Origin of the sequence: Streptomyces muensis (assembly GCF_021474425.1) — a bacterium.
Lineage (GTDB): Bacteria > Actinomycetota > Actinomycetes > Streptomycetales > Streptomycetaceae > Streptomyces > Streptomyces muensis.
The window spans coordinates 1-47,060 of the sequence record NZ_JAKEIP010000041.1 but is presented as its reverse complement, the minus strand read 5'-3'; the positions used below and the strand labels follow the sequence as shown (position 1 = coordinate 47,060).

The following is a 47,060-nucleotide window of genomic DNA, read 5'->3' as shown; positions in this document are numbered from 1 at the left end:
GGGGAGGTGCGGGCGTCGTTGGGGGCGCTTGATCCTTCGTTGGGTGTGGTGGTGGTTGCTGCGGTGAATGGGCCGGTGGCGACGGTGGTTTCGGGTGATGTGGGTGCGGTGGATGAGGTTGTGCGGGTGTGGGGGGAGAAGGGGGTGCGGACGCGGCGGTTGGCGGTGAGTCATGCGTTTCATTCGCCGCATATGGAGGGTGTGCTGGGTGAGTTCCGGCGGGTGTTGGAGGGGGTGGAGTTCGGGGCTCCCGGTATTCCGGTCGTGTCGAATGTGACGGGTGTGGTGGCGGACGCGAGTGAGTTCGGTTCGGCGGAGTACTGGGTGCGGCATGTGCGGGAGGCGGTGCGGTTCTACGACGGGGTGGTGCATCTGCGTGAGCAGGGTGTGACCCGGTTCGTGGAGCTGGGACCCGACGCCACCCTCACCGCCCTGACGCAGCAGGCACTCGACGACGACCACGACGTATCGGTCCTGCCCACCCTGCGCCGCGACCAGCCGGAAACCGACACCCTGGCCAAGGCCCTCGGCACGCTGCACACCTGGGGCCTGCGGGTCGACTGGCCCACCTGGTTCGCCGGCACGGAGGCCCGCCCCGTCACACTGCCGACCTACGCCTTCCAACGCGAGCGGTACTGGATGCGCGCCGACGACGGCGGTGCCGCGACCACGGCAGGACCGAACGACACCGGGCACCCGCTCCTCGGCCATCGGACGGCCGTCGCACACACCGGCGACCTGCTCTTCACCGCCCGAGTCCTGCCCGACACCCACGACTGGACCGCCGACCACGCCGTCCTCGACGCCCCGGTGCTGCCCTCGTCCGCCCTGGTGGAGGCGCTGACCCGGATGGCCGACCACGGCGACGCCGGAACACTGCGCCACCTCACCGTGCACCGGCCCCTGGTCCTTCCCGGCGACGGAGCCGCACAGCTGCAGATCGTCGTCCACGCCGAGGACGACTCGGGCCGCCGCCCCCTGTCGGTCCATCTCCGCCCCGACGACGCCGAGTCCCCCTGGACCCTGCACGCCGAGGGAGAGCTCGCCCCCGACGACCGGCCCTCCGCAGCCGGCCGGGGCTTCGACGACCGGGGCGAAGTCCGGCTCCCCGACGATCTGTTGCCCGACGCGGCCCGGTACGGACTGCATCCGGTGCTCCTCGAAGAGTCCGTACGCGACGCGCTCGGCCCGGCACCGGCGGGCAGCACCCGGTTCGCCGAACGGTGGGAGGGCGTACGCGTGCACACCACGGGCGCCACGGTCGTACGGGTCCTGACCGAACCCGGCGAAGCGGACTCGCTCTCCCTGCGGCTCCTCGACACCACGGGGCAGCCCGTGCTCACCGTCGACCGCCTCACCTTCCGTGACGTACCCGACGACCGGTTCGTGCCGTCGGACGGCCGGGCACTTCCGCTGTACACGATGGCCTGGCAACCCCTCACGCCCCCACCGTCCACGGCCTCGCCCGAGGGCTGGGCGGTGGTCGACTCACAGGACCCGAAGGATCCGCAGGGCACGGAGGGCATGGAAGGCACGGCCAGCATCGACGCGCTCCGTTTCCCGGACGTCCCCGCGCTCGCCGCCGCAATGCGGGACGGGGCACCGGTCCGGCATCTGCTCGTGGAGTTCGCGGAGACCGGCTCGACACGGCGTCTCATCGGGCAGGCGCTGACCCTCGTCCAGGAGTGGCTCGCCGAGCCGCTCCTGGCCGACACCCGCCTGGTCGTCCTCACCCGAGGCGCCGTCGCCGTCGATGCCGAGGGAGTCGACGACCCGGAGGCCGCCGCCGTCTGGGGGCTGCTGAGGTCCGCGCAGACGGAGGCTCCCGAGCGGATCGTGCTGCTCGACACCGACGGCGCCCCGGTGCCGGACACCGTGCTGGCCGGTCTGGCGGCCTCGGGCGAACCGCAGGCCGCGCTGCGCTCCGGCACCCTGCTCGTGCCTCGACTCGAGCGCGTCGAACAGGACACCGAGGACACCGCGCCGAGCCCGTGGGCGTCGCACGGCACCGTGCTCGTCACCGGCGCCGGGGGAGCACTCGCCGACGTAATAGCCCGGCATCTGGTCGCCGAACACGGCGTACGTCATCTCCTGCTGCTGGACGACCGGGCCGACGGCACCTGGCCGGGGCCCGAACTGCTGGCGGATCTGCACGCCTCGGGTGCCGACGTCACCGCCCTCGCCTGCGACACCGCCGACCACGCGGCCCTGCGGGCGGCACTGACCGCCATACCCGAGCACCGTCCGCTCACCGCGGTGGTGCACACCGCCGCGCTGCCCGACGAGATCGCGCTGTCCGAGCTGACGCCCGGGCGCCTGCAATCCATGCTGCGGTCCACCGCGGACACGGCATGGCAGCTGCACGAACTCACCCGTGAGCTGGACCTGTCGGCCTTCGTGCTGTGCACCTCAGGCGCGGGCGCGATCGGCGGGGCCGGCCGGGCCGGCGACTCGGCGACGGCCGCCTACCTCGACGGCCTCGCCCGCCACCGCACGGCCCTCGGCCTGCCCGCCACGTCCCTGGCCCTCGGACCGTGGGACCAGGCCGCCTCGACAGGTTCCCCCTCCACCCGCCTTCCGTTGCGTGAACTCACGGCCCGGGACGGGACGGACGCCTTCGACGCCGCACTGCGCTCGGACCGGCCGGCGCTGGTCGCCGTACGCCTGGACGGTGCCGCGCTGCGGGCCGGCGCCGGCCTCCCCGCCGTACTGAGCTCCCTCGTCAGGACACCGGGGCGGGCGCGCGCGGCGGGCGCCGGGTCCGGCACGCCGGCGCTGAGTCTGGCGGGCCTGACCGTGCAGGAGCGGCACCAGACCGTCCTGGACCTGGTCAGGGCCGAATCGGCCGCCGTGCTCGGCCACGCGGACGCCGGTGCCGTCGCCGCCGACCGGGCCTTCCAGGAACTCGGCTTCGACTCCATGACCGTCGTCGAGCTGCGCAACCGCATCACCGCGCGCACCGGCATCGCCCTGTCGGCGACGCTCGCCTTCGACCACCCCTCGCCCGCGGCGCTCACCGAGTACCTACTGGCCCAGCTCGCCTCGGAACACGAGGCCGCCTCCCTCTCGCCCGTCGACGGCGAACTACGGCGCCTGGAGGCGCTGTTGCGCCAGGCGCCCGAGGACGCGGCGGAGCGGCACGACATCGTCGTACGTCTGCAGACCCTGCTGTCACGGCTGACGGAGGCCGACGAGGAGCGTCCGTCCGCGGACCTGACGGGCCGTATCGAGGCGGCCTCCGCCGAGGAGATCTTCGCCCTCATCGACGACCAACTGGGCGGATCCACCGACTGATCAGGTACGACCCCGCCCCTGAGTACACAGAGGAACAGAGGTTCCCCATGTCCACCATGTCCAACGAAGACAAACTGCTCGAATACCTCAAGAAGGTCACCGCCGACCTGCAGAAGTCCCGCCGGCGCGTCGCCGAGCTGGAGTCGGGCAGGAACGAGCCCATCGCGATCGTCGGCATGGCCTGCCGCTTCCCCGGTGCCGACTCCCCGGCCGACCTGTGGCAGTTGGTCATGGACGAGACCGATGCCATCTCGGAGTTCCCGACGGACCGCGGCTGGGACCTGGACAACCTCTACGACCCGGACCCCGCCAAGCCCGGCCGCACCCATGTCCGGCACGGCGGGTTCCTGAAGGACGCCACACGGTTCGACGCGGCCTTCTTCGGGATCTCCCCGCGCGAGGCCCTGGCCATGGACCCGCAGCAGCGCCTGCTGCTGGAGACGGCCTGGGAGGCGTTCGAGAGCGCCGGTGTCGATCCGGCCGGCCTCAAGGGCACCCGCACCGGTGTGTTCACCGGGCTCGTCGAGCAGAGCTACCTCGGCCTGCCGACACCCACGGAGTTCGACGGCTACCTGATGACCAGCATGCTCAGCAGCATGGCGTCGGGCCGTATCGCCTACGTCCTCGGCCTCGAAGGCCCGGCCGTGTCCATCGACACGGCGTGCTCGTCGTCGCTGACCGCCCTGCACCTCGCCGTGCAGTCACTGCGCGCCGGGGAGTGCACGCTGGCCCTGGCCGGAGCGTCGTACGTCGCCGCGAACCCCGTCGGCCACATCGACTTCTCGCAGCAGCAGGGCCTCGCCGCCGACGGACGCTGCAAGCCGTTCTCCGAGTCGGCCGACGGCATCGGCTGGTCGGAGGGCGTGGGCCTGCTTCTGGTGGAGCGGTTGTCGGACGCGCGTCGCAACGGGCACACGGTTCTTGCGGTGGTGCGGGGTTCGGCGGTGAATCAGGACGGTGCGAGCAACGGGTTGACGGCGCCGAACGGTCCGTCGCAGGAGCGGGTGATCCGTCAGGCGCTGGCGAACGCCCGGTTGGCCGCCGCGGATGTGGACGTGGTGGAGGCGCACGGGACCGGTACGACGCTGGGCGACCCGATCGAGGCGCAGGCCTTGTTGAACACCTACGGTCAGGAGCGGCCTGATGGTGATCGGCCCTTGTGGCTCGGGTCGTTGAAGTCGAACATCGGGCATGCCCAGGCTGCGGCCGGTGTCGGCGGGATCATCAAGATGGTGCAGGCGATACAGCACGGCGTGCTGCCCAAGTCGCTGCATTCCGAGAAGCGGACGTCTGTGGTCGACTGGGACGCGGGCGCGGTGGAGCTGCTGACCGAGGCCCGGCCCTGGCCCGAGACCGGGCGCCCGCGCCGTGCCGCCGTGTCGGCGTTCGGCGCCAGCGGCACCAACGCCCACGTCATCATCGAGCAGGCACCCCCGGCCGACGAGACCGATCGGACCGACGAGACCGACGAGACCGACGGGTCCCGCACGTCCGCCTCGGCCACCGGCCCGATCACACCGCCCTGGACCCTGTCCGCCAGGTCCGCCCAGGCGCTGCGCGACCAGGCCCGCAAACTCCTGGACCACCTCCGGGACGAGCCCGACCTGCGGCCGTGGGACGTGGCCTACTCCCTGGCCACCGGCCGCTCCCACCTCAGCCACCGGGCCGCCGTCGTCGGTACCGGACCCGACGAGGTGCTCGCGGGCCTGCGCGCACTGAGCGACGGCGAGAACTCGCCGCACCTGGTCACCGGCCGGGTCGCCGAACCCGGCAAGACCGTCTTCGTCTTCCCCGGCCAGGGCGGCCAGTGGCCCGGCATGGCCGTGGAACTCCTCGACACCTCCGAGGTGTTCGCCACGCAGATCCGCGCCTGCGGCGAGGCGCTCGCCCCGTACGTCGACTGGTCCCTCGAAGACGTGCTGCGCCAGGCCGACGGCGCCCCCTCGCTCGACCGGGTCGACGTCATCCAGCCCGCGTCCTTCGCGGTGGCCGTCTCCCTTGCCGCGCTGTGGCGGGCGCACGGAGTCGAGCCCGCGGCCGTCGTGGGCTCCTCCCAGGGGGAGGTCGCGGCGGCCTACGTCAGCGGCGGACTGACCCTGGCGGACGCCGCGCGCGTGGCCGCCATCCGCAGCCAGGTCACCAGCGCGCTCGAAGGCCGCGGCGGCATCGCCTCCGTCGCCCTGTCCCGCGACGAACTCGCCGCCCGCATCGAGGGCTGGGGCGACCGGCTGTCGATCGCGGTCGTCAACGGCCCCGGCTCGACGGTCGTCTCCGGCGACCACGAGGCACTGGAGAAGTTCGTCGAGGAGTGCAAGGCCGAGGGCATCCGCACCCGCCGCTTCCACGCCGACTACGCCTCCCACTCGGCCCAGGTCGAGGAGATCCGCGACCGGCTGCTGCACGACCTGGCGCCGATCCGGCCCCGGCCCGGCACCGTGCCCTTCTACTCCACGGTCACCGCGGGTCCGCTGGACACCACCGAACTCGGCGCCGAGTACTGGTACCGGAACCTGCGCCACCCCGTGGAGTTCGAGGAGACCACCCGCACCCTGGTCGGCCACGGTCACCGCACCTTCGTCGAGGTCGGCCCCCACCCGGTGCTGGCCCCCGTACTGGAGGACAGCCTCGACAACCCCGTGGTCGTCGGTACCCTGCGGCGCGAATCGGGCGGCCTGGCACAGTTCCTCACCTCGCTGGCCAGGCTGCACACCGGCGGTGGCACCGTCGACTGGCACGCCCTCTACGCCGGGCACGACGTGCGCCGCACGCCCCTGCCCACGTACGCCTTCCAGCGCGAGCGCCACTGGTACGAGGCCTCCGCCGCCGGCACCGACACCGGCCGCCTCGGCGTGGCCGCGGCCGAGCACCCGTTGCTCGGCGCCGCCGTCGCCGTGGCCGGCTCCGGGGAGACCCTGCTCACCGGCAGGCTCTCGGCACGCACCCACCCCTGGCTGGCCGAGCACACCGTCCACGACGCCGCCGTGCTGGCGCCCGCGGTCCTCGCCGAACTGGCCGTACGGGCCGGTGACGAGCTGGCCCTGAACGCCGTCGACGAACTCTCCGTCCACCAGCCCCTGGTGCTGCCCGACCGGCAGGGACTCCAGATCCAGCTGGCCGTGGCCGGCGACGACTCCGCCTCGGAACGCGCCTTCACCGTGCACGCCAGGCCCGACGCCGGCGACGTCACCTGGCAGCGCGTCGCCTCCGGCCGGCTCGGCCGGCACGGCACCGGCGGCGGCGCCGACCTGACCCAGTGGCCGCCCGCCGACGCCGTGCCCCTGTCGCCGCACGACATCGGCGAGCGCCTCGGGGCGACCGCGACGGACGACGGCCCGCTGACCGGGGTGTGGCGCCGCGGCGACGAGGTGTACGCCGAGGTCCGCCTCCCCGACGAACTCCAGCGCCGGGCAACGGACTTCGGCCTGCACCCCGTACTCCTTCAGGCCGCCCTCCAGGCGCTGCCGCTCGCCGTGGACCTGCCGGGCGACCCGGGGGCGTGGCTCGCCTCCCGCTGGCAGGGCTTCCGACTGCACGCCACCGGAGCCGCCGGCCTGCGGGTCCGTATCCGCCCCCTGGGGTCCGACACCGTGTCCGTGACCGTCGCCGACCAGCAGGGACGGCCGCTGGCCACGATCGAGTCGCTCACCGCGCGCCCCGTCACCACCGAGGAACTCGGCCGCAGCGCGGCACGTGTGCAGGACGACCTGCTGCACGTCGGCTGGCGGCCCGTCCGGCTCACCGCCGACACGGAGCACCTCACCCTGCTGCAGCTGGACACCGACCGCTTCGACGCGGCGCAGACCGTCGACCTGGCAGCCGTCGGGGCGGCCGCCACCGGGCCGCGGCCCCCGGCCGCCGTGCTCTCCTGGCATGCCGCACCGACGGGCGCCGACCCCGTCCGGGCCGTGTACGACGCCACGCACAAGGCCCTGGACCTGGTCAGGGAGTGGCTCGCCGACGAACGCCTCGAATCCGTCCCGCTCGTCCTGGTCACCCAGGGCGCCGTCGCGGTCGGCGACGAGGACGTCACCGACCTCGCGGCCGGCGCCGTATGGGGCCTGCTGCGCTCCGCGCAGGCGGAGTCGCCCGGCCGTTTCGTCCTCGTCGACACCGACGGCGACGAGGCCTCCCTTGCGGCGCTGCCCGCGGTCGTCCGCTCCGGGCAGGCCCAGGCGGCGATCCGGGCCGGCCACGCCCTCGTCCCGCGGGTGGCACGCGTCGACGCCGCGAGCGCCGACACCGCGCCCAGCGGCACCTGGAACCCGGACGGCACCGTCCTGATCACCGGCGGCACCGGCACCCTCGGCGCCCTGTTCGCCCGGCACCTGGTTCTCGAACACGGCGTACGGCACCTGCTGCTGACCAGCCGCAGCGGCCCCGCCGCACCCGGTGCCGGCGAACTGCGCGACGCGCTCACCGCCCTGGGCGCCCACGTCACCGTCGCCGCCTGCGACACCGCCGACCGCTCCGCCCTCGCGGAACTGCTCGCCGCCGTCCCCGCCGACCGGCCCCTGACCGGTGTGGTGCACGCGGCCGGTGTCCTCAGCGACGGCCTCATCACCGCGCTGACCCCCGAACGCCTCGACGCCGTACTGCGCCCCAAGGTCGACGCCGCCTGGCATCTGCACGACCTCACCCGCGACCTCGACCTGTCGGCGTTCGTGCTGTTCTCCTCCCTCGCCGGAGTGATCGGCAGCGCGGGCCAGTCCAACTACGCGGCGGCCAACTCCTTCCTCGACTCCCTCGCCCTGCACCGAAAGGCCCACGGCCTCCCCGCGACCTCCGTGGCCTGGGGCCTGTGGGAGCAGCTGAGCGCCATGGCGGCGAACCTCGACGAGGCCGACGTGGACCGGATCGTCCGCTCGGGCTTCGGGCTCGTCGCCTCCGACCGCGGACCCGCCGCCCTCGACCTCGCGCTGCGGCTCGGCCACGCCACCCTGGTCGGCGTGCCCGTCGACATGGCCACCCTGCGCGAACAGCCCACCCGGGCACCCCTGTTGTTCGCCGACCTGGCCCGCACACCGCTGCGCCGCAGCGCCCAGGACGGCACCCTCGGCGCGGACTCGCTGGCCGCCCTCCTCCAGGGCCGCTCGGCCGACGAGCGGTACGACATCGTGCTCGACCTGGTCCGCGCCGAGGTGGCGGCGGTCCTCGGCCACCCCGACCCCGGAGCCATCGGGGCGGACCACCGCTTCACCGAGCTGGGCTTCGACTCGCTCACCTCCGTCGAACTGCGCAACCGCCTGGGCGAGGCGGTGGGCAGCCGGCTGCCGGCCAGCCTCGTGTTCGACCGGCCCACCCCCGGCGAGCTCGCCGCGCACCTGTGCGCCGAGGTGCTGCCCGGCGGGGACCGCACGTCGGCCCCTGCCATGGAGACCGACTTCGCCGCGGAGATCACCCTCGACGAGGACATCCGGCCCGCCGCTGAGGTGGTGCGGGTCACCGAGAGCCCCCGCGAGGTGCTGCTGACCGGTGTCACCGGGTTCCTCGGCGCCTTCCTGCTGCGCGACCTCCTCGCGACGACCGGGGCCACCGTGCACTGCCTGGTCCGGGCCGCCGACGAGCACGAGGGGCTGCGGCGGGTCAGGGCCAACCTGGAGTGGTACCGCATCTGGGACGAGGTCGACCCCGACCGGATCCGTGTCGTCGTGGGCGACCTGGGCGCACCGGGGCTCGGGCTCGACGAGGACCACTTCGACCGGCTCGCCCGGACCGTCGACGCCGTCTACCACGCGGGCGCCGCGGTCAACTGGATCCAGCCGTACCCCACGCTGAGCGCGGCCAACGTCGCCGGTACCCGGGAGCTGCTGCGGCTCGCCGCCCGGCACCGCACCGTGCCCCTGCACCACGTCTCGACCACCGGCGTCTTCCCCGGGCCCGTGACCCGCGGTGTGCCGCTGGAGGTCACCGACCCGACCGGCCCCGGCGCGGCACTGCCCAACGGCTACACGCAGAGCAAGTGGGTGGCCGAGCAGATCATCGGCATCGCCCGCTCCCGGGGCCTTCCGGTGAACGTCTACCGCGTCGACCAGGTCGCCGGAGACCAGGTCAACGGCGCCTGCCAGACCCGTGACTTCGTCTGGCTGACCGTCAAGGGCGTCCTCCAGGCGGGCTCGGTCCCCCGGGACCTGCCCGGCGTCTTCCGGCTGATGCCGGTGGACTACGCCAGCGCCGCCCTGGTCGCCCTGTCGCGCACCGAGGACGCCGCCGGAGGCACCTTCCACCTCTACAACGACACCCATGTGACCCTGGAACGGATCGTGACCCGGCTGCGCGCCGCCGGCCACCAGGTGACCGAGATCGCCCAGGCCGACTGGTTCGACCTGGTCAGGGCCGACCCGGACAACGCCGTCGCGCCGCTGCTGGACGCCGTCGAACTCCTCATCGAGGACAGCGAGTCCTTCTACCCGGCGATCTCCACCACACAGACCGCCGCCGCCCTCGAAGGCACCGGCATCAGCTGCCCGCCGGTCTCGGACGAACTCCTCGACAGGTACATCGGGTTCTTCGCGGAGAGCGGCTATCTTCCCGATCCTGAACAGGGCTGACGCACCGTCCTGAAAGCCTGGCGCACGAAGAGGGAGCCGGCCCGTGAAGGCCGGCTCCCTCTTCGTATGTCGTCGGTCAGTCCGGGTCCGACACGGTGACCGCCGCGCCCGGGCAGCATGCGGCCACGTCCTCGGCCGACTCGATGTCATCGGCATCGGTGAGATCGCCCCGCACCGGCTCGCCCCGGCCCTCCTCCGTGAGCCGGAAAAGGGCCGGATGCATGGCGGCGCACAGCCCGGAGGCCACACACGCCTCCTGGTCGACCCGAAGCATCGCCATGAGGTCGCCCTCCGGGCGGCGGGCGTTCACCGCTTTCCTTCGCCGTGCAGCTGGACCGGGAACGACTTGATGCTGCGCACCAGCCACATCTCGTCGTAGCGCAGCTCCTCGGCGGGCACCGCGAGGTTCATGTCGGGGAAACGCCGCATGATCGCGGGAATGGCGACCCCCGCCTCCAGCCGGGCGAGGGCGGCCCCCATGCAGTTGTGCAGGCCGTGCCCCAGCCCCACGTGGCGCGGGCCGGTACGGGTGATGTCGAGCTTGTCGGCGTCCGGCCAGCGGCGCGGATCCCGGTTGGCCGATCCGACCGCGGGTATCACCGGCGCACCCGCGGGCAGCGTGACCCCCGCGAACTCCAGGTCCTCCTTGGCGAACCGGAAGAAGCCGACCGCCACACCGCCGTTGAAGCGCAGGAACTCCTCGACGGCCGTGTCCTTGAGCTCGGGCCGCTCCAGGAGCAGTCTGCGCTGGTCGGGCCGCTCCAGCAGGGACAGGATGGACGTCCCGATCAGGTTCCGGGTGGTGTCGAGGCCGGCCATGATCAATACGGCGATCATGGCCACGAGCTCGGTCTCGTCGAGCCGGTCCTCGCCGTCCCGGGCCTCGATCAGCGCGGACGCCAGATCGTCCGCGGGGTTGCGACGCTTGTGGGCGATGAGTCCGCGACCGTACTCCGCGATCTCCTCGAACGCCCGCTGGTTGGCGCCCTCGTCCTCCGGATCGGTGTGGAAGGCGCGCTCGATGGCGTGGATCATCTCGTTGAAGCGATCGAGCGGGAAGCCGAGGATGTTGCCCATCAGCGCCGCCGGGATGGCACCCGCGTAGTCCATGACATCGGGCCGGTCCTGCTTCTCGAGCCGATCGAGCTCCGCCTCGACGACCGCGTGGGTCGGCTCCTCCCATTCCGCGACGCGCCGCGGCGTGAAGGTGCTCATCGCCAGTCGGCGCACCCGCGTGTGGTCCGGCGGATCGAGCATCGTGATGATCCGCTCGATCGCCGTGCCCCTGCCCACCGCCATCCCGCCGTCGACGAACTCCTTGCTCGCCCAGGACGGGTTGGTGCTGAAACGAGGATCGCCGAGGAGTTTCTGCACATCGTCGAAGCGGGTGGCTATCCACAGGGGTATGTCGCCGACGGGAAAGTGGAACTGGTGCATCGGGGAGTTCTCGCGAAGCCATTCCAGCGTCGGATACGGGTTCTGGTAGTAGTCGAACCCGAAGAGTTCGCTGGGCGGCGCTGATGTCGTCATGGAGGACCCTTTCAACTGGGTTGGAGACGTAGTGGTGACTCACGGGAAACTGGTGCGCGGCAACGCGGCACGCGTCGACCTGCCCAGTTCACGGGCCAGTGAGTGAAGGCGCACGGAGGCGTCCACGGCGGAGGGGTTCTCGGCGAGGACGAGGACCAGACACTCCAGGACGAGCGCCGAGACCAGGGCCCGGTGACCGGCCGACAGCTCCGCCGGGCCGCCGCCGACGGCGAACAGCACCCTGCGGGCCTCTCGGGAGAGGGCGGCCCGCAGGGTGCCGTCATGCAGTTCCGCCGTGGTGAGGGCGCGGGCGAGAGACGCCTCGAACGCGGTCAGCACGGCGGTGGGGAAGGGGGCGGCAGGCTCCGTGCCCGGGCCGCGGCCGTCGGCGGGCGCGTGTCCCGCGGAGAAACGGCCCGTGGGCGGGCGGCCGGCCGCGGTACGGCCGCGCTGTGCCGTCGCCCGGGCGAGGCCCTCGTTGAGCGCCTCGGTGAACCAGCGGCCCGCGGCGGCCGCGTCCACCATGCCGAGGCTGTCAGCTGTTTCGATGTCGGTGTGCATGGCTGCTCAGCCCCCGAGCGGAAGGTCGGTGGATCTCAGTGGCGGGGCGCGGTGTGCTGGAACCGGCCGCCGAAGAAGAGCAGTCCGGCGTCGGCCGAGCCGCTGCGGGCGCCGACCACGTCCCCGATGAATATCGAGTGGTCGCCCGAGTCATGGGACTCGGACAGCTCGCATTCCAGCCAGGCCAGCGCGCCCCGCAGCAACGGCGCCCGGGTCAGCGGGCCGGGCTCCCAGTCCACCCCGTCGAACTGCTCGGCGCCCAGGGGCCGGTTCTTGTCGGCGAAGTGACGTGCCAGCCCTTCGTGCCGGGCGCTCAGCACCGAGACGCCGAAGCGCCGCTCGGCAGTGATCGCCTTGTGCATCACCGCGCTGTGGGACACACAGCACAGCACACTGGGCGGGGTGAGGGAGACGGAGCTGAAGGCGTTGGCGGTCATCGCGTGGATGTTGTCGCCGCCGACGCTCAGCACGACGACACCGGTCGCGAACCGCGACATCGCCTCGCGCAGTTCGTCCGGCGTCGCCCGCAGCGCCTCGGCGCCCTGCGCGGCGGTGGGGGAACTCATCCTGGAACCTCCGAGCTCAGTTGGCATACGAGTAGAAGCCGTGTGCGGTCTTCCGGCCGAGCATGCCGCCCTCCACCATGCGGACCAGCAGCGACGGCGGCGCGTACAGCGGTTCCTTGAACTCCTCGTACAGCGAGTCCGCGATCGAGGCGACGACGTCGAGTCCGATCAGGTCCGCGAGCCGCAGCGGGCCCATCGGGTGGGAGCAGCCCAGCTGCATGGCCCGGTCGATGACCTCGGGCGTGGCGAAACCCGACTCCACCATGCGCACGGCGGCCAACAGGTAGGGGATCAGCAGGGCGTTGACGACGAAGCCGGCCCGGTCCTCGGTCCGGACGACCTGCTTGCCGAGCACCTCCGTCACAAAGCGTTCGGTGCGGTCGCGGACGTCGTCGTCGGTCAGCAGCGACCCCGTCAGCTCCACCAGCGGGAGCACGGGCACCGGGCTGAAGAAGTGGACCCCGACCACCCGCTGCGGGCTGCCGGTGGAACGCCCCAGCCGCATGATGGGGATGGAGGAGGTGTTGGAGGCCAGGATCGCCTCCGGGTCCTTGACGATGCTGTCGAGGCGGGCGAACAGCTCGACCTTGGTGCTCTCGTCCTCGCGCACGGACTCGACGACGAACTGCCGGTCGGCCAGCTCGTCGAGGTCCGACGTCAGGGTGATGGCGGCCAGGGCGGCGTCCCGCTCGTCCGCCGCCAGCTTCCCCTTGGCCACGGCACGGTCGAGCGAGGCCTCGATACGGCGCCGGCCCGGGGCGATCGACTCCGGACGCGAGACCACCACGGTCACGTCCAGGCCCGCCTTCGCGCAGATCTCCGCTATTCCGGCGCCCATCTGGCCGCAGCCGACGACCCCCACCCGGTGGATGTCCGGCGCGCTCGGCACAGTCGTGGTCATGCTGTCACTCCCCAGCGAATCAGTCCGGCGCCCATCGACATGCCGCCGCCGAAACCCGCGAGCAGCACGATGTCGCCGTCGTTGAGATGGCCTTGCCGCACCGCCGCGTCGAGCGTCACGGCGACGGCGGCGTTACCGGGATTTCCGTACCGGTCCAGAGTCCGGTGGGTCATGGCGGTCTCCAGGCCGGAGCGCGCCACGATCTGCGCGAGCATGACCCCGTTGGGCTGGTGCGGCACGAAGTGGTCGATCCGGTCACGGGGCACCCCCGTGCGCCGGCACAGCGTCTCCACCAGACCCGGGAAGTTCTCCAGGACGAAGTCCCGCACGGCCCGGCCCTCCATGCGGAAGAAGTGGGACCCCTCCCGCACGGTCCGCTCCGACGCAGGCAGCCGGCTGCCGCCCGCCTCGACCCGGATCAGCCGGTGGGCGTCACCCCGGCTGGCCAGCTCCACACCGAGGAACCCACGAGAGTCCTCGACCTCGCCGAGCACGGCCGCACCCGCGCCGTCCGCCATCAGCACGGCCGTACGCCGGTCCGTGAAGTCCAGGATCCGCGAGTACACATCGGCGCCGACGACCAGTGCCCGGCCCCCCGGCCGCCCGGCCAGCAGCCGGCGCGCGACCTCCAGGGCGTACACGAAGCCGGTGCAGACGACGTTGATGTCGAAGCAGACCGCGGCACGGGCGTCCAGGCCACGCTGGACGTGGTACGCCGTCGGCGGCTGCGGGGAGTCCGGCGTGGACGTGGACACGATGAGGTAGTCGATCTCCGCCGCGGTCACCCCCGCCGCCTCCAGCGCGCGTTCGGCGGCCCGCACCGCCAGGTCCGAGGTGGCCTCGTGGGGCGCGGCGAAACGGCGGGCGGTGATGTGGGTGCGCTCCTCGATCCACTGCGGGGTGACGCCCACCCGGGCGGCGATCTCGGCGTTGCCGACCTCGTCCTTGGGCAGATAGGAGCCCGTGCCCAGGATCCCGATGGGCCGCTCGTCCATCACAGGCTCCGCAGCGGGTTGAGCGCGTCGGCGCCGATCTTCTCCCGCAGCTGCGGATCGGTGACCCCGAGGCCCTCGTGGGGCGCCTGGCACAGCACCGCCACCTTGCCCAGGTGCTGGTTGGTCTGCACGAGCCGGGCCGCCTCGCCCACCTCGTCCAGGCCGTACACCGACGACAGCACGGGGGAGATCTTCCCGAGCGCGACCAGCCGGTTCAGCTCCGCCTGCTCCTGGAGGTTCGCGGCGTGACTGCCCACGATCCGCTTGGAGTTCATCCACAGGTAGCGGTTGTCGTAGACGTGCTGGTAGCCGGTGCTTGAGCCGCAGGTGACCACGGTCCCGCCGCGGCGTACGACGAACACCGAGACGCCGAACGTGGCGCGGCCGATGTAGTCGAACGCGACGGCGGGATCCTCGCCGACCTCGCGGCGGATGATCCGCCCGAGGCGCTTGCCCTGCTCGATGGTCTCCTCGGGGGTCGTCGCCTCGCCCAGACCGATCTCGGCCCGGTTGACGATCACCTCGCAGCCCAGGGCGCGCAGCGCCTTCGCCTTGTGCTCGGAACTGACCACACCGACCGGGATCCCCCCGGCCTGCCTGACCAGTTGCACCGCGAACGCCCCGAGGCCGCCGGTCGCACCCCAGATCAGCACCACGTCGCCGAGCTTGATCCGGGCGCCCCTGTCGCTGATCAGCATGCGGTAGGAGGTGGCCGCGGTGAGCAGCACCCCGGCCGACTCCTCCCAGGTCAGATGGCCCGGCTTGGGCAGCAGCTGGCTGGCCTTGACCACGGTGTACCGGGCGAGGCCGCCGAAGTTCGTCTCGTATCCCCAGATGCGCTGTTCCTCGCCCAGCATGGCGTCGGCGTGGGTGGCGGGCTCGTGGTCGTCCACCTGGACGCAGGAGACGACGACATGGGCGCCCGGCCGCCAGCGCCGCACCGCGGCGCCGGCCCGGACCACGACACCGGAGGCGTCCGAGCCGATCACCTGGTACGGCAGGTCGTGCCGGGCGGCGTAACCGCCCTGGCGGCCGTAGCGCTCCAGGAACCGGAAGGTCGGCACCGGCTCGAAGGTGGCCGACCACACCGTGTTGTAGTTGATCGCGCCGGCCATCACCGCCACCAGCACCTCGTCCGGCGCCAGTTCCGGCATGGCCACCGGGCCGACCCGTATCGACCGGCGTACGTCCTTGTCCTGCGCTCCCTCGAACATGCCGACGTCCTCGGCGCGCAGATGGGCGGCGTCGAAGTGGTCCGGCAGCTTCTCGCGCGCGAGTACCTCCCCCGGAGCACCCGAAAGGAGAGCCTCGGTCAGAGAATCCATCGTGATCCGTTCTCGTGAGATGTGGGCCCGCGGGGGCGTCGGTCCAGGGGGTGGCCGCTAGGCGTTCGGGTCCTGCATCACCGGACGGTCGATCGCCATGATCCACTTGCCGTTCGCGTCCCGTACGAGGACGTCCGTGCACCGGCCGTCGAGCTTCTCCGGGGTGCCGTCGGCGCCGACGGTCTCCACCGAGAAGTCCACGATCAGCAGCATCGTGTCGCCGGTCCGGTAGGTCTGCCGCACCTTGGCGGTCAGCTTCGGTCCGGTGGCGAGGAACTCGGTGATGGCCTGGGTGCGGGCGGAGCCGGTCAGGGTCCGGCCGGTGAGGTTGGAGATCGCGTCCGACCGGTACAGCTGGTCGAAGATGGCGCCCTCACCGGAGTTGAAGGCGTCGGTGAACACGTCGTTCTGCTGGTGCGGGTCGTCGGTGAGGGTGAGGTCCAGGGCCTGGCTCATGATCGGGATTCCTCGCTTCCAGGTGGGGGAGGGAACGTCAGATGTCCGTGCCGTAGGGGTTGTCGACGGCGAAGCGCCACTGGCCGTCGGCGCCGCGCCGCAGCACGTCCACCCCGATGCCCTGCTGGCGCTCGGTGCCCTGCGCCGTGGGGATGTCGATCGTCCAGTCCACGGCGAGCAGCGCGGTGTCGGAGATGACGTAGGACTCGAGAATCTCGATCTTCATCACCGGCCGCTGCGCCAGGTATTCCGCGAGACCAGCCCTGCGCTCGGCGCCGCTCACCGGCTTTCCCTTTTCCCAGACGGAAACCGCGTCCTCGGTGTAGAGCCGGTCGACGGCGGCCGCGTCGCCCGAGTTGAAGGCGCGGACATAGTTCTCCGCGTGGGCGAGGACTTCCTTGGTGAGTTCGACGTTGTCGACGGTCATGGCGATACCGCTCCCATTCTCTGAGAATTCGACGCCGGTCGTCGTCGGCGTGGTGGAGACACGGACCTGCGAAAGTGCCGTCACACGGTATGGTCGGCGGTCTCATCAGCCGGTCATCGACCGACCAGGATCCGGTGGTTACCACACCGTTACTGCCTTCTTGAAGCGCCCCTGTAGCTTCCTCAGGCGTTAGGCGGTGGCTGCTTGAATTCCGCTGCCCATTCGGTCCCGGATCCCCCGCCTCTCGGCCGTGGAAGCGGTCCCGTATCCGCCGCTGCCGTGCGGCAGTGAATTGCACCGCGCCCCCCGATCGGAGCATCACGATGATCAACGTTTTTCAGCCCACTCTGGGCGCTGAGGAACTCGAGGCCGTTTCAGAAGTGTTCGCCGCGAACTGGCTGGGACACGGCCCCAGGACCAAGGAGTTCGAGGCGCTTTTCGCCGAGCACCTGGGCGTCTCCCCGGACCACACGATCTTCATCAACGCCGCCACGGCCGGACTGTTCCTCGCCACCGAACTCCTCGGCCTCGGGCCCGGCGACGAGGTCGTGCTGCCCTCGGTGAGCTTCGTGGCCGCCGCCAACGCCGTCGCGGCCACCGGTGCGCGCCCGGTCTTCTGCGACGTCGACCCGCGCACCCTCAACCCGACGCCGGCCCACGTCGAGAGCGCGCTGACCGCCCGCACCAAGGCGGTGCTCCTGCTGCACTACGGCGGTCTGCCCGGCGAGGTGGCGGCCATCGCCGAGCTGTGCCGCTCCCGTGGCGTCCCGCTGATCGAGGACGCCGCGTGCGCCGTCGCCTCCGGGGCCGACGGGACCAGCTGCGGCACCTTCGGCGACCTCGGGGTGTGGAGCTTCGACGCCATGAAGGTCCTGGTCACCGGGGACGGCGGCATGCTGTACGTGCGCGACGCCGAACTCGCCCGCAAGGCCCGCCGGTTGGCGTACCACGGCCTGGACAACAAGGCCACCGGCTTCGCCAAGGCCAAGGTGTCCGACCGCTGGTGGGACCTGGAGGTCAGGGAGTTCGGCCGCCGGCTGATCGGCAACGACCTGACCGCGGCCATCGGCACCGTGCAACTGCGCCGCCTGCCCGCCTTCGTCGCCCGGCGCCAGGAGATCTCCCGGCTCTACGACCGGCTGCTGGCCGGCACCGAGGGCGTCGTACTGCCGCCCGCCCTCCCGGACGGACACCACAGCACGCACTACTTCTACTGGGTGCAGATGGACCCGGCGATCCGTGACCAGGTCGCCGCCGACCTGCTGGCCCGCGGCATCTACACCACCTTCCGCTACCCGCCGCTGCACAAGGTGCCCGCCTACGGCTCCGGACCCCTGGACCTCCCCGGCGTCGAAGCGGCCTCCGAGACCACGCTGCTGCTCCCCCTGCACCAGGGCCTGGACGACTCCGAGGTGCGCACCGTCGCGGACGAGCTGCGCAAGGCGGTCGAGCACCGCCTGGCCGCGGCCGGCCACTGACGCGGCCCGCGAGAAGGAAGGCGGACCGGCCCGTGCGCATCTCCGAAACAGCGGTTCCCGGGGCGTACGTCATCACCCCCCACCAACTCGTCGACGAACGCGGCGTGTTCTTCGAGCACTTCCGAGCCGAACTGCTCGCCGAGACGCTGGGACATCCCTTCGTCCCCCGGCAGATCAACTACTCCGTCTCCCGCCGCAACACCCTGCGCGGCATCCACAGCGTGGCCATCCCGCCGGGACAGGCCAAATACGTCACCTGTGTCCGCGGGGCACTGCGCGACATCGTCGTGGACCTGCGCGTGGGCTCACCGGCATTCGGCAGCTACGAGACCACCGTCCTGGACGCGGAATCGGGACGCGGTCTCTACATTCCGGAAGGCGTGGGGCACGGATTCCTCGCCCTCACCGACGACACCTGCATCTGCTACGTCCTGTCCAGCGAGCATGTGCCCGGCACCCAGATCGACATCAACCCCCTCGACCCCGATCTCGCCCTGCCCTGGGGTTTCGACGAACCACCGGTGATGTCCCAGAAGGACGCGCACGCCCCCGGCGTCGCGGAGGCCGAAGCGGCCGGAGTTCTCGCCAAGTGGCCGGAAGCGACACAAGGCACCCCATCCATCGCCGTAAGGAATTCACTGACATGAAGGCTCTGGTGCTGTCGGGCGGGTCGGGTACGCGCCTGCGCCCCTTCAGTTATTCGATGCCCAAACAACTCATTCCCGTCGCCAACAAACCGGTCCTGGAGCATGTGCTGGAGAGCATCCGCGACCTGGGCGTGACCGACATCGGGATCATCGTCGGAGACCGGGCCTCCGACATCGGCCGGGTCCTCGGTGACGGCACCCGCTTCGGCGCCCGCATCACCTACATCCGCCAGGACGAGCCGCTGGGGCTCGCGCACTGCGTGCGCCTGGCGCGGTCGTTCCTCGGCGAGGACGACTTCGTCATGTACCTCGGCGACAACATGCTGCCCGAGGGCATCGAGGAGATCGCCGCCGACTTCCACAAGCATGGCCCGGCCGCACAGGTCGTGGTGCGCAAGGTCTCCGACCCGCGGGCGTTCGGCGTCGCCGAACTGGGCCCGGACGGCAGCGTGGTGCGCCTCGTGGAGAAGCCCGAGCGGCCCGCGAGCGACCTCGCCCTGGTCGGCGTGTACTTCTTCACCCCCGCCATCCACGAGGCCGTCGACGCCATCGAGCCCAGCGCGCGCGGCGAACTGGAGATCACCGACGCCATCCAGTGGCTGGTCACCCAGGGCGCCGACGTCCGAGCCGGCGAGTACGCCGGCTACTGGAAGGACACCGGCCGCGCCGAGGACGTACTGGAGTGCAACCGCTGGCTGCTGGCCCGGCTCGCCCCGCGCATCGCCGGGGACGTCGACGCCACCAGCGAGATCGTCGGCCCCGTCGTCGTCGAGGCCGGGGCCCGCGTCGTACGTTCCCGCATCGTGGGTCCGGCGATCATCGGCGCGCACACCGTCGTCGAGGACAGCCACATCGGGCCGGACAGCGCCGTCGGCGAGCACTGCCTGCTGCGCGCCACCCGGCTGGCCGACTCCATCGTCATGGCGGGCGCCACCATCACCCAGGTCCCCGGGCTGGCCGGATCCCTGATCGGGCGGGCCGCCACCGTCGGCCCCAGCGCCCATGTCGACGCCCACCACCGACTGGTCGTCGGCGACCACACCCGCGTGGAGGTGGCCGCATGAGAGTCCTGGTCACCGGCGGTGCCGGCTTCATCGGCTCGCACTACGTACGCACCATGCTCGCGGGCGGCTACGAGGGCTACGAGGACGCTCACGTCACCGTCCTGGACAAGCTCACCTACGCCGGCAACCGCGAGAACATCCCCCTCGGGCACCCGCTGCTCGACCTGGTCGTCGGCGACATCTGCGACCGGGACCTGCTGCTCGAACTGCTGCCCGGGCACGACGCGGTCGTCCACTTCGCCGCCGAGTCCCACGTCGACCGCTCCCTGGCGTCCGCCGACGCCTTCATCCGCACCAACGTCCTGGGCACCCAGGTGCTCCTGGAGGCCTGTCTGAGCTCCGGGGTGCAGCGGGTGGTGCACGTGTCCACCGACGAGGTCTACGGCACGATCGAGCACGGCTCGTGGACCGAGGACCGGCCGCTGCTGCCCAACTCGCCCTACGCCGCGTCCAAGGCGGCCTCCGACCTGATCGCCCGGGCGTTCTGGCGCTCCCACGGCCTGGACCTGTCCATCACCCGCTGCTCCAACAACTACGGCCCGCACCAGCACCCCGAGAAGCTGATCCCGCTGTTCATCACCAACCTCCTGGAGGGCGAACAGGTCCCGGTGTACGGCGACGGCCTCAACATCCGCGAGTGGCTGCACGTCGACGACCACTCCCGCGCCATCCAGCTGGTCCTCACCCGCGGCCGGTCCGGCGAGATCTACAACGTGGGCGGCGGCAACGAGCGCACCAACCTGGCCGTGACCGAGCAGCTGATCGAACTGGTCGGCGTCGACGGCTCCTGGATCCGCTACGTCCCCGACCGCAAGGGACACGACCAGCGCTACTCGCTGGACGAGACCAAGATCCGCGAGGAGCTGGGCTACGCACCCGGCGTCGACTTCGACCAGGGCCTGGCGGACACGGTCGCCTGGTACCGGGACAACGCCCACTGGTGGAAGGCGTCCAAGCACCGGAGCAACGAGCCACCTAGGGGCGAGCGCGAGGAGCGCACCACGGCTGCGCGCTCCGGAGAGGGGACGCGATGACCACCACGACCCTCCTGCGCCCGCGCGTCGACACCACCCTGGCCGCCCGGTTCGCCCGGTCCGCGGCCGCCACCGGCGCCGGCGCCGCCATGCCCACCGGGGCCTTCGCCGCATGGCTCGAACAGCGTGCGGCGGCGCACCGGTTCCGCGTGGACCGCATCCCCTTCGCGGAGCTCGACGGCTGGTCGTTCCGCGACGACTTCGGGACGCTCGGCCACCGCAGCGGCAAGTTCTTCACCGTCGAGGGGATCTCGGTCACCGTCGGCCCCGAGCCGGGCCTGCGCTGGCGGCAGCCCATCATCAACCAGCCGGAGGTCGGGATCCTCGGCATCCTCGCCAAGGAGTTCGACGGGGTACTGCACTTCCTGATGCAGGCCAAGATGGAGCCGGGCAACCCGAACCTGCTCCAGCTCTCGCCCACCGTCCAGGCCACCCGCAGCAACTACACCAAGGTCCACCGGGGCGCGGACGTGAAGTACATCGACCACTTCGTCCGGCCCGGTCGCGGCCGGGTCCTCGCCGATGTGCTGCAGTCCGAACACGGCGCCTGGTTCCTGCGCAAGTCCAACCGGAACATGATCGTCGAGACGGACGAGGACGTGCCCGTCGACGAGGACTTCTGCTGGCTCACCCTGGGACAGATCGGCGAACTCCTGCACCGCGACAACGTGGTGAACATGGACGCCCGCACCGTGCTGGCCTGCGCCCCCACGGAACCCGCCGAGCACGGCGCGCTGAGTTCCGACACCGAGGTCAGGTCCTGGTTCACGGCGGAACGCTCCCGGCACGACGTACGCGTGGACCGCGTACCGCTGACCCAGGTCACCGACTGGATCCGCACACCCACCCGCATCGAGCACGTCGGACAGCGGTACTTCAGCGTGGTCGCCGTCTCGGTACAGGCGGACAACCGGGAGGTGACCAGCTGGACCCAGCCGCTGATCGAACCCTGTGCGCGCGGCGTGGTCGCCTTCGTGACACGCCGGTTCGAAGGCGTCCCGCACGTCCTGGTCCACGCCCGGGTCGAGGGCGGCTTCCTCGACACCGTCGAACTGGCCCCCACCGTCCAGTACATCCCGGCCAACTACGCCCACCGCGGCGCCGGCCGGCGTCCCCCCTTCCTCGACTTCGTACAGTCCGCCGACCCCTCGCGCGTCTCGTACGAGGCCGTGCACTCCGAGGAGGGCGGCCGCTTCCTCAACGCGGAGAGCCGCTACCTGTTCGTGGCGGCGGACCCGGACCAGGCCCCGGACGACCCGCCGCCCGGCTACCGCTGGGTGACGCCCGGACAGCTCAACTCCCTGGTGTGCCACGGGCGTTACGTCAACGTCCAGGCACGGACACTGCTCGCCGCGCTCAACTGCGGGGCTGCGCGGATCTGACGCGGGGCTGCTTGAGGACCTCGGTCACGGCCGAGATGCTGTGGTCGCCGTGGCCCGCCTCGACGGCTCGTCTCAGCAGTTCGTGGAACGGCTTGTGCCACTCCATGTCGAGGCCGGCCTCCCTCGCGAGTTCCTCGTCGTGCGCCGAGCCGGCCACGAACAGGTTCACCGAGGACGCGGGCTCGGTGTAGTCGCCGGCATCGATCTCCTGCGCGAACACCGGCAGCACCGAGTTGATCATCTCGAACCACTTGACGCTGAACCGGACCATGCTGGCGGCCGTCAACCCGCGCGCCTGCAGGGCCGCGGCGCCCTGGAAGAAGCCGACGAGTGCGGGCAGCAGCGTGCCGCCCACCGCCATCTCGTACAGGGCCGCCAGGTCGGGCTCGTCACCGAGGAACACCGTGTCGCCGCCCAGCACCCGGAGCGTCGATGCGAACTCGTCGAAGGCGCCCTTGTCACCGCCGTAGTACAGGAGAGTGTCCTCGGCCCCCACGGCCGAGGGCACGTTCTTGACGGCGCCGGCCAGAAACCGGGCGCCGTGCCCCAGCGCCCAGGTCGCCATGGAGCGGGCCCCGGCGGGGGATCCGCTGTTCAAGGTGACCAGGGTCCGCCCCGTCAGCAGCGGCTCGGCGGGCGCCAGTGCCGCGCGGGTGTCGTCGAACGTGGTCAGGCAGGTGACGACCAGTGAGCCGGCGGCCACCGCGTCCCCGACGGCCTCGGCGTGTACCGCGCCCATGTCCACCAGGGGCGCGGCCTTCGATGCCGTTCGGTTCCACACGGTGGTCGGGTGTCCCGCTTTGACGAACGCTTCGGCGAGCGCCGCACCCATCGAGCCCAGGCCGATGACGGTCACAGCGGTGCGGTTGTCCATGGTTGCTCCCTGAGGTCGGATGGCACGATCGTCGGCGACCGGACCAGGGCACTCCAGCGCTCGTCACCTTGTTTGTCACTTACGCGATTACCTCGCAGTGGACGGCTACTGAGTTCGTCTCCGTAACGTCGTCCGAGTCCCGATTCGAGGAACGAGGGTTGAGACATCACCATGCGCTACACCCATCTGGGCCGGACCGCCCTCAAAGTCAGCGAGATATGCCTGGGCACCCTGAACCTGGGCGTCAGGGCGAGCGACGAGGAGAGCCACGCCATCCTCGACACCGCGCTGGACCATGGCGTGAACTTCCTCGACACCGCCAACCAGTACGGCTGGCAGAAACACAAGGGCTTCACGGAGGAGTTCCTCGGGTCCTGGTTCGCCCGCGGCGGCGGCCGGCGCGAGAAGGTCGTCCTCGGCACCAAGGTCGCCAACCCCATGAGTGACTGGCCCAACGACTCCGGGCTCTCGGCACGCCACATCATCGCCTCCTGCGAGGCGTCGCTACGACGGCTGCGCACCGACTGGATCGACCTGTTCCAGATGCACCACATCGACCGGCACGCCCCCTGGGAGGAGGTGTGGCAGGCGATGGACACCCTCACCCAGCAGGGGAAGGTGCGCTACGTCGGCTCCTCCAACTTCGCCGGATGGCACATCGCCGAGGCCCAGGAGGCCGCCGCACGCCGCCAGTTCCTCGGCATCGTCTCCGAGCAGAGCGTGTACAACCTCGTCACCCGCCACGTCGAACTGGAGGTGATACCGGCCTGTCAACGCTACGGCGTGGCCGTACTGGCGTGGTCACCCCTGCACGGCGGGCTGCTCGCCGGAGCCCTGCGCAAGCTGGCCGACGGCAGCGCGATGAAGAGCGCCCAGGGCCGTGCCGCCGAGGCCCTGGAGGACCACCGCGAGGCGGTCACGGCGTACGAGAAGCTGTGCGCGGACCTCGGGGCGGACCCCGCCGAGGTGGGCCTCGCCTGGGTGATGTCCCGCCCCGGGGTCACGGCACCGGTGATCGGGCCGCGCAGCGTGGAGCAGTTGGAGGGAGCCCTGCGGGCCACCCGGCTGAGCCTGAGCGACGACGTGCTGCGCACCCTCGACGAGCTCTTCCCGCCGGTGGGAAGGGGCGGCCCGGGGCCGGAGGCATGGGCGCGGTAGCGCATGCCGAAGCGCCGCCGCGGACCGGAAGATCCGCGGCGGCGTTTCGCTGCCCGTCACGGGGCGAGTGTGATCGCCTGCTGAGCGGCACGCAGGCCGGACTCGATCGCGCCCTCGATGTAGGCGCCGTGCCAGCCCTGCGCGATGTCCGCGCCGGCGAACAGGATCCGGCCGTGCGGTTCCTCGATCTGCGGAAACAGGTTCAGCAGCTGGTTCGGCCTGCGCAGCCCCCAGCCGCCGCGCGAGTACCGGTCCCTGCCCCAGTCCATCGTCCGATACCGGATGAGCGAACTGCCCGGGAGGAACTGTCGGACGGCCTTCTGGACGGCCGCCGGGTCCTCGGCGTCGAGGGACGGTCCGCCGAAGGCGACCATCAGGCGCCCGTCCGACAACTGCTGCTGCGGCAGCATCATGCTGATCGGGGAGCCCTCCGGCGTCTGGGCGAACAGTGCCTCGGTCCGGCCACGGACATGGATCCACAGCTTGTTCGAGTGCGGGACGCCGATCCCCTGCCTTGCCGCGGTCGCGTGCGCCGGGGGCAGGCCGGGATGGAAGGCGATGTCCTTCCAGACGTTCGTCGGGGTCGCGACGACCACCAGCGGGGCGGTGTACCGCTTCCCGCCCGAGACCTCCACGGTCACGAGTCCTTTCGACTCGGTGATCCTGGTGACCGCCGACTGCAGCCGTACCTCGGTCCCCGCTTCCTTGAGCATGGCCTTGAGCAGCGAGATCATGCCCCCGGCCGGCTTCTGGTTCATCGACAGGGAGCTCTCGTAGGTCCCGCCGGCGAGCTGGAACCACTGCGCCATCCCGGTCAGGGCGCCGATGGAACTCGGCCCGCCGGAGTACAGGGACGTCTCACTGTTCAGCCGTTGGAACTCCTTGGGGGCCAGGGAGAGCTGGCGGAGCCGGTCGGCGAGGGACAGGCCGTCCACCTTCTGGAGCAGGTCCTTGCGGTGGAGCGGCTCGTAGGGACGCTCGAAGTAGTTCTCGGAGCCCCGGTAGAACTCCGACCACAGCGGGCTCAGTGCCCCGACCGCCTCTTCCGGCGTCAGGCTCTCCAGCCCGTTGTCGCCCGGCAACAGCATGCGCTCCGGGCCGATGTCCGGGGTCGTGGCGATGCCGTAGCGGGTGAGTTCCCGTTGCACGAGCTTTTGCTGCTCGCCCACCCAGCCGCCGCCTATCTCCACCTGCTCACCGGAGAAGGTGTCGGTCCATATTCGGCCGCCGGTGCGGTTCCTCGCTTCGAGGATGAGCGGTTTCAGCCCGCGTGCGGCCAGTTCGCGAGCCACCGTCACACCCGCGTAGCCCGCACCGATGATGAGGGCGTCCGCGGACTCGTCCGCCGCCGCGGAGGATGACTTCGCCGCGTGGGCGGACCAGACGCCGCCTGCCGAGGCGGCGACTACGGCAGCTCCGGCTGCCTTGAGGAGAGGCCGCCGAGCGACACGGCGATGACGTGCGGGTTCGGTTTTGCGAGATTTCACGGAGTTTCCTTGGTGGTTGTTCATCCGTCGCTGATCGGGCTCGGGGCACGAGCCCGCCCCGCACAGCCGCCCGAATCGTCGGACGGCTGCGCGGGGCCCGATCAGAGGTATTCGGTGCCGGGATCAGACCCGAGCAGTACCCGCCCCTGGGCCTCCAATGAGCCGATCGGGGCGAGCAGACCATGCAGGGAGAGCGCCGTGACGTCCCGGTGGACGCGCTGCAGCACCGCGCTTCGCGCGATGGACGAGGCCGGGCTCAGCGTGAGCAGCGCGCCGACGGCGTCCTTCGCGGTCTGTGCCACGAAGGCGAGTTGGCCGCGCACCGTGGCCTTTTCCTCCAGCGTCATCCTCTCCCCGTTGTCCGCGCGTCGCTGCACGGTTTCCAGCAGGGCCCGCTGAAGCCCCGCGCAGGACGCGATCTTGTTGGCGGCCACGGCCACCTGCATCTGGATGTGCGGATGCTCCTTCTGCTCGGACCAGTTCGTGTAGGTGATGCCCTTTCCGGGCAGGCGGGCGATGAATTCATCGAGGGCCGCCTGGCCCAGGCCGATGAACACGGATGCCGTCGTGGCCAGGATGTAGCTGAGCAGGCCGTAGTTGCGGCCGGTGAGGTCCGCGTTCCAGCGGTCCGCCGTGGCGGCCTCGTACACCGACGCGTCGACCACGCGGTGCACGGGGACGAAGACGTCCTTCGCGGTCGAGGTGACGCTGCCGGTGCCGGCGCCGCCGAAGACGTCCCAGTCGTCGCCGACGGTCAGGTCACCGGTGGACACCAGAGGGAACAGCTCCTCGACACGCCCGTCCTCGTGCTCGACCAGGGCGGTGCACACGTTCCAGTGGGCGCCCCGGACACCGGTGTTGAACCGCCAGGACCCGTTCAGGATGTATCCACCCTCGGTCGGGACGAGAGAACCGGAAGGGGTGAAGCCGCCGGAGATCCGTACGCTCCCGTCCGAGAAGACCTCCTCCTGGGCGGCGTCGGGGTACAGGGTGGCCATCCAGGCCGTCGTCACCCAGACCATGGAGACCCATCCGGTCGAGCCGCAGGCCCGCGCCGTCTCGGTGAGCAGGGCAGCCTGCTGCTCGGCGGGCAGATCGAGCCCACCGAATCGCTCGGGTACGGCGGCGCGGAACAGGCCGGCGCTTTCCAGCAGCTCGATGTTCGCCTCTGGTATCCAGTTCTCCTCCTCGGCGCGCACGCCGTTGTCCCGGAGGGTCGGAGCGATTTCCCGAATCGCTTCGAGCACCTTCACGAAATCCTTCTCCGTGGCGACCATTCAGCCCTCTCTCTGTTCAACGGTCCGTGGATCAGGGGAAATTGCTTCTGTCTGGTTCGGAGGGACGGTATCGGGCCACCGTCAATGAGCCGGTAATTCCGGCTCAGGGCATCAGTGCCCCGGCTGATGAACCGCCGATGTACCCGTCCGAGGGCATTGGAAAGAACGCTCTACCTGGTAGCCTTGGCCTGTGAAGAAGAAGCCCGTGAGTGTCGAGAAGCGGTCGGAGGATGCCTCCGGGCCCGTCGTCGCCACCCGTGAACGCATCGTCCGGGCGGCCTCGCGGCTGATGCAACGCCAGGGATACGACGGCACGGGGATCAAACAGATCTCCGCCGAGGCCAGCGCGACGCTCGGCTCGGTCTATCACTTCTTTCCGGGTGGGAAACTGGAACTGGCCGTCGAGGCCATCCGGCGCGGCGATATGGAGTTCATCGACGCTTTGCGTGCCGTGTTCGACGAGGAGAAGGACCCGGCCGACGCGATCGTGCTCCTCACCCGCAGGCTCGCCGACGGACTGCGCGGGTCGGACTGGATGGACGGCTGCCCGATCACGACCACCGCGCTGGGCGCCTCAGGCCGCTTTCCCGACATTCAGGCGGCGGCCTCCGAGGCGTTCACGCGCTGGCACCTGCTGGTGTTCGACAGGCTCTGCGAGGCGGGGATCGACGAGGACGACGCCCGTGCGCTCGCCCACACCGTGATCGGCACCCTGGAGGGTGCCGAGCTGACGGCTCAGGTGACCAGGAGCAGTGCGCCGCTGGAGGCCGCGGGCAGGCACCTCGCCCGGTTGATCGCGAGCTTCCGCGGGGCGCCCGTCGAACGGGTCTGACGAGACCCGTCCCCGCACACGCCAAGGGCGCGCGCACACCGGTGGCGTGCGCGCGCCCTCGACGCGGTTCAGGCCGTGGGCTTCTTGAAGGTCTCGATCAGGCTGGTGAAGCTGTCGGCCGCGTATCCGGCGGTGATGCCCCGTCGGAAGATCTCCAGGACGGCGGCGGGCAGTGCGGCGTCGACGCCGGCGTCCTTGGCGGTCTGCACCACATGGTCGACACTGGCCACGCCCATGGCCAGCCGGTCGACATCGCCCGGGTGCTCACCGGCGTCGATGCGGGGGGTGTAGAAGCCGAAGAAGTCGGGCATCGAGCCCACCGTGCCGGAGAGGTACGGCAGCATGTCCTGCGCGCTGATCCCGTGGGCGTCGGCCACCGCGAGCGCGTGCAGGTACGCGAGCGCGGTCGTCCAGAAGACATCCAGCTGCAGCTGGTAGTACAGCGCGGCCAGGCCCGGGTCCTCGCCCCGGTAGTCGGTCTTGGTGAGCACGTCCAGTGTCCCCTTGGCCGCCTCGAAGACGGGCCGGGAGCCGCTGTAGAAGGTGAAGGACTCCGGCTGGCCGATACCGGTGGGAGAGGCCTGCACACCGCCCGTGAGGTACTCGGCGCCGTGGCGGGCCGCCCACTTGGCCGCCTCCCGGGCCTTCTCCGGGGTGTCCGAACTGAGGTTGACGAGTGTCCTGCCCTCCAGCGCCTGCGTGGCGGGTTCCAGGATGGCGTACATCGCGTCGTAGTCGGTCAGGCTGAGGACCACCAACTCGCTGGCCGACAAGGCCTCGGCCGGGGTGGCTGCCAGCACGGCTCCCTTGGTCACAAGGTCGTCCGCCCTGCTCGCGGTCCGGTTCCACACGGTCACCTGGTGGCCGTTGTCGAGGAACGTGCTGGCCATGGCGTGCCCCATCGGGCCCAACCCGATGACGGTGACCGGCTGCTTCTGCATGAAGACCCCTAACTCGCTTCCCCATTGGATCGATCGTTCTAACCAGTGATCAGGCTAGCACGAGAGCTAAAAAGAACGCTCTAGTTACTGAGTTCAGACCGCGACTCGGTACTCGGCCACCAGCCGTTCGAGAACCGGTACGACCTCGGCAGGGCTCGGGGAGGCGAGGAGATCCCGTCGCAGCGCCTGCGAGCCATGCCGGAAGGAGGGCTCTTCCAGAACCCTGGTGACCATCTTGCGGATGTCGTCCACCGAGCACTCCTCGTGCCTCAGCACAAGCCCCACGCCCCGCTCGGTCAGATGCGCCGCGCTGATCGGCCCTTCCATGACCGCGTCGCCGTCCATCGCGACGATCTGCGGAACATCGGCAGCGGCGGCCGCGCACATGGTGCCGTAGCCGCCGTGATGGATCACCGCCGCGCAGGTCGGCAGCAGTTGGGAGAGCGGGAGGTAGTCGATCGTCCGCACGTTGTCGGGCACCTGGACGACACCCTCCAGCTGCGAGGCGTCCAGAGTGGCCACCACGTCGATGTCCATCTCGCCCAGTGCTTCGAGGAGATTGGCGATCAGCGGCGCGCTGTCCTTGCTGAAGGCGCGCATGGACGCGCCGAGAGTGAGGGCCACGCGCGGTCGGCCGGTGTGCTCGTGGAGCCACTCGGGCATGACGCCGGAACCGGTGTACGGGATCCAGCTCATCGGCACGGTGTGACGCTCCGTCGGCAGCCGCATCGCGGCGGGCATCGGATCAACGGTCCACTGACCGTGCAGCAGTTCCTCATCGAACGCCAAGCCGTACCGTTCGGCCATCGCGCGCACCGCCGTCACCACGGGGTCCTCGTCGGACAGCGCCTCACCCAACTCCTCCTTGCGCCGGGCGTAGCGCTCCAGAGACCAGCCCACGTGGTCCAGCCCCCACAGCAGCCGCGCGTGCGCGGCTCCCACGGCTCCGGCCGCCACCGCGGAGGCCGGCATCGTGGGGTCCCAGAGCACCAGATCCGGCTTCCAGCTCCGGCAGAACCGGACCAGCGCGTCCAGGACCGGCTGCGGGCGGTCGGGGCGGGCGTCGGCCGGCTGGAGGTCGAGCAGTGCCGGGGCGACATAGTCGCGGTGGAGACGCCAGATGTGCGTGGCCACCGGATCGTCGACGGGGTCGATCGCCATCGCTTCGGTGATACGCGACCAGGCCCGCCGGGACTCCTCGGAAGCCGGGTTGGCGGCACCGACCGAACGGGGCAGATCGTTCTCGTCGACGAGGGGGGCGGCGGCCAGCCCGGCGGCCGTGGTCGGGCCGGCCAGGGCGGGCCGGGAGGCCACACAGACCTCGTGTCCCGCTGCCTGGAGGGCCCAGGCGAGCGGCACACTCGGAAAGAGGTGTGCCGCCGCGGGCCAGGCGGTGAACAAGACGCGCACAGGTGTCTCCGATTCTTGGCTTCATTCGCGGATGTATGCGGGGCCCTGCACGTCGGCCGTCCATTCCTCGGCCAGCACGGACCAGACCTCCAGGTCCAGGCGTCGGTCCTGGACGGGGAGGTAGCTGCGCATGACACCCTCGTAGGACATACCGAGCCGCTTGGCCACGGCGATGCTGGGATGGTTGTCCGGCGCCACTCGCCACTGCACCCGGGACATGCCGCGCACGCGGACCGCCCAGTCGGTCATCAGGTGCGCGGCGGTGGTCGCAAGGCCCCGGCCCCGCACCTCCGGAGCCAGCCAGACCCCGAGTTCGCACAGCCCGGTCGCCGGCTCGAACAGCGCGAAACAGGTGCCGCCGACAAGCTCGCCGTTGAGGTGGATGCCGTAGATCCGGGCCCCGTCCTTGGCCTGGCTGTCCGCCAGGCCCTGCAGCCAGGACCGGGCGGGCCCGGTGTCCGTGACCTCGTGCACCCACGGCAGCCAGGGATCGAGATCCGCACGCACGCGGTCCATGAACGCGGCGAACTCGGCGGCCTGCCATGGCTCCGTCGGACGTAGTTCGACGCCGTTGCCGAGGTCTGCACCGAGCATGCTTTCTCCTGTCGTGACGAGCCGTCATTCTTCGTCTCTTGTGCCGAGCCAGAGCCCCAGCAACGTATGACGCGCGGTCAACGGCCCGGTCATCGAGCGGTAATCACGAACTGCCCCGGCGCCCGAGGCCGCTCGCCTGCCAGACTCCCCTCATGACCAGTGATCTTCTAACGGGGAAAGTCGTCCTTGTCACCGGCGCGAGCAGTGGCATAGGCGAGGCCGCGGCACGGGTGTTCGCGCAGGAGGGCGCGACAGTGGTGGTCACCGCTCGGCGGGAGGACCGGCTGGCCGCTCTTGTCGGCGCGCTGCGCGACAAGGGGGCGGAGGCGGCCCACGTGGTCGGTGACGTCCGGGTCGCCGAGGACGTGGCGCGGGCGGTGGACTTCGTCGTCGCCGAGTACGGGCGGCTCGACGCGGCGTTCAACAACGCGGGGATCGGCGGCGACCGCACGCCTCTGCATCTGATGACCGACGACGTCTACGACACCGTCATGGACACCAATGTCCGCGGTGTCTTCAACTGTCTGCGCCACGAGATCGCGGCCATGCTCGCGACCGGCGGCGGTTCGATCGTGAACAACAGCAGCGTCGGCGGTCTGGTGGCCATTCCGACCGCCGCCCCCTACATCGCGTCCAAGCACGCGGTCGTCGGGCTGACCCGGGCCGCCGCCGACGAGTACGCCAAGCAGGGGGTCCGGGTGAACGCCATCGCGCCGGGGACCACGCGCAGCGAGATCACCCTCGACTGGTTCGGCCGCAACCCGGGGCTGCAGGACCTGGTCAACTCCCTGACACCACAGGGGCGTACGGCCGAACCGGAGGAGATCGCGCAGGCGGCCGCCTGGCTGCTGAGCGACCGCTGCCCCTTCCTGACCGGCACGGTGATGCCGGTGGACGGCGGCTTCGTCAATCAGTGACAGCGGACCGGGGAACGCGTCCGGCGGCCGTGGACGGCGGTCGCGGCGCGCTCCCCGGTCCGAGGCGTCACCTCGCCGGCCGCGCCACCGCGGTGATGTCCGCGGTGAAGGCCGTCGCGTCGCCCTGGGTGCCCGTGACCCGGACGGCGACCCGCCCCGGGCCCTGCGGGCCGAGGACGCGTGCGTCGATCAGACAGGGCTGGTCGAACTCGACGTAGCGCCGATAGGTGGTGGCGACCGAGACGGGCACACAGACGCTCGGGGCCAGCAGAGCCTGGGCCGCCTGCTGGGCGGCCTCCCACAGCACCAGTCCGGGGACGTGATCGACCGGGTGGTCGAAGAGCAGCACATTGCTCACGTCGTTGCGCAGCTGCCAGCGGTGCGGCGCCCGCGTGGGTGCGAGCACCACGTCCACGGCTTGTCCCCGGCGGACGAGTCCGGGTTCGACGGGGTCGGGCAGTGGCCAGTCGCCCCAGGCGCCGGTGAGCCGGTCGCCGCGCACCCGCCGGTAGGCGGCCGGGGAGATCCAGCCGAACTCGGTGTCGGCGCGGGCCACGGGCTCGTCGTCCGGGGACGTGCGGATCTCCATGTGCATGGCGTGGGCGGCGCGTCTGCCGCTCCTGCCCGGGGCGACGGTGAGGTCGACGAGCAGGGTCGAGGGCTCGGTGTCCGGGACCCGGAAGTCCGGGGAGACGGTGACGTCCAGCCAGTTCAGCAGGGTCTGGTGATCCAGCGGAACCTCGTACTCGGCATGGGCGACGGCCAGTCCGCTCTGTCTGATCGTCTGGGTGAGGACGCGTGGATCGTACGGGTGGCCATGAGGGGCGGCGGGCCAGTCGAGACGCAGGGTGAACCTGTCCTCGTCGGTCCGCTGCCAACTGTCTATGAGAACGGCGTCGTTGTGTTTGAGGTGGGTGTAGGCACCCAGGAGTAACCGCGACGGCGATTCGCCCCGGGGCCGGGACGAACTGCGGGGCGCGACAGGGACTTCGGGCAAGATCTCCCCCTTGGATCCGGCCTGCAAGGCAGCTGCATGAGTTGCGTTGCTAAAGTACCGGCCCCCCGTCCGGTTTTGGAGATCGAGTAAGTGTGAGCTCAAGCACTAGTAAAGGAAAGGTCATGGTGGTGTGAGTGGCCAGACAGGAACGCGCGATCCGTACACGCAGAGCCATCCTCGAGGGCGCCGCCCGGATGTTCAACGAGCTGGGATACGAGGCCAGCACCATCGGCATGCTCATCGAGCGGGTCCAACTCACCCGGGGCGGCCTGTACTTCCACTTCACCTCCAAGGAGCAGCTGGCCCGTGCCGTGCTCGACGAGGCCGTGACCAGGGAAGGAGTCGTGCCGCAGGCCCTGAAGATGCAGGAATGGGTGGACCTGGCGCTGCTGCTGGCCTACCGGGTCCCCAGGGAGCCCGTGCTCAGCGCCTCGATACAGCTGTCGGTCGACCCCAAGGCGCGCTCGCTGTTCGGCACCCGCTGGCCGGACTGGATGGCCGTCTCGACCCAGCTGCTCACCGAGGCCAAGGAACGCGGCGAACTGCACTTCCACATCGAGCCGGCGCAGGTCGCCCGGCTCGTGGTCGGGGCGTGGACCGGTGTCCAACTGGTCACCGTGACACTGCCCGAGGGGAATCTGTCGGAAGAGGTGTCGGCCCTGTTCGCCCTCCTGCTGCCCAGCATCGTGCCGCCCGAGGTGCTGGCCAAGCTGGACACCTCCCCCTACCGGGCCGAACACCTGCTGGCGGCGGCCCGGTCGGCCGACGCGCCACCCGTGCCCGTCGCGCCCTCCTGACGCCGCGACCACGGTCCTGAAGGCGTCCACGGCCCCCGGCGCCGGCGAAGCCCGGTCTTCGCGCAAAGAAACCGGACCGGGTGACGGTTTTGTGTAAGAGTGGACGGGCGGGTGCGCGCGTTACGCCGCACCTCGTCGATCGCATGACCGACGTCAACAGGGGGATCCGTGCGTCTGAGCCTGCTCAAACCCGTCTGCACACACCTGGATTCGTCCTGCGAATCCCAGCTGGAAGAACTCGGTGCTCATCTCTTCGGATCCCTGCAGCGCAGCGGTCAGCGACTCAAGGCCGAGCGCTATGTGCGCGGTTTGCTGACCGCGCCGGGACGCAAGACGCTGCGCAACATCGCCGCCCAGTTCGAGGGCGGCGCGGCGCAGCAGAGCGTCCATCACTTCATCAGCGAGTCGCCCTGGGAGTGGACGCCGGTGCGCCACGCCCTGGCCCGGTACGCGCAGCGGCACCTGGCCCCGGAGGCCTGGGTCGTCCGGTCCACGATGATCCCCAAGGTCGGCTCGCACTCGATCGGTGTGGACCAGCACTTCCTGCCGCACATGGGACAGACCGTCACCGGCCAGCAGGCCATCGGGACGTGGCTGGTCTCCGCCCGGACCGCGGTGCCCGTCGACTGGCGGCTGCGGCTCTCCGGCCGCTGGCTCAGTGGCCCCCTCCGGCAACGGGCCGGCATCCCCGCCGGGGTCACGGCCGACACCCTCGACGAGTGCGTGCGCGAGGCCGTGGACGCCGTCACGGCCATCCCGGGAGTCCAGCGCGGCCCGGTCGTGGTGGACGTGGACGGCGTCGACGCGGTGGCCCTGGCCCGGCACCTCGCCTCCGCCGGCGTCCCCTTCGTCGTACGGGTCGACCCTCAGCAACAGCTGCGCATCGACCGCTCGGAGCTGCCCAAGTACGGCGATCGGGTGCGTACGGCCGCGGAGTTGGCCTCCTCCCTCGTCAGTCTGCGGCAGCAGATCAACTCGGGGGAGCGCCCGACGACAGCCGTGGCGGTACCCGTCACCGCCGCCGCGCCGACCGCCGCGGGAGGCGGTGGCGGAGGCATGACCCTGGTGGGCGAGTGGCCGAAAGCGGTCTCCAGGCCCGGGAAGCTGTGGCTGGTCGGCGGCGGTGTCCAGTCGCTGCCGCTGGTCCTGTGGCTGACCGTGCTGCCGCTCGTCGTCGCGCGCGACTTCAACGCGATTGCCGACAAGGTGGGGATACGGGACTTCGCGGGCCGGTCGTTCCCCGGCTGGCACCGGCACGTCACCCTGGCCTCCGCCGCCCATCTGGCCGTCGCTCTGGACAGCGCCCCGGTGCTCTCCGGCGCCTCCCTCGCGGCTCGAAAGTGACGTGCTCCACATGAACAGACCTACCGTCCGGTAATGTGACACTCTCGGTCCGGCACAGAAGACTCACAGCCCTCCACTGCCTACCGTCGGAGCTGTCTGGATCGACCACCCAGGCACCGACACGAGCGCCTGACGGCGGCGGAAGGAGCGTGTGGCCAGTGCAGTTCCACCTCATCGGCCCTTTCCGGATCACGACCGATGAAGGCGACACGTTCGCTCCGAAGGCGCCAAAGATCTGTCAGATGCTCGCGGTGCTGGCGCTCCAGCCGCGCGAGCCCGTCGCCACGGAGACGCTGGTCCGTGAACTCTGGGGAGAGAACCCGCCGAGCGGCGCTCCGCGCACCCTCCAGACGCACGTCTACCACGCCCGCCGGATGCTCCACGACGCACAAGTGGTCTCCGGCGAGAGGAAGTTGTTGCTCACCCAGGCACCCGGCTATTTCCTCGACATCGCCCGGAGCGAAGTGGACGCCTGTGTCTTCGAGGAACTCGTCCGCAGCGCCCAGCGGGAACTCCACCAGGGCGCACCCGAAAAGGCCGCCGCCCACCTGGACCGGGCCCGCACGCTGTGGCGCGGGCCCATGCTGAGCAATGTGCCCATAGCCGGGGTGCTCACCGGCCGAATAGCCCATATGGAAGAACTCAGAATCCGGGCACTCGAACTCCGCGTGGAAACCGAGTTCCAGCTGGGCCGCTACCGGGAGGTCCTCCCGGAACTGCGCATCCTGGTCAACGACCACCCGCTGCACGAGTGGTTCCACGGCCGTCTCATCTCCGCGCTGCACCGGGCCGGGCGCCGGGCCGAAGCCCTCCAGGCCTACCAGAACCTCTACTCCGTGCTCAGGCGGGAACTGGGCCTGGAGCCCTCGGAGGAGCTCCAGCGGCTGCAGGCCGAGATCCTCAACGCGGGCACGGACGACCACCTCCTGCCGATGCGCCGCCCCAAGAACCCCTCCGCCACCGCCGGGTTCGCCCCGCTGTGGGCCACGGTCGCGGCCAGCTGACGGCGGACCGTCCGCCGGCCCGGCCGGGGCGTCACTCGCAGACGATCTCGTCCCGCGGCGTGTAGTGCGTACGGAACGGCTCGCGCTTGACCTCTCGGCCGTCGGCGACGAAGACCCGTTGCACGGTGACGTCGAAGCCCTCCAGCGGAGTTTGCGGTACGCACTGTTCGTCCGAGTTCACCTTCTTCTCCGGCTCCTTCACGTTCGTGCGCGGCCCCGTGACCGACCCGATCTCGTCGTACTTCTTGGTGCCGAGGAAGGTGATGGTGACGGAGGTATCGGTGGACTGGGCCTGGATGTAGATCGCGTTCCCGGAGTCGTTGGCGAAGCGCAGGTCCAGGCTGCCCCAGGCGACCGTCGCCTCGCGGCCCTCGGGGTAGCGCTCGATGTAGAACGAGTGGGCGCCGTACTCCAGGGGCTTGACCCCGGCGAAGAACATCGCGTTGAACACGGTCGTGGCCACGGCGGAGACACCGCCACCGGGTGCCTTGGTGAACTCGTCGTTGAGGATCATGATGCCGTCGACGAAGCCGTTGGCCTCGGTGCGTTCGCCCACGGTGCGGTTGAAGCTCCAGGTCTTGCCGGGCATGACGACGGAGCCGTTGATGAGCTCCACCGCCCGGCCGATGTTCCGTGTGCGGTACGGCGCCGCCTCGAAGTTGACCGTGAAGGACGACATCTTCTCCCGCAGGCCCAGCCGCGCGGCGTTCTCGGCGGTCACCTGCGGCTGGATCACGCGCGCGTCCACCTCGCCGGTGCGGGCGGTGCCCGACCTGGTCAGCAGCGGCAGCACGGCCTCGCCGAGCGCCTCGTCGGTGATCCGTACGCCGGACCTGGCGTCGTCGGCCGCCACGACCCGGTCGCCGGCCAGGCGCAGCGTGGCGTTGCGGGGCTCGGCGGGCAGGCCGAACAGGTTGCGGGCCACCACGGGGGAGGCGCGCAGGCCCTCGGCGTCGAGCTTCGGGGTCAGCCTGCCCTTGTCGTCCGGGCGCATCGTCAGGTACTCGCCGAGGTCGTCCGGGGAGATCGTGAACCGGCGGTCGGCCGCCGCGAGCCTGATCGGTGCCGACATCGCCGGCTCCGCGAAGTCGCGCACCGCCCGCCGTACCTCCGCCGCCGTGACCTCGGGTTTCGTCTCCCGGGCCGGCAGGGCCGTGACTTCGCCCGCGTCGCCGCGCAGGAAGGACTCCCGCAGCGGGGCGACGGCGGCGGCCGTGTCCAGCGCGTAGCCGTTGTGCGGGGCGACCTGGCGGACCTCGCCGTCCGCGAAGCCGACGGCGCCGTCGCGGACCTTCTGGTCGAGCGACTTCGCCACCTTCTTCAGTGCTGCCTGGGCCTTGTCCTCGTCGACCTGTGCGACGGGCTGGACGGGGCCGCCGGAACGGAACAGCCCGCCGATCACGGTGAACGGATCGGCGGCGTGGGTCCGTGACGCTCGGTCGACGGTCTCGGCGAAGTCGAAGGTGATGCCGGCCTGCCGCGGATCGACCGTGCCCTCGCGGTCACCGACGGTCACCGCGAGGTCCCGCGCACCGGCCGACCCCAGCCGCGCCTCCAGCTTGCGGACGGCCTCCGCACGGCTCAGCCCGCCGATGTCCACCCCGCGCACGGTCGTACCGGCGTCTATGTCCCCGCCCGCCAGCAACAGCCCGGCCAGATACAGCCCCCCGACACCGACGGTCAGGGCGCCGCCGGCCAGGACTACGGGCGGAATCGAGGCGATACGGGATGCGGAGGGGTTTCGCGGAACGGAGGGTACGCGCAGGCGCATGGGTCTCCCAGGATCGACAGGACGAGCGCCGACGACACGGCGCTGTGCGCGAGGCAAGCACATCCAGCTAGCCATATCCGGACGAAAACGCCTATGTCGCAGACCACGTCCACCCCAGATCACGCACACGCCGCAGCCGTGCCCGTCCCGGGGGACCGGGTTGGGGGCGGGGAGTGGCCTTGCTCACTCTGCCCTCGTCCCGGTGCTGGGTGGGGTGCGGCAACCGTCCGGTGGGGGCTGAGGTCTCGTCGCCGGGTGCGGGGCCAGGCTGTGCCCACCCGTTCCGCCCTGCGGAACGACTGCCCACAGCCTGGCCTCTGCGGAACGACTGCCCACAGCCTGGCGGGCCAGGCGCGGGAGGGTCGGCCGTCCTTCACGCCCCCGACCGCACCTCCCCCTTCTTCTCCTCGGGCTCCCCGGGCGCCCCCTCCGCCGCCAGTGCCCGGTTGCGGCGGACGGAGGCCAGGAAGGACGCGGCGATCAGTACGACGCCGATCAGGCCGGTGATGATCTCGCTGATCTGGTGCTGGATGGTGATGAGGAGGATGGCGGCGAGGGCGCCGATGGCGTAGTGGGCGCCGTGCTCCAGGTAGACGTAGTCGTCGAGGGTGCCCTGGCGGACCAGGTACACGGTCAGGGAACGGACGTACATCGCGCCGATGCCGAGGCCGAGGGCCATCCAGAAGATGTGGTTGGTGATGGCGAAGGCGCCGATCACGCCGTCGAAGGAGAAGGAGGCGTCCAGGACCTCCAGGTAGAGGAACATGAAGAAGGCGGCCTTGCCGGCGAGGGCGACCGGTGAGATCGGCCTGCCTTCCGCCCTGGCCTTCTCCTCGGCCTCTTCCTCCTGTTCCTCCTCCTCTTCGATCTTTTCCTCGAAGTGGGCCGAGAGGCCGCCCACGACGAGATACGTGATCAGGCCCGCCACCCCGGACAGCAGCACCGTGGCCGCCTTGTCCGCGTGCCCGGTGCTGACATGGGCGTGGGTGGCGAAGGTCATCGCCGTCGTCAGGAGGGCGACGAGGGCGACGCACACCGACAGCATGTCGATCCTGCCGAGCTTGGCGAGCGGGCGTTCCAGCCAGGTCAGCCACTTGATCTCACGGTCCTCGAGGATGAAGTCGAGGAAGATCATCAGCAGGAACATGCCGCCGAAGGCCGCGATGGCCGGGTGGGCGTCGGTGACCAGGTCCTGGTAGCGGTCGGGATCGTCGAGGGCGAGCTGGACCGCCTCCACGGGCCCCACCTTGGCGCTGATCGCGACGATCACCACCGGGAAGACCAGCCGCATCCCGAACACCGCGATCAGAATGCCGACCGTGAGGAAGATCCGCTGCCAGAAGGCGTTCATCTTCTTCAGGATCCCGGCGTTGACGACCGCGTTGTCGAAGGAGAGGGAGATCTCCAGGATCGACAGGATCAGCACGATCCCGAAGGCCTCCCAGCCCCACTGCCACGCGGCGAAGGCGAGGCCGACCACCGTGACGCCGAACGACCAGCCGAAGGTTCGCAGCATCATCGTCACCTCACCCCGCCGCCTTCACGGCGAGGACCGGACAGTCCACCCCCAGCAGGATCTGCTGGGCCGCGGACCCCATGATCAGTTTCCCGACGGCACTGCGCCTGCGCAGACCGATCACCACCAGGGACGCGTCCGTCTGCTCCACCAGCTCGATGATCTCCGCGGCGGCGTCCCGGGCGCCGAGGACCTGACGGATGTCGAAGTCGACGCCCAGCGCCGCGAGGTCCTCGCGCACATGGGTCAGATCGGGCTCCTGGGCGAAGCGCGGATCCACCAGGGCGTCCCCCCTGGTGGTGTTCACCACCAGCAGTTTCTCACCGCGGCGGCGGGCCTCGTCGATCCCCGCCCGCAGGGCCGCCTCGCCCTCGGGGGAGGGGACGTAGCCGACCAGGATGGTCATCTCTGCACTCCAGACGTCTCAGGCGGCGGCGTTTCGCGCACGCAGGGGACTTACCACGAAACGGCGAACCAGCGGCCACAACAGGACCAGCGCGATCACCGCGTAGACCGAGTACGACACCGGACCGCCCACCAAACCCGACAACTCGCCACCGGACAACTGAAGGGAACGCCGGCCCTGCAGCTCCGCACGCGGGCCCAGGATCACCCCGACGATCAGCGGCAGCACCGGCAGCCCGAACCGTCGCATGGCGAAGCCCAGGAGACCCAGGGTCAGCAGGAGGAACAGGTCGAGCGGCTGGGCGTTGACGGCGTAGGCGCCCATCGACGCGAAGAACAGGATGCCCGCGTAGAGGTACGGACGCGGGATCTGCAGCAGCTTCGCCCATGCCGGGGCCAGCGGGAGGTTCAGCAGCAGCAGGAGCAGGTTGCCGATGAAGAGGCTCGCGATCAGGACCCAGACCAGGCTCGCCTCGCGTTCGAAGAGCAGCGGGCCGGGCTGGATGCCGTACGACTGGAAGGCCGCCAGCATCACGGCCGCCGTGGCGTTGGTCGGGAGGCCGATCGCCAGCATCGGGACCAGGGTGCCCGCCGCCGACGCGTTGTTCGCCGCCTCCGGGCCCGCCACGCCCTCGATCGCGCCCTTCCCGAACTCCTCCGGGTGCTTGGTGAGCCGCTTCTCCGTGGCGTACGACAGGAAGGTCGGGATCTCCGCGCCGCCGGCCGGCAGCGCCCCGAAGGGGAAGCCGAACGCCGTGCCGCGCAGCCACGGCTTCCAGGACCGCTTCCAGTCCTTCCCACCCATCCACGGGCGGCCCACCGGGATCACCTCGGCCGGCTTGCGCCGCAGATGCGCGGCCACCCACAGCGCCTCGCCGACCGCGAAGATGCCGACCGCGACCACGACGACGTCGATGCCGTCGGCCAGCTGCGGTACGCCGAGCGTCAGCCGCTGCTGGCCGGACACCGAGTCGATGCCGACCAGGCCGATCGTCAGGCCCAGCAGCAGGGATATGAAGCCCCGGACGCGGGACGAGCCCAGTACCGACGTCACGGCTATGAAGGCCAGCAGCATCAGCGCGAAGTAGTCCGGGGCGCCCAGGCTGACCGCGAATTCCACCACGAACGGGGTGATCAGGACCAGCAGCAGGGTGCCGATGGTGCCGGCCACGAAGGAGCCGATCGCCGCCGTGGCCAGGGCCTGGGCCGCGCGGCCCGCCTTCGCCATCTTGTTGCCCTCGATCGCCGTCACCACGGACGAGGACTCGCCGGGGGTGTTGAGCAGGATCGAGGTCGTCGAGCCGCCGTACATGCCGCCGTAGAAGATGCCGGCGAACATGATGAACGCCTGCACCGGCTCCATGCCGTACGTCACGGGCAGCAGCAGGGCCACCGTCATCGCCGGGCCGATGCCCGGCAGGACGCCCACCGCGGTGCCGATGACGACACCGACCAGGGCGAGCAGCAGGTTCAGCGGATCCATCACGTCCGCGAAGCCCTGCATCAGGTTGTTCAGGTTCTCCGTCACGGGCCAGGCCTCACAGGATTCCTTGCAGGACACCGGCGGGGAGGTTCACGCCGAGGCCGATCGCGAACGCGTAGAACGTCGTGAGCGAGAGCGTCACCGCGATCAGCAGGTTGCGGAAGTAGTGGCGGTTGCCGAGCGCGAACGCCGTGCCCCAGAAGAGCAGCGCCCCGCTGATCACCCAGCCGAGCCGCTCGATGAGCAGCGCGTTCGCCACGAACACGGCGATCAGCAGCAGCACGGTGCGCCAGTCGCTGCCGCTCGTCAGGTCGACGTCCTCGCCGCCCTCCGGCTCACCGCGGCCGCCCCGCGCCACGTCCACCGCGTACAGCGCCGCGAGCAGCAGGAGCAGGCCGCCCAGGATCAGCGGGACCGCGCGCGGGCCGACCGGGTCGGTGCCGCTGGTGATGTGCGGGATGCCGAGGGCGTCCACGATCACGGCGCCGCCCAGCAGGGCGAGGAACACGCACACGCCGTACTGTGCGCGGTCCCCGCCCTCCCGCGGCGGAGGGGAGTCCTCCACGGTCGTTTCGTCCTTCACCTCGGAGCTCATGCGAGCCCGAGCTCGGCCAGCAGGTCGGCGACCGCCTTGTCCTGCTCGGTCAGGAAGGTGCCGAACTCGTCGCCGGTGGCGAAGGCGTCGACCCAGCCGTTCTTCTTCAGCTGCGCCTGCCACTCCTCGGAGTCGTGCATCGTCGTCAGCGCGTCGATCCAGGTCTTCTTCTGCTCGGCGCTGATGCCCGGAGGGGCCACGATGCCGCGCCAGTTGGTGAAGACCAGGTCGATGTCCTGGTCCTTGAGGGTCGGGGTGTCCTTCAGCGCGTCGATCGGCTTCTCGCTGGTGACCGCGAGCACGCGCACCTGGCCGGCCTCGATCTGGTCGAGGAACTCGCTGAACCCGCTGGCGCCGAACGCGATCTTGTCGCCGAGGATGGCCGGAAGCAGCTCGCCGCCGCCGTCGTAGGAGACGAAGTTGACGTCCTTCGGCTTGATGCCGACGGCCTTCGCCAGCTGCATCGGCAGCAGATGGTCGGGACCGCCCGCCGTCGAACCCCCGCCCACGGCGAACTTCTTCGGGTTCTCCTTCCAGGCGGTGACGAGGTCGTCCATCGTCTTGTACGGCGAGTTCTTCGGCACGACGATCGCGCCGGCCTCCTCGATCAGCTTGGCGATCGGCGTGGTGTCCGTCAGGGTCGCCTCGGACTTGGAGGTGTACGAGGCGCCGACGACACCCAGGCCCATCTGCATGGCCATCTTGCCGTTGCCCTTCTCGTTCACCAGGCGCTGAAGGCCCACGGTGCCGCTGGCGCCGGGCAGGTTGAACACCTGGACGCCGGAGGCGACCTTGGTGTCCTGCATGACCTGGGTGACGGTGCGGGCGGTGAGGTCGTAACCGCTGCCCGGGGTGTTCGGGACCATGAGGCGCAGTCCCGTCACGGGCTTGCCGTCCCCGCCCCCGCTGCCCTCCTCCTTGTCGGCGGTGGCGCCACAGGCGCTGACCGCGACCATCGACACGGCGGCAAGAGCTCCGACAACTGCGGCTCGTCGAGTTCTCATGGCTCATCTCTTTCGCTCGGCCCGTTCCGGCGCCATGATTGTGCGATTCCTGAGACACCCCGTCTCGGTTCTGTGACCATTGAAGGTTGAGTTCATAGTGGTCATAACGGCACGGCAAAAATGGAGCGAACGGCACAGACGGAGCCAGACGCTCGCCGGTGAGCTGCTCGTATGGCAGCTCGCCATTGTCGTGATCGTGCTGGCCGCCGTGGCCGCGGTGTCGCTCGCGCAGTCCAAGGCGACCTTCGACCGGGTCGAGGGACGCCGGGTGACCGCGCTCGCCGAGGAACTGGCGAGCAACCCCCTCGTCCGCACCCAGCTCGTCCGGCCCGCCCCCGCCGAGATGCTCGCCCCGCTCCTCCAGTCCACGCTCACCCGGGCCGGCGTCACCTCCGCCACGGTCTCCGACGCCGACGGGAAGATCGTCGCCTCGACCAACCCCACCCTCGTCGGCACCCGGATGCCGTCCGAAGGACCGCGGGTCACCGAGGGCCGCGGCTGGTCCGGCGAGCTGCCGGTGAACGGCGTCACCGAGCTGGTGGCACAGGCGCCCGTACTCGGCGCCGCGAACGCCAACGCCGGGGACCACCTCGGCACCGTGATGATCGGACGGGCCTCGCCGTCGGTCTGGCAGCGACTGGTGGGCGCCTCGTCCTATCTGCTCGTCTACCTCGGCGTCGCCAGCGTCCTCGGGATCGCCGGCTCCTGGCTGCTGGCCCGGCGGATCAAACGCCAGACCTTCGGCATGGAGCCGCGCGAGATCGCCGGGCTCGCCGAACACCGCGAGGCGATGCTCTTCGGGATCGCCGAGGGCGTCGTGGCTCTCGACCCGCAGCAGCGCCTCACCCTCGTCAACGCCGTCGGCCGCGGACTGCTGGACCTGCCCGATACCTGCGTCGGGATGAACCTGGCCGACCTGGGCATCGAGGGACGGCTGTACGACGTCCTGGCCGGGACCGCGCGCGAGGGCGAGCCCGGCGATCTCGCGCGCCGCGACGAGGTCGTCATACGCCGTGGCCGGGTCCTGGTGATGAACCGGATGGACGTCACCAAGGACGGCCGCCGCCTCGGCTCCGTCACGACCCTGCGGGACCGCACCGAACTCGCCCAGATGGAACGGGAGTTGGGCTCCTTCCGCAGCACCACCGAGCTGCTGCGCGCCCAGGCCCACGAGTTCTCCAACCAGCTGCACACCATCTCCGGGCTCATCCAGATCGGCGAGCACGACGAGGTCGTACGGTATGTCCGGGCCCTGCGCAAACACCGCGAGTCGCTCGACCTGAACCTCACCAGCCGGGTCCGCGACCGGGCCGTCGCCGCACTGCTCATGGCCAAGTCGGCGCTGGCCGCCGAGCGCAAGGTACAGCTGAGGATCTCCGAGCGCACCGCCCTGGACCAGCTGGAGCCGACCGACTCCGCGGACGTGGCGACCGTCCTCGGCAACCTCGTCGACAACGCGGTCGACGCGGCCGCGAGCGGCCCCAGAGCGGAGGACGGCGACTCCGAGGCGACCGAGGCATGGGTGGAGGTCGAGCTGCGCCAGGACGCCTCCAGCGTGGAGATCGTCGTACGGGACTCGGGGCCGGGCGTGGCGCCCGAGCTGGCGCAGGAGGTGTTCCTGCACGGGTTCACCACCAAGGCCGCGCAGGGCGGCGACCGGGGGATCGGACTGGCCCTGACCCGGCTGGTGTGCAAACGCCGGGGCGGCGAGGTGTCGGTGGCCAACACGCCGGCCGGCGCCATGTTCACCGCCCGGATGTCCGTCGGCCGTCCGGCCGGCCGAGTGACGGAGGGGGTCAGATGACGGAGAGAGCCCGATGATCGATGTGCTGATCGTGGAGGACGACTTCATGGTGGCGCGGATCCACCGCGGATTCGTCAACGACGTCGACGGGTTCCGGGTGATCGGCACGGCGAACTGCGGGGAGCAGGCGCTCACCGCCGTCGCCGAGCTGCAGCCCGACCTCGTGCTGCTCGACCTCTATCTCCCCGACATGTTCGGCCTGGAGATCATCCCCCGGCTGCGCACCGCCGGGCACGACTGCGACGTCATGGTGATCAGCGCGGCACGCGAGTCCGACGCGGTGCGCGGGGCCGTACGCCAGGGGGTCGTCGACTATCTGCTCAAGCCGTTCGACGCCGAGGACCTGCGGGCGCGCCTGGAGCGGTACGCGGCGCGGCGCAGCAACCTGTACGCGGCGGTCGTCAGCGGGCAGTCCGACGTGGACCGGGCGCTGGCGCGGGGCGCGGCGCCGTCCGCCCCGGCGGCCGCCCTGCCCAAGGGGATGAGCGTGGAGACCGCCGAGCTGATCGAACGCGAGCTGCGGGCGGCCGACGGCAGCCTCTCCGCCGCGGAGTGCGCGGCGCGGCTCGGGGTGTCACGGGTGAGTGCCCGGCGCTATCTGGAGCACTTCAGCGTCACGGGGCGGGCGGAGGTGTCCCTGCGGTACGGGCAGGCGGGCCGCCCGGAGCGGCGCTACAGCTGGGTGGACAGACACTGAGCCGGCAGGGCGCTACGGCCTCTCCCACGCCCTGCTGCCGCCCTGGTCCACCGGGCCGGCCAGCTCCACGATGTCGTCGGAGGCGATGTCGTGCAGCCTGATGGCGAGATCCTCCAGGGCGCGGCTGGCGGCGAGTTCGTCGCCGATCTCCGGGATGGGCCGGTCGATCGGATTACGGTGGGCCACGCCCCGGCCGGTGACGGCGGACGCGTCCTGAGAAGCGTCCTCGGTGGTCAGCACGGCCTCGGCGCGGGTGTCGTCGCCGTCCTCGGTGATGTGGATCCGGACGGTCCAGTCCTTCTGCTTGTCTGCCATCGAGATCACTCCCGTACGGATTGAGGGGCCGGCCCCCTCACAGATCGAGCGTGCGCCTGTTGCCGGGCGGGGTCCAGCGCAGGTCGGCGGCCCGCTCTCAGGGACGGTCTCAGGGGCGGTCTCATCCGGCGGAAGCAGCCGCGCGCCCATCCGCTCCTCCTACGGAGGCATGACAAGTGCCTCCGTGGGCACGATGTGCCGAAAGGTTGCGGAGAGAAGGCTGGTCGCAACGGACCCGAGATACGAGGAGGGCGCCATGAACCGCCAGACCCACGTTCGCGTTCGTGTCACCCGCCGGCCCGCCGCTCCCCGCGACACCAGGGGCGAGATCGACCGGCGCACGCCCTCGGGGCGGATTCTGCCGTACTAGACCATCGGGGCCCGGACCGGAACCGAGCGCGGATGCCGGCGCGGCTCAGTCGATCGGGTCCGGCTCCGGGTCCTGATCGAGGGCCGGGTCCGGGGCCGAGGCCAGCTCCATGGGCTCGATCTTGCCCTCCAGCATGGTGCCGAGGCCCTGTACGGCGCAGACGTCGGGGCGCTCGGCGATGTGCACGGGCATGCTGGTGGCCCGCCGCAGCATCTCGTCGAAGCCGGGCAGCAGCGCGCTGCCGCCGACCATCATGATCCCGCGGTCGGCGAGGTCGGCGACCAGATCGGGCGGGCAGTCGCGCAGCACCTTGCCGATGCTGTCGAGCACGGCGGTGAGCGGGGTCTGGATGGCGTGCCGTACGGCGGCCGTGTCCACCTGCACGGAACGGGCGAGGCCGGTGCAGATGTCGCGGCCGTGGATCTCGGTCGAGGCCGGGCCGTGCGGGGTCAGCCCGTTGCCGGACAGGGCGAGCTGGAGCGGGCGTACGTTCTGGCTGGGCAGCATCAGCTCGTGCTGGTGCCGCAGATGCTGCACGATCGCGTGGTCCACGGCCTCGCCCCCGACGCGGATGCGTTCGGCGGTGACGATGGCGCCGAGGGAGAGCACGGCGACCTCGGTCGCGGCGGCCCCGCACACCATGATCATGCTGGCCTCGGGCTGCTCCACGGGCAGCCCGCACCCGACCGCGGCCGCGATCAGCGTGTCGACGAGTTCGACGCGCCGGGCGCCCAGGCCGACGAGGGTCTCGATGGCGGCGCGCTGGGCGAGCGGGTCGGCGTCGTGCGGCGTGCAGACGGCGCCCCGCAGGAACGGCTTGCGGCGCAGGGCGCGGCGCATCTTGTCGCCGAGCAGGTGCCGCAGCATGCGCTGGGCCATCTCGATGTCGACGACGGTGCCGCCGGACACGGGCCGTACGACACGGATGTAGTCCGGGGTACGGCCGGTCATCCGCTCCGCGAACTCGCCTACCGCGATGAGAGCGCCGGTCCGGGTGTTGACGGCCGCGGCGGAGGGCTGGTCGACGACGAGCCCGGCGCCCCTCACATAGACGCGGGTCCTGGCCGCCCCCAGGTCGACGGCGAAGTGGCAGCGGCGGAGCTGCTCCAGCGTGGCGGTCATGGGGGGTCCTCCCGAAAACGCAGACCATGGGTCCGCCGGGTGGGTGGCGGGCCTCGCTTGGGGTGTGTGGGGTCGATGTGTGCGGGGCCGCCGTGCGACGGGCCTCCTTGACATCGATCGTGCGGTCCGCCTGGAGGG

General features: G+C 70.8%; 39 protein-coding genes. 15 read left to right on the top strand and 24 right to left on the bottom strand.

Translation table 11 applies throughout. The features are described 5' to 3' along the window. Window positions 1–6: 6 nt before the first annotated feature. Together L0P92_RS13810 and L0P92_RS13805 are read left to right on the top strand one after the other, a co-directional pair. Entirely contained in the window at window positions 7–3,294 is a 3,288-nt protein-coding gene (locus L0P92_RS13810) for a type I polyketide synthase (protein WP_308289719.1), read from the top strand. A gap of 56 nt (window positions 3,295–3,350) precedes the next feature. Then, a complete protein-coding gene (locus tag L0P92_RS13805; RefSeq protein ID WP_234762893.1) occupies window positions 3,351–9,842 on the top strand; it encodes a type I polyketide synthase in 6,492 nt (2,163 codons plus the stop codon). A 76-nt stretch (window positions 9,843–9,918) separates the two neighbouring features. Here the strand turns inward: L0P92_RS13805 and L0P92_RS45050 are convergent, their stop codons facing one another. Genes L0P92_RS45050 through L0P92_RS13760 form a run of 9 tightly spaced genes read right to left on the bottom strand, consistent with a single transcriptional unit; the run spans window position 9,919 to window position 16,603 of the window. Then, window positions 9,919–10,152 (bottom strand): ferredoxin, encoded by a 234-nt coding sequence (locus L0P92_RS45050; protein WP_234762892.1) that lies wholly within the window; start codon window positions 10,150–10,152, stop codon window positions 9,919–9,921. Then, the gene (locus L0P92_RS13795; RefSeq protein WP_234762891.1) at window positions 10,149–11,372 is read right to left on the bottom strand and encodes a cytochrome P450 family protein; all 1,224 of its coding nucleotides are present in this window, start codon (window positions 11,370–11,372) and stop codon (window positions 10,149–10,151) included. Before L0P92_RS13795 ends, L0P92_RS45050 begins: the two co-directional genes overlap by 4 nt. Before the next feature lie 39 nt (window positions 11,373–11,411). After that, a complete protein-coding gene (locus tag L0P92_RS13790; protein WP_234762890.1) occupies window positions 11,412–11,933 on the bottom strand; it encodes a hypothetical protein in 522 nt (173 codons plus the stop codon). Window positions 11,934–11,968: 35 nt separating this feature from the next. Then, window positions 11,969–12,499, bottom strand: coding sequence for a flavin reductase family protein (locus L0P92_RS13785; protein ID WP_234762889.1), 531 nt, complete (start codon window positions 12,497–12,499; stop codon window positions 11,969–11,971). 16 nt (window positions 12,500–12,515) lie between these two features. Then, entirely contained in the window at window positions 12,516–13,400 is an 885-nt protein-coding gene (locus tag L0P92_RS13780; protein WP_234762888.1) for a 3-hydroxybutyryl-CoA dehydrogenase, read from the bottom strand. Further along, the gene (locus tag L0P92_RS13775) at window positions 13,397–14,395 is read right to left on the bottom strand and encodes a 3-oxoacyl-ACP synthase III family protein (protein ID WP_234762886.1); all 999 of its coding nucleotides are present in this window, start codon (window positions 14,393–14,395) and stop codon (window positions 13,397–13,399) included. The genes L0P92_RS13780 and L0P92_RS13775 overlap by 4 nt, the downstream gene beginning before the upstream one ends. Beyond that, window positions 14,395–15,720 carry a crotonyl-CoA carboxylase/reductase gene (gene ccrA / locus L0P92_RS13770; RefSeq protein ID WP_234762884.1) on the bottom strand — a complete coding sequence of 442 codons (1,326 nt, stop codon included), beginning with the start codon at window positions 15,718–15,720 and terminating at the stop codon, window positions 14,395–14,397. Before ccrA ends, L0P92_RS13775 begins: the two co-directional genes overlap by 1 nt. Before the next feature lie 57 nt (window positions 15,721–15,777). Next, the gene (locus L0P92_RS13765) at window positions 15,778–16,176 is read right to left on the bottom strand and encodes a YybH family protein (protein ID WP_234762882.1); all 399 of its coding nucleotides are present in this window, start codon (window positions 16,174–16,176) and stop codon (window positions 15,778–15,780) included. A gap of 37 nt (window positions 16,177–16,213) precedes the next feature. Further along, window positions 16,214–16,603, bottom strand: a complete 390-nt coding sequence (locus tag L0P92_RS13760; RefSeq protein ID WP_234762880.1) for a YybH family protein — start codon at window positions 16,601–16,603, stop codon at window positions 16,214–16,216. A 323-nt stretch (window positions 16,604–16,926) separates the two neighbouring features. On the opposite strand from L0P92_RS13760, the gene L0P92_RS13755 reads away from it, so the two are divergent. From L0P92_RS13755 to L0P92_RS13735, 5 genes are read left to right on the top strand one after another with little or no spacing between them, the layout of a single operon-like run. Beyond that, on the top strand, window positions 16,927–18,081 hold the full coding sequence (locus tag L0P92_RS13755) for a DegT/DnrJ/EryC1/StrS family aminotransferase (RefSeq protein ID WP_234762879.1): 1,155 nt from the start codon (window positions 16,927–16,929) through the stop codon (window positions 18,079–18,081). Between the two features lie 32 nt (window positions 18,082–18,113). Beyond that, window positions 18,114–18,728, top strand: coding sequence for a dTDP-4-dehydrorhamnose 3,5-epimerase family protein (locus tag L0P92_RS13750; RefSeq protein WP_234762877.1), 615 nt, complete (start codon window positions 18,114–18,116; stop codon window positions 18,726–18,728). Next, a complete protein-coding gene (locus tag L0P92_RS13745) occupies window positions 18,725–19,792 on the top strand; it encodes a glucose-1-phosphate thymidylyltransferase (RefSeq protein ID WP_234762876.1) in 1,068 nt (355 codons plus the stop codon). The genes L0P92_RS13750 and L0P92_RS13745 overlap by 4 nt, the downstream gene beginning before the upstream one ends. Further along, complete coding sequence (gene rfbB / locus L0P92_RS13740) at window positions 19,789–20,826, top strand: dTDP-glucose 4,6-dehydratase (protein WP_234762875.1); 1,038 nt, start codon at window positions 19,789–19,791, stop codon at window positions 20,824–20,826. The genes L0P92_RS13745 and rfbB overlap by 4 nt, the downstream gene beginning before the upstream one ends. After that, window positions 20,823–22,208, top strand: a complete 1,386-nt coding sequence (locus tag L0P92_RS13735) for an NDP-hexose 2,3-dehydratase family protein (protein ID WP_234762874.1) — start codon at window positions 20,823–20,825, stop codon at window positions 22,206–22,208. Before rfbB ends, L0P92_RS13735 begins: the two co-directional genes overlap by 4 nt. On the opposite strand, the gene L0P92_RS13730 is transcribed toward L0P92_RS13735, so the two are convergent. Beyond that, window positions 22,183–23,082: an NAD(P)-dependent oxidoreductase gene (locus L0P92_RS13730; RefSeq protein WP_234762873.1), complete on the bottom strand. Its 900-nt coding sequence runs from the start codon at window positions 23,080–23,082 to the stop codon at window positions 22,183–22,185. The genes L0P92_RS13735 and L0P92_RS13730 overlap by 26 nt on opposite strands. A 171-nt stretch (window positions 23,083–23,253) precedes the next feature. On the opposite strand from L0P92_RS13730, the gene L0P92_RS13725 reads away from it, so the two are divergent. Continuing rightward, window positions 23,254–24,240, top strand: coding sequence for an aldo/keto reductase (locus tag L0P92_RS13725; protein ID WP_234762872.1), 987 nt, complete (start codon window positions 23,254–23,256; stop codon window positions 24,238–24,240). 56 nt (window positions 24,241–24,296) lie between these two features. Here the strand turns inward: L0P92_RS13725 and L0P92_RS13720 are convergent, their stop codons facing one another. Together L0P92_RS13720 and L0P92_RS13715 are read right to left on the bottom strand one after the other, a co-directional pair. Beyond that, window positions 24,297–25,727: a flavin monoamine oxidase family protein gene (locus tag L0P92_RS13720; protein ID WP_234762871.1), complete on the bottom strand. Its 1,431-nt coding sequence runs from the start codon at window positions 25,725–25,727 to the stop codon at window positions 24,297–24,299. 101 nt (window positions 25,728–25,828) lie between these two features. Then, on the bottom strand, window positions 25,829–27,004 hold the full coding sequence (locus L0P92_RS13715) for an acyl-CoA dehydrogenase family protein (protein WP_234762870.1): 1,176 nt from the start codon (window positions 27,002–27,004) through the stop codon (window positions 25,829–25,831). Window positions 27,005–27,194: 190 nt separating this feature from the next. Between L0P92_RS13715 and L0P92_RS13710 the strand changes: the two genes are divergently transcribed. Continuing rightward, window positions 27,195–27,836 (top strand): TetR/AcrR family transcriptional regulator, encoded by a 642-nt coding sequence (locus tag L0P92_RS13710; RefSeq protein ID WP_372497256.1) that lies wholly within the window; start codon window positions 27,195–27,197, stop codon window positions 27,834–27,836. Between the two features lie 68 nt (window positions 27,837–27,904). Here L0P92_RS13710 and L0P92_RS13705 read toward each other — a convergent pair whose 3' ends face one another. The 3 genes from L0P92_RS13705 to L0P92_RS13695 form a co-directional block, all read right to left on the bottom strand. Continuing rightward, window positions 27,905–28,777 (bottom strand): NAD(P)-dependent oxidoreductase, encoded by an 873-nt coding sequence (locus L0P92_RS13705; RefSeq protein WP_234762869.1) that lies wholly within the window; start codon window positions 28,775–28,777, stop codon window positions 27,905–27,907. A 93-nt stretch (window positions 28,778–28,870) separates the two neighbouring features. After that, window positions 28,871–30,187, bottom strand: a complete 1,317-nt coding sequence (locus L0P92_RS13700; RefSeq protein ID WP_234762868.1) for an activator-dependent family glycosyltransferase — start codon at window positions 30,185–30,187, stop codon at window positions 28,871–28,873. A gap of 21 nt (window positions 30,188–30,208) precedes the next feature. Further along, on the bottom strand, window positions 30,209–30,781 hold the full coding sequence (locus L0P92_RS13695; RefSeq protein ID WP_234762867.1) for a GNAT family N-acetyltransferase: 573 nt from the start codon (window positions 30,779–30,781) through the stop codon (window positions 30,209–30,211). Between the two features lie 152 nt (window positions 30,782–30,933). Between L0P92_RS13695 and L0P92_RS13690 the strand changes: the two genes are divergently transcribed. Beyond that, window positions 30,934–31,698, top strand: a complete 765-nt coding sequence (locus L0P92_RS13690; protein ID WP_234762866.1) for an SDR family NAD(P)-dependent oxidoreductase — start codon at window positions 30,934–30,936, stop codon at window positions 31,696–31,698. Between the two features lie 67 nt (window positions 31,699–31,765). Here the strand turns inward: L0P92_RS13690 and L0P92_RS13685 are convergent, their stop codons facing one another. Beyond that, entirely contained in the window at window positions 31,766–32,695 is a 930-nt protein-coding gene (locus L0P92_RS13685) for a ScbA/BarX family gamma-butyrolactone biosynthesis protein (RefSeq protein ID WP_234762865.1), read from the bottom strand. 134 nt (window positions 32,696–32,829) lie between these two features. Between L0P92_RS13685 and L0P92_RS13680 the strand changes: the two genes are divergently transcribed. The 3 genes from L0P92_RS13680 (at window position 32,830) to L0P92_RS13670 (ending at window position 35,840) form a co-directional block, all read left to right on the top strand. Next, window positions 32,830–33,492 carry a ScbR family autoregulator-binding transcription factor gene (locus tag L0P92_RS13680; protein WP_234762864.1) on the top strand — a complete coding sequence of 221 codons (663 nt, stop codon included), beginning with the start codon at window positions 32,830–32,832 and terminating at the stop codon, window positions 33,490–33,492. Between the two features lie 168 nt (window positions 33,493–33,660). Further along, the gene (locus L0P92_RS13675) at window positions 33,661–34,836 is read left to right on the top strand and encodes an IS701 family transposase (protein WP_234762863.1); all 1,176 of its coding nucleotides are present in this window, start codon (window positions 33,661–33,663) and stop codon (window positions 34,834–34,836) included. A gap of 158 nt (window positions 34,837–34,994) precedes the next feature. Next, on the top strand, window positions 34,995–35,840 hold the full coding sequence (locus L0P92_RS13670) for an AfsR/SARP family transcriptional regulator (RefSeq protein WP_234762862.1): 846 nt from the start codon (window positions 34,995–34,997) through the stop codon (window positions 35,838–35,840). Between the two features lie 31 nt (window positions 35,841–35,871). Here L0P92_RS13670 and L0P92_RS13665 read toward each other — a convergent pair whose 3' ends face one another. The 6 genes from L0P92_RS13665 to L0P92_RS13640 form a co-directional block, all read right to left on the bottom strand. Next, window positions 35,872–37,611 carry a VanW family protein gene (locus L0P92_RS13665; protein ID WP_234762861.1) on the bottom strand — a complete coding sequence of 580 codons (1,740 nt, stop codon included), beginning with the start codon at window positions 37,609–37,611 and terminating at the stop codon, window positions 35,872–35,874. A gap of 373 nt (window positions 37,612–37,984) precedes the next feature. Beyond that, window positions 37,985–39,130 carry a DUF475 domain-containing protein gene (locus L0P92_RS13660; protein ID WP_234762860.1) on the bottom strand — a complete coding sequence of 382 codons (1,146 nt, stop codon included), beginning with the start codon at window positions 39,128–39,130 and terminating at the stop codon, window positions 37,985–37,987. 7 nt (window positions 39,131–39,137) lie between these two features. Then, complete coding sequence (locus tag L0P92_RS13655) at window positions 39,138–39,533, bottom strand: universal stress protein (RefSeq protein WP_234762858.1); 396 nt, start codon at window positions 39,531–39,533, stop codon at window positions 39,138–39,140. An 18-nt stretch (window positions 39,534–39,551) separates the two neighbouring features. Beyond that, a complete protein-coding gene (locus L0P92_RS13650) occupies window positions 39,552–41,036 on the bottom strand; it encodes a tripartite tricarboxylate transporter permease (protein ID WP_234762897.1) in 1,485 nt (494 codons plus the stop codon). 34 nt (window positions 41,037–41,070) lie between these two features. Continuing rightward, window positions 41,071–41,580, bottom strand: coding sequence for a tripartite tricarboxylate transporter TctB family protein (locus L0P92_RS13645; RefSeq protein ID WP_234762857.1), 510 nt, complete (start codon window positions 41,578–41,580; stop codon window positions 41,071–41,073). A gap of 26 nt (window positions 41,581–41,606) precedes the next feature. Then, on the bottom strand, window positions 41,607–42,614 hold the full coding sequence (locus L0P92_RS13640; RefSeq protein ID WP_234762855.1) for a Bug family tripartite tricarboxylate transporter substrate binding protein: 1,008 nt from the start codon (window positions 42,612–42,614) through the stop codon (window positions 41,607–41,609). Window positions 42,615–42,711: 97 nt separating this feature from the next. Here L0P92_RS13640 and L0P92_RS13635 point away from each other — a divergent pair, with 97 nt between their 5' ends. Beyond that, entirely contained in the window at window positions 42,712–44,418 is a 1,707-nt protein-coding gene (locus tag L0P92_RS13635; RefSeq protein ID WP_372497255.1) for a sensor histidine kinase, read from the top strand. Between the two features lie 13 nt (window positions 44,419–44,431). Continuing rightward, window positions 44,432–45,115, top strand: coding sequence for a response regulator (locus tag L0P92_RS13630; protein WP_234762854.1), 684 nt, complete (start codon window positions 44,432–44,434; stop codon window positions 45,113–45,115). A gap of 12 nt (window positions 45,116–45,127) precedes the next feature. On the opposite strand, the gene L0P92_RS13625 is transcribed toward L0P92_RS13630, so the two are convergent. Beyond that, window positions 45,128–45,430, bottom strand: coding sequence for a DUF1876 domain-containing protein (locus tag L0P92_RS13625; RefSeq protein ID WP_234762853.1), 303 nt, complete (start codon window positions 45,428–45,430; stop codon window positions 45,128–45,130). 415 nt (window positions 45,431–45,845) lie between these two features. Beyond that, complete coding sequence (locus L0P92_RS13620; protein WP_234762852.1) at window positions 45,846–46,922, bottom strand: rod shape-determining protein; 1,077 nt, start codon at window positions 46,920–46,922, stop codon at window positions 45,846–45,848. Window positions 46,923–47,060: the final 138 nt, after the last annotated feature.

Excerpts from the sequence above, each read along its gene's own strand:
- L0P92_RS13805 (WP_234762893.1), top strand. The coding sequence starts at position 3,351 with ATGTCCAACGAAGACAAACTGCTCGAATACCTCAAGAAGGTCACCGCC.
- L0P92_RS13795 (WP_234762891.1), bottom strand. The coding sequence starts at position 11,372 with ATGACGACATCAGCGCCGCCCAGCGAACTCTTCGGGTTCGACTACTAC.
- L0P92_RS13790 (WP_234762890.1), bottom strand. The coding sequence starts at position 11,933 with ATGCACACCGACATCGAAACAGCTGACAGCCTCGGCATGGTGGACGCG.
- L0P92_RS13785 (WP_234762889.1), bottom strand. The coding sequence starts at position 12,499 with ATGAGTTCCCCCACCGCCGCGCAGGGCGCCGAGGCGCTGCGGGCGACG.
- L0P92_RS13780 (WP_234762888.1), bottom strand. The coding sequence starts at position 13,400 with ATGACCACGACTGTGCCGAGCGCGCCGGACATCCACCGGGTGGGGGTC.
- L0P92_RS13775 (WP_234762886.1), bottom strand. The coding sequence starts at position 14,395 with ATGGACGAGCGGCCCATCGGGATCCTGGGCACGGGCTCCTATCTGCCC.
- ccrA (WP_234762884.1), bottom strand. The coding sequence starts at position 15,720 with ATGGATTCTCTGACCGAGGCTCTCCTTTCGGGTGCTCCGGGGGAGGTA.
- L0P92_RS13765 (WP_234762882.1), bottom strand. The coding sequence starts at position 16,176 with ATGAGCCAGGCCCTGGACCTCACCCTCACCGACGACCCGCACCAGCAG.
- L0P92_RS13760 (WP_234762880.1), bottom strand. The coding sequence starts at position 16,603 with ATGACCGTCGACAACGTCGAACTCACCAAGGAAGTCCTCGCCCACGCG.
- L0P92_RS13755 (WP_234762879.1), top strand. The coding sequence starts at position 16,927 with ATGATCAACGTTTTTCAGCCCACTCTGGGCGCTGAGGAACTCGAGGCC.
- L0P92_RS13745 (WP_234762876.1), top strand. The coding sequence starts at position 18,725 with ATGAAGGCTCTGGTGCTGTCGGGCGGGTCGGGTACGCGCCTGCGCCCC.
- rfbB (WP_234762875.1), top strand. The coding sequence starts at position 19,789 with ATGAGAGTCCTGGTCACCGGCGGTGCCGGCTTCATCGGCTCGCACTAC.
- L0P92_RS13735 (WP_234762874.1), top strand. The coding sequence starts at position 20,823 with ATGACCACCACGACCCTCCTGCGCCCGCGCGTCGACACCACCCTGGCC.
- L0P92_RS13730 (WP_234762873.1), bottom strand. The coding sequence starts at position 23,082 with ATGGACAACCGCACCGCTGTGACCGTCATCGGCCTGGGCTCGATGGGT.
- L0P92_RS13725 (WP_234762872.1), top strand. The coding sequence starts at position 23,254 with ATGCGCTACACCCATCTGGGCCGGACCGCCCTCAAAGTCAGCGAGATA.
- L0P92_RS13715 (WP_234762870.1), bottom strand. The coding sequence starts at position 27,004 with ATGGTCGCCACGGAGAAGGATTTCGTGAAGGTGCTCGAAGCGATTCGG.
- L0P92_RS13705 (WP_234762869.1), bottom strand. The coding sequence starts at position 28,777 with ATGCAGAAGCAGCCGGTCACCGTCATCGGGTTGGGCCCGATGGGGCAC.
- L0P92_RS13695 (WP_234762867.1), bottom strand. The coding sequence starts at position 30,781 with ATGCTCGGTGCAGACCTCGGCAACGGCGTCGAACTACGTCCGACGGAG.
- L0P92_RS13690 (WP_234762866.1), top strand. The coding sequence starts at position 30,934 with ATGACCAGTGATCTTCTAACGGGGAAAGTCGTCCTTGTCACCGGCGCG.
- L0P92_RS13665 (WP_234762861.1), bottom strand. The coding sequence starts at position 37,611 with ATGCGCCTGCGCGTACCCTCCGTTCCGCGAAACCCCTCCGCATCCCGT.
- L0P92_RS13660 (WP_234762860.1), bottom strand. The coding sequence starts at position 39,130 with ATGATGCTGCGAACCTTCGGCTGGTCGTTCGGCGTCACGGTGGTCGGC.
- L0P92_RS13655 (WP_234762858.1), bottom strand. The coding sequence starts at position 39,533 with ATGACCATCCTGGTCGGCTACGTCCCCTCCCCCGAGGGCGAGGCGGCC.
- L0P92_RS13650 (WP_234762897.1), bottom strand. The coding sequence starts at position 41,036 with ATGCAGGGCTTCGCGGACGTGATGGATCCGCTGAACCTGCTGCTCGCC.
- L0P92_RS13640 (WP_234762855.1), bottom strand. The coding sequence starts at position 42,614 with ATGAGAACTCGACGAGCCGCAGTTGTCGGAGCTCTTGCCGCCGTGTCG.
- L0P92_RS13630 (WP_234762854.1), top strand. The coding sequence starts at position 44,432 with ATGATCGATGTGCTGATCGTGGAGGACGACTTCATGGTGGCGCGGATC.
- L0P92_RS13625 (WP_234762853.1), bottom strand. The coding sequence starts at position 45,430 with ATGGCAGACAAGCAGAAGGACTGGACCGTCCGGATCCACATCACCGAG.
- L0P92_RS13620 (WP_234762852.1), bottom strand. The coding sequence starts at position 46,922 with ATGACCGCCACGCTGGAGCAGCTCCGCCGCTGCCACTTCGCCGTCGAC.